Annotated in this window: 45 protein-coding genes (1 of these 45 running past the window's edge); 37 read left to right on the top strand and 8 right to left on the bottom strand. The window is 61.0% G+C overall.

What is annotated here, in order from left to right; all coding sequences use genetic code 11:
* The 23 genes from HJW02_RS09045 to menD all read left to right on the top strand — a co-directional run.
* Positions 1-614, top strand: the 3' portion of a protein-coding gene (locus tag HJW02_RS09045) for a glycosyltransferase (RefSeq protein WP_102722463.1). Its footprint begins 559 nt before the window's first position; only the last 614 of its 1,173 coding nucleotides appear in the window; the start codon falls outside the window, past its left edge; its stop codon occupies positions 612-614.
* Positions 611-1,594 carry a hypothetical protein gene (locus tag HJW02_RS09040; protein WP_102722464.1) on the top strand — a complete coding sequence of 328 codons (984 nt, stop codon included), beginning with the start codon at positions 611-613 and terminating at the stop codon, positions 1,592-1,594. The genes HJW02_RS09045 and HJW02_RS09040 overlap by 4 nt, the downstream gene beginning before the upstream one ends.
* Before the next feature lie 16 nt (positions 1,595-1,610).
* A complete protein-coding gene (locus HJW02_RS09035; protein ID WP_102722465.1) occupies positions 1,611-2,822 on the top strand; it encodes an O-antigen ligase family protein in 1,212 nt (403 codons plus the stop codon).
* A 4-nt stretch (positions 2,823-2,826) separates the two neighbouring features.
* Positions 2,827-3,960: a glycosyltransferase family 4 protein gene (locus HJW02_RS09030; protein ID WP_102722466.1), complete on the top strand. Its 1,134-nt coding sequence runs from the start codon at positions 2,827-2,829 to the stop codon at positions 3,958-3,960.
* Positions 3,957-5,093, top strand: coding sequence for a glycosyltransferase (locus tag HJW02_RS09025; protein WP_102722467.1), 1,137 nt, complete (start codon positions 3,957-3,959; stop codon positions 5,091-5,093). Before HJW02_RS09030 ends, HJW02_RS09025 begins: the two co-directional genes overlap by 4 nt.
* Positions 5,090-6,271, top strand: a complete 1,182-nt coding sequence (locus HJW02_RS09020; protein WP_156340782.1) for a glycosyltransferase — start codon at positions 5,090-5,092, stop codon at positions 6,269-6,271. The genes HJW02_RS09025 and HJW02_RS09020 overlap by 4 nt, the downstream gene beginning before the upstream one ends.
* Before the next feature lie 22 nt (positions 6,272-6,293).
* Positions 6,294-7,874 carry a hypothetical protein gene (locus HJW02_RS09015; RefSeq protein ID WP_102722469.1) on the top strand — a complete coding sequence of 527 codons (1,581 nt, stop codon included), beginning with the start codon at positions 6,294-6,296 and terminating at the stop codon, positions 7,872-7,874.
* Between the two features lie 34 nt (positions 7,875-7,908).
* Positions 7,909-8,448, top strand: a complete 540-nt coding sequence (locus HJW02_RS09010) for a transferase hexapeptide repeat containing protein (protein ID WP_022397317.1) — start codon at positions 7,909-7,911, stop codon at positions 8,446-8,448.
* A 3-nt stretch (positions 8,449-8,451) separates the two neighbouring features.
* Positions 8,452-9,300 carry a glycosyltransferase family 2 protein gene (locus tag HJW02_RS09005; RefSeq protein ID WP_102722470.1) on the top strand — a complete coding sequence of 283 codons (849 nt, stop codon included), beginning with the start codon at positions 8,452-8,454 and terminating at the stop codon, positions 9,298-9,300.
* 23 nt (positions 9,301-9,323) lie between these two features.
* Positions 9,324-10,328 carry a glycosyltransferase gene (locus HJW02_RS09000; RefSeq protein ID WP_102722471.1) on the top strand — a complete coding sequence of 335 codons (1,005 nt, stop codon included), beginning with the start codon at positions 9,324-9,326 and terminating at the stop codon, positions 10,326-10,328.
* A gap of 49 nt (positions 10,329-10,377) precedes the next feature.
* Complete coding sequence (locus tag HJW02_RS08995) at positions 10,378-11,415, top strand: acyltransferase (protein ID WP_102722472.1); 1,038 nt, start codon at positions 10,378-10,380, stop codon at positions 11,413-11,415.
* A complete protein-coding gene (locus HJW02_RS08990) occupies positions 11,412-12,434 on the top strand; it encodes a glycosyltransferase (RefSeq protein ID WP_102722473.1) in 1,023 nt (340 codons plus the stop codon). The genes HJW02_RS08995 and HJW02_RS08990 overlap by 4 nt, the downstream gene beginning before the upstream one ends.
* A 7-nt stretch (positions 12,435-12,441) precedes the next feature.
* Complete coding sequence (locus HJW02_RS08985; protein WP_022397322.1) at positions 12,442-13,977, top strand: oligosaccharide flippase family protein; 1,536 nt, start codon at positions 12,442-12,444, stop codon at positions 13,975-13,977.
* Positions 13,964-16,273, top strand: a complete 2,310-nt coding sequence (locus HJW02_RS08980) for a polysaccharide pyruvyl transferase family protein (RefSeq protein ID WP_102722474.1) — start codon at positions 13,964-13,966, stop codon at positions 16,271-16,273. Before HJW02_RS08985 ends, HJW02_RS08980 begins: the two co-directional genes overlap by 14 nt.
* A gap of 68 nt (positions 16,274-16,341) precedes the next feature.
* Entirely contained in the window at positions 16,342-17,367 is a 1,026-nt protein-coding gene (locus HJW02_RS08975; protein WP_180971827.1) for an acyltransferase family protein, read from the top strand.
* 605 nt (positions 17,368-17,972) lie between these two features.
* Entirely contained in the window at positions 17,973-18,338 is a 366-nt protein-coding gene (locus HJW02_RS08970) for a hypothetical protein (RefSeq protein ID WP_102722475.1), read from the top strand.
* A gap of 79 nt (positions 18,339-18,417) precedes the next feature.
* Positions 18,418-19,524: an acyltransferase gene (locus HJW02_RS08965; RefSeq protein WP_102722476.1), complete on the top strand. Its 1,107-nt coding sequence runs from the start codon at positions 18,418-18,420 to the stop codon at positions 19,522-19,524.
* A gap of 89 nt (positions 19,525-19,613) precedes the next feature.
* Entirely contained in the window at positions 19,614-20,534 is a 921-nt protein-coding gene (locus tag HJW02_RS08960; RefSeq protein ID WP_022397327.1) for a hypothetical protein, read from the top strand.
* A gap of 74 nt (positions 20,535-20,608) precedes the next feature.
* On the top strand, positions 20,609-21,757 hold the full coding sequence (locus HJW02_RS08955; protein WP_102722496.1) for an aminoglycoside phosphotransferase family protein: 1,149 nt from the start codon (positions 20,609-20,611) through the stop codon (positions 21,755-21,757).
* 71 nt (positions 21,758-21,828) lie between these two features.
* Entirely contained in the window at positions 21,829-22,248 is a 420-nt protein-coding gene (fucU, locus tag HJW02_RS08950; protein WP_022397329.1) for an L-fucose mutarotase, read from the top strand.
* Positions 22,249-22,275: 27 nt separating this feature from the next.
* Entirely contained in the window at positions 22,276-23,457 is a 1,182-nt protein-coding gene (locus HJW02_RS08945; protein WP_102722497.1) for a MalY/PatB family protein, read from the top strand.
* Between the two features lie 351 nt (positions 23,458-23,808).
* The gene (locus HJW02_RS08940; protein ID WP_279538378.1) at positions 23,809-25,536 is read left to right on the top strand and encodes a class I tRNA ligase family protein; all 1,728 of its coding nucleotides are present in this window, start codon (positions 23,809-23,811) and stop codon (positions 25,534-25,536) included.
* A 5-nt stretch (positions 25,537-25,541) separates the two neighbouring features.
* Positions 25,542-27,137, top strand: coding sequence for a 2-succinyl-5-enolpyruvyl-6-hydroxy-3-cyclohexene-1-carboxylic-acid synthase (gene menD / locus HJW02_RS08935; RefSeq protein ID WP_180971828.1), 1,596 nt, complete (start codon positions 25,542-25,544; stop codon positions 27,135-27,137).
* Positions 27,138-27,449: 312 nt separating this feature from the next.
* Here menD and HJW02_RS08930 read toward each other — a convergent pair whose 3' ends face one another.
* Positions 27,450-28,760, bottom strand: a complete 1,311-nt coding sequence (locus HJW02_RS08930) for a malic enzyme-like NAD(P)-binding protein (protein WP_102722480.1) — start codon at positions 28,758-28,760, stop codon at positions 27,450-27,452.
* A 175-nt stretch (positions 28,761-28,935) separates the two neighbouring features.
* On the opposite strand from HJW02_RS08930, the gene HJW02_RS08925 reads away from it, so the two are divergent.
* Both HJW02_RS08925 and HJW02_RS08920 read left to right on the top strand, forming a co-directional pair.
* Positions 28,936-33,318, top strand: a complete 4,383-nt coding sequence (locus HJW02_RS08925; RefSeq protein WP_102722481.1) for a DUF6288 domain-containing protein — start codon at positions 28,936-28,938, stop codon at positions 33,316-33,318.
* A 197-nt stretch (positions 33,319-33,515) separates the two neighbouring features.
* A complete protein-coding gene (locus HJW02_RS08920) occupies positions 33,516-34,481 on the top strand; it encodes a family 16 glycosylhydrolase (protein ID WP_102722482.1) in 966 nt (321 codons plus the stop codon).
* An 89-nt stretch (positions 34,482-34,570) separates the two neighbouring features.
* Here the strand turns inward: HJW02_RS08920 and nagZ are convergent, their stop codons facing one another.
* Both nagZ and pyrE read right to left on the bottom strand, forming a co-directional pair.
* Positions 34,571-35,635: a beta-N-acetylhexosaminidase gene (nagZ, locus tag HJW02_RS08915; protein ID WP_102722483.1), complete on the bottom strand. Its 1,065-nt coding sequence runs from the start codon at positions 35,633-35,635 to the stop codon at positions 34,571-34,573.
* A 13-nt stretch (positions 35,636-35,648) separates the two neighbouring features.
* The gene (pyrE, locus tag HJW02_RS08910) at positions 35,649-36,218 is read right to left on the bottom strand and encodes an orotate phosphoribosyltransferase (protein WP_022397339.1); all 570 of its coding nucleotides are present in this window, start codon (positions 36,216-36,218) and stop codon (positions 35,649-35,651) included.
* 132 nt (positions 36,219-36,350) lie between these two features.
* Here pyrE and HJW02_RS08905 point away from each other — a divergent pair, with 132 nt between their 5' ends.
* From HJW02_RS08905 to HJW02_RS08890, 4 genes are all read left to right on the top strand, one after another.
* On the top strand, positions 36,351-36,998 hold the full coding sequence (locus HJW02_RS08905) for a L,D-transpeptidase (RefSeq protein WP_102722484.1): 648 nt from the start codon (positions 36,351-36,353) through the stop codon (positions 36,996-36,998).
* A 191-nt stretch (positions 36,999-37,189) separates the two neighbouring features.
* Complete coding sequence (locus HJW02_RS08900) at positions 37,190-40,117, top strand: hypothetical protein (RefSeq protein ID WP_102722485.1); 2,928 nt, start codon at positions 37,190-37,192, stop codon at positions 40,115-40,117.
* 15 nt (positions 40,118-40,132) lie between these two features.
* Positions 40,133-41,242: a radical SAM family heme chaperone HemW gene (hemW, locus tag HJW02_RS08895; protein ID WP_022397342.1), complete on the top strand. Its 1,110-nt coding sequence runs from the start codon at positions 40,133-40,135 to the stop codon at positions 41,240-41,242.
* 219 nt (positions 41,243-41,461) lie between these two features.
* A complete protein-coding gene (locus HJW02_RS08890) occupies positions 41,462-41,800 on the top strand; it encodes an RNA-binding protein (protein ID WP_102722486.1) in 339 nt (112 codons plus the stop codon).
* Between the two features lie 243 nt (positions 41,801-42,043).
* On the opposite strand, the gene HJW02_RS08885 is transcribed toward HJW02_RS08890, so the two are convergent.
* Together HJW02_RS08885 and serS are read right to left on the bottom strand one after the other, a co-directional pair.
* Positions 42,044-42,823, bottom strand: a complete 780-nt coding sequence (locus HJW02_RS08885; RefSeq protein WP_022397344.1) for a hypothetical protein — start codon at positions 42,821-42,823, stop codon at positions 42,044-42,046.
* A 36-nt stretch (positions 42,824-42,859) separates the two neighbouring features.
* On the bottom strand, positions 42,860-44,140 hold the full coding sequence (gene serS / locus HJW02_RS08880) for a serine--tRNA ligase (protein ID WP_102722487.1): 1,281 nt from the start codon (positions 44,138-44,140) through the stop codon (positions 42,860-42,862).
* A 365-nt stretch (positions 44,141-44,505) separates the two neighbouring features.
* On the opposite strand from serS, the gene HJW02_RS08875 reads away from it, so the two are divergent.
* The gene (locus HJW02_RS08875; protein WP_102722488.1) at positions 44,506-45,612 is read left to right on the top strand and encodes a zinc-binding dehydrogenase; all 1,107 of its coding nucleotides are present in this window, start codon (positions 44,506-44,508) and stop codon (positions 45,610-45,612) included.
* A gap of 63 nt (positions 45,613-45,675) precedes the next feature.
* Here the strand turns inward: HJW02_RS08875 and HJW02_RS08870 are convergent, their stop codons facing one another.
* Both HJW02_RS08870 and HJW02_RS08865 read right to left on the bottom strand, forming a co-directional pair.
* Entirely contained in the window at positions 45,676-46,194 is a 519-nt protein-coding gene (locus HJW02_RS08870) for a hypothetical protein (protein ID WP_102749256.1), read from the bottom strand.
* A gap of 38 nt (positions 46,195-46,232) precedes the next feature.
* A complete protein-coding gene (locus HJW02_RS08865; protein ID WP_102722490.1) occupies positions 46,233-47,090 on the bottom strand; it encodes a carbon-nitrogen hydrolase in 858 nt (285 codons plus the stop codon).
* 103 nt (positions 47,091-47,193) lie between these two features.
* On the opposite strand from HJW02_RS08865, the gene HJW02_RS08860 reads away from it, so the two are divergent.
* The 3 genes from HJW02_RS08860 (at position 47,194) to pth (ending at position 49,830) form a co-directional block, all read left to right on the top strand.
* Positions 47,194-48,198: an AAA family ATPase gene (locus tag HJW02_RS08860; protein WP_022397351.1), complete on the top strand. Its 1,005-nt coding sequence runs from the start codon at positions 47,194-47,196 to the stop codon at positions 48,196-48,198.
* A gap of 38 nt (positions 48,199-48,236) precedes the next feature.
* A complete protein-coding gene (locus HJW02_RS08855) occupies positions 48,237-49,139 on the top strand; it encodes a DUF58 domain-containing protein (RefSeq protein WP_102722491.1) in 903 nt (300 codons plus the stop codon).
* 115 nt (positions 49,140-49,254) lie between these two features.
* Positions 49,255-49,830 carry an aminoacyl-tRNA hydrolase gene (gene pth / locus HJW02_RS08850; RefSeq protein ID WP_102722498.1) on the top strand — a complete coding sequence of 192 codons (576 nt, stop codon included), beginning with the start codon at positions 49,255-49,257 and terminating at the stop codon, positions 49,828-49,830.
* On the opposite strand, the gene HJW02_RS08845 is transcribed toward pth, so the two are convergent.
* Complete coding sequence (locus HJW02_RS08845; RefSeq protein ID WP_180971829.1) at positions 49,827-50,084, bottom strand: hypothetical protein; 258 nt, start codon at positions 50,082-50,084, stop codon at positions 49,827-49,829. The genes pth and HJW02_RS08845 overlap by 4 nt on opposite strands.
* Here HJW02_RS08845 and HJW02_RS08840 point away from each other — a divergent pair.
* From HJW02_RS08840 to HJW02_RS08825, 4 genes are all read left to right on the top strand, one after another.
* Positions 50,083-52,608, top strand: a complete 2,526-nt coding sequence (locus HJW02_RS08840) for a transglycosylase domain-containing protein (protein ID WP_180971830.1) — start codon at positions 50,083-50,085, stop codon at positions 52,606-52,608. The two genes, HJW02_RS08845 and HJW02_RS08840, sit on opposite strands and share 2 nt — an antisense overlap.
* 14 nt (positions 52,609-52,622) lie before the next feature.
* The gene (locus HJW02_RS08835; RefSeq protein ID WP_102722493.1) at positions 52,623-54,200 is read left to right on the top strand and encodes a hypothetical protein; all 1,578 of its coding nucleotides are present in this window, start codon (positions 52,623-52,625) and stop codon (positions 54,198-54,200) included.
* Positions 54,201-54,226: 26 nt separating this feature from the next.
* Positions 54,227-55,615, top strand: coding sequence for a hypothetical protein (locus HJW02_RS08830; RefSeq protein WP_022397357.1), 1,389 nt, complete (start codon positions 54,227-54,229; stop codon positions 55,613-55,615).
* 618 nt (positions 55,616-56,233) lie between these two features.
* On the top strand, positions 56,234-57,505 hold the full coding sequence (locus HJW02_RS08825; protein ID WP_102722494.1) for an adenylosuccinate synthase: 1,272 nt from the start codon (positions 56,234-56,236) through the stop codon (positions 57,503-57,505).
* The last annotated feature ends 166 nt before the right edge of the window (positions 57,506-57,671 follow it).

Below are 57,671 nucleotides of genomic sequence, written 5' to 3'. Positions count from 1 at the left end.
GGAACTTTGAAACGCGCCAGCACCTGGCAACGCGGCGCATCTACAACCCGGCCAGCTTCACGGCGGAACGGCATTCCGCGCTGACGTCAAAAACGTTCGTCTTCGCGGGCTCCCTGTCCTCCCACAAGGGGGCGGACCTGGCCCTGGAGGCATTCGGGGAATTCAGCAGGAATAACGGGGAATGGAACCTGCACGTGTACGGAGACGGCCCCCTGCGCCCGTGGATGGAGGAATTCATCCGGGAACACGGCCTGCAATCCCGCGTTCGCCTGCACGGCAGCCACACAGCCATGGAGCGGGAATACCCCAAACACGCCATTCTGCTCTTCCCCTCCCGGTGCGAGGGCTTCGGCCTCGTGCAGATTGAGGCCATGAGCTGCGGCCTCCCCGTCATCGCCGCAGACATCCCCATCTGCCGGGAACTCATACGGGACAGCGGAGCGGGGCGCCTGTTCCCCGCCGGGGACAGCCGCGCCCTGTGCGGCGCCATGCACGCCATGGCCGGGGAGGATTTGGCCCCGTACGCGCGGAAGGCGCGCGCGCAGGAACAATTTTTCACGCTGGAACGGATTATCCGCGAATGGAACGGCATGCTCAAGGAGGTGAACCCATGAAAAAGCTTCTTCTGCTGGAACCTGTCCGCAAAAAGGGGAACCACCAGTTCTTCATGGACTGGTTTGCCCGGGCGTGGCAGGCCTGCGGGGGCGGCATCAAGCGCAGGCGCCCCCTTCCCTGGCCCGCGCTGCTGGCCGTGGCCCGGCTGAAGCTGTCCGCCAACCTGCTCCCGCTTTCCTCCCGCCGGAACGCCCTGCTGGTCCCCGGCGCGGGCTATCCGGACTCCTTCGCATGGCCGCATGCCTACACGCATGAAATCATCCCCATGCTGTGGGACGTCTGGCCGCGGTACTGGCCGCGCCTCATCTCCTCCCTGAAGCGCCACCACGTCCGCACCTTCCTGTGCACCTCCTCCCAGGTCTGCGAACACGTCCGGAAGGAACTGCCCCGTATCCGGACCGTCCACGTTCCGGAAGGCATTGACCCGGCGGGCTACCTGCCCGGAAAGGACCTCCGGGAAAGGCCCGCCGATATTCTGGAGCTCGGCAGGCAGATGCCCTTCTTCCACCGCGCCGCCGTCCGGGCCTGCCGGGAACATCCCGAATGGGTCCATCTGTTCCCCGCCGCGGAGGGTCCCCTCCTGTTCCCGGACTTCCGCTCCCTCTGCGAGGGGCTGGCCTCCGCAAAAATCACCGTCTCCTACCCCCGCTGCGATACGCACCCGGCCATGGCCGGAGAGGTGGAAACCCTGACCCAGCGCTACTGGGAATGCATGCTGTCCCGCACGCTCCCGGCAGGCAGGGCCCCGCAGGAACTGGTCAACCTGCTGGGGTACAATCCCGTCGTTGAAATAAGCGAACGGAACGCCCATGAACAAATCACGAACCTTTTAACGAACATTTCCTCCTATCAGGACCTGGTGGATAAAAACTACCGGGCGGCCTGCGAGCACGCTCCCTGGGAAGCGCGGATAGCCTCCCTGCTCCCGCAGCTGGAACGCCTGGGCTACCGGATAGGAACGCCTTCCCCGTCCGCATGAATTTCCCCTGAACAGCATGGCATCCCTTCTGCAATACATCAAGAAACACGGAACCTGGTCATTCCTGGTAATGGCGGCGATTGCCTCCACCATGACGGGCGCCATTTCCTTTCTTGCCCCCCTGTATCCGGTGATGCTGGCGGTGGCCGCTGCGGTGTGCGTGACGAAAATGAAGAAGACCAGCATGCCCCTGGTCATCATGGCGGCGGCATGCGTCCTCAGCCTGGCGTTCAACCATCCGCCCGCCATTTTCAAGCCCTGGTACCGCCTGGCCTATTTCCTTCTCCTCCTGCTGGCGCTTACCCCGCTGACTTCCTCCCGCCTGTTGAACGCGTTCCGCCTGAACCTGTTCCTCTGGCTCATGCGCTTCTGCGTCTTCATCGGGGCCGGCTCCTTCATCGGCTACTTCCTGGGCATCAACTACATGCGCTACAATACCAGTGAGATGATCAATGTGGGGGGCCTCTTCGGGGGGCTGGTCTGGCAATCCATCACGCTGGGCCTGCTCGCCGGGCTGGGGCTGGTTTATCTGACCGTCCTCCATCTGGAAAACCGGGATTCCGGCAGGAAGGAGACCAAGCTCCGCCTGGGCCTGATGGTCGCGTGCCTGGGCTCCATCCTGCTTTCCGCCTCCCGCTCCGCCCTGGTAGCCACCCTGATGGGGGTGGGGTACGTCTTCTTCATGTACTTCAGGCATGCCCCCAAAAAGCTTTTCCGGGCGCTGCTCGCCCTGTTCTTCCTGGGCATTCTGCTGGTGCCCTTTGTCCAGCACTTCGGCGCCAACACGCTTGCCAAGCAGCAGGCCAACCTGAGCATGGGGAGCGCCATGTCCTCCCGCACCCAGTTGTGGGAAGACCGCGCGACGGAGTTCCTTTCCTCCCCCCTGTACGGCGTGGGGTTCGCCTCCCAGAAAATCATTTCATTCAAGCAATCCCTGGTGACCGGCATCATTGAACCGGGCACGTCCTACGGGGCCGTGTTCGCCATGACAGGCCTGCTGGGGGGAATTCCCTTCCTCTTCATCCTGTTCGGCAACCTGCTCAAACGCCCGTTCCGCGCGCCGGGCTCTCCGCCCGTTTCCCCGGCGCAGGCGGCCCTGGCCCTCTTCGCCGTCCACATGATTGCGGAAGGGTACGTCTTTGCAGCCGGTTCCGGACTTTCCGCCGTCTTCTGGGCCGTCATCGGGGGGGCCCATGCGTACCGCAACCTGCCCAATGGAGGAAAATAACACCATGCAATTCGTCTTCTGGCAAAACATGATCAGCATCCACCAGTCAGCCCTCATCAAGGCGCTGGCCCGGGAGCACGGCGTCCTGCTGGCGGTCCAGACGGACTTTGAAGGGGAGAGGGAATCCAGCGGCTGGACGGTGCCGGACATGGGGAACGCCCGCATCCTCATCTCCCCGGACGCCCGGACGGTGGAGGAAACCCTGCGCGCCCATCCCGCGGCCGTCCACGTCTTTTCCGGCATCAGCACCTACCCGATGGTTTACGCGGCGTTCAAGCAGGCCGTCCGCCGCGGCCTGAAAACCATGGTGTACGCGGAACCCTACCGCCGCCAGGGCTGGCGCGGCTTGCTCAGGAGCGTCAAGTACCGCTTTCTCCGCCTGCGGTACGGGAAAAAAATCGCGGCCCTGCTGGCGACGGGGCGGCTGGGTGTGGAATGCTACCGCCGCGCCGGATTCCCGGCGGACTCCGTCTTTGAATGGGGCTATTTCACGGAATCAGCCGCATCCGCGGCTGGCGCGGAAACTCCCGCCATGGCTCCCCCCGCTCCCGGGGAAAAGCCCGATCTCCTGTTCGTGGGCCAGCTCATCCCCCGGAAGAACCTCCTGCCCTTCCTCCGCGCGGCCCGGCAATGCCGCGGCGCCTTCCGCCGCTGCCTCGTGGCGGGGGACGGCCCGCTGCGGGAACAGGCCGCCCTGGAAACGGAGGACTGCGGACAGATTTCCCTGCTCGGCACGCTGGGGAATGAAGAAACGCGCCGCCTGATGCGGCAGTGCGACCTGCTCGTCCTCCCCAGCCTGTTTGACGGGTGGGGCGCCGTGGTGAATGAGGCGCTCCAGTCCGGCATGAGGGTGCTGTGCTCCACGGCGTGCGGAGCCGCCAGCCTGCTTGACGGCCGCCAGCGCGGCGGCTCCTTTGACCCGGACCGTCCGGAAAGCCTGCGCCGCGCCCTGCGGGAATGGCTGGACAAGGGCCGCCTCTCCCCCGCGGAACGGAAGGCCATCGCCGCGTGGGCGGAACAAACCATCAGCGGAGCCGCGGCGGCCCGCTATCTGGTCCATATTGTTCATTATACGGAAGGCCGGGAAGAAAACCGCCCCGCAGCTCCCTGGGCTCCCCTCAAGGAAACGGCATCATGAAGATCCTGCACACCATCGCCTCCATGGCCTCCCAGTCCGGGGGAACCACGGCCTGCACCCGCGAACTGGTGCAGGCCCTGAACGACCTCGGCTGCGCTACGGACATCCTCACCGTGGAAGACAGGGCCGGGAGTCCCGCGGAAGAGGAAAGCTCCTTCATCCGCGCCGTCCCCAACGACCTCTGCACCCCTCTGGGCATTTCCATGAATCTGCGCCGCCGGCTCGGAGCCTGGCGGGACTACGACCTTTACCACACCAACGGCCTGTGGCTGGACGTCAACCACGCCACCTGCGCGCAAGCCCGGAAAACGCGCAAGCCCTGCGTGGCCTCCCCCCACGGCATGCTTTACCCGCAGGCGCTGGCCATCAAGCCGTGGAGGAAAAAGCTCATGCTGGCGCTGGGCCACCGCCGGGACCTGGCGCAGGCGGACTGCCTTCACGCCACCTGCCGGGAGGAAGCGCGGCACCTGCGCGAACTGGGCTTTGCCAACCCCGTGGCGGTCATCCCCAATCCGGTGGCCGTGCCTTCATGGATTGGCCAGATCCGGCGGAGCGCGGGAGAGCGTTTCCGCGCCGGGTTCCTGGGCCGTTTCCACCCCATTAAAAATCTGGAAAGCCTCATCCGGGCCTGGGGCAGCCTCAACCTCCGGGACGCGGAGCTCCTTCTCATCGGGGACGGCCCGGAGGACTACGCAGCGCAGTTGAAACGGCTGGCGGCGGAAGTGGGCGGCCCCGGCATCCGCTTTACGGGCTTCGCCGCGGGGAGGGAGAAATACGAACTGCTCGCCTCGCTCAACGTCCTCTGCGCTCCCAGCCATCAGGAAAACTTCGGCATGAGCATTGCGGAAGGTCTGCTGGCGGGAACGCCCGTCATCGCCAGTAAAGGAACGCCGTGGGAGGAGCTGGATACCCGCCGATGCGGCTGGTGGCGCGACAACAGCCCCGCCGCCCTGGCTGCCGCGCTGGAAGAAGCCTTCAACCTCACGCCGGAGGAAAGCCGCGCCATGGGGGACCGCGGGCGCAGCCTCATCATGGAAACCTACGCCTCGCCCCAGGTGGCCGCCAGCATGAAACGCCTGTACCGTTACCTGCTGGGGCAGGAACCCAAACCGGAATTCGTCGACCTTTCATGAACCTCCTCTTTCTGCTTGGGAAATTCCCCTCCATAGGCGGCGTGGAAACCGTCACCGCCATTCTGGCGAACGAATTCTCCGCACGGGGCCATGAGGTGCATGTGGTCTCCTTTGAACAAGTGACGGAGACGCCCTCCCCCGCGCTGGACAGCCGCGTCACCCTGCACCGGCTGGGCTATCCTGTCTCCAGCCAGGCCAATCTCGCCGCCCTCCGGGACCTCCTCTCCTCCCGCCGCATTGACATCGTCATCAACCAGTGGTGCCTGCCCTTCCACGTCACCCGGCTGTGCCGGAAGGCCATGCGGGGCCTCTCCTGCCGCCTGCTGGCCGTGCACCACAACGCCCCGGACTGCAACGCGCGGCTGGAAGGCCTCAGAATGCGCATGGCCCGGGCGGGGAATCCGGTAAACAGGGCCTTCCTGCGCCTCCTGCTGAAAGGCTGCGCCATGGCTACCGGGGCCAGCCTGCGCTACGTTTATGCCCATAGCGACCGTTACATCCTCCTTTCCGACAGCTTCCACCGGGCCTTCCGGAACATCACCGGACTGAAGAATACCGGGAAACTCCTGACGATTCCCAACCCCGTCACCGTGGAAAACCGGGAATTCCGCTATGATCCGGCCTTCAAGAAGAAGGAGCTTCTTTTTGTGGGGCGGCTGGAACCCAACCAGAAGAGAGTCTCCCGCGTGCTGGAAACGTGGGCCCTGCTGGAACCCCGCTTCCCGGACTGGACCCTCCGCCTGGTGGGGGACGGCCCGGAAAAGGAAGCCCTTCAGGCATTCTGCGCGGAGCGCCGCCTGGAACGCGTCTCCTTTGAGGGCTTCCGGAACCCGGCCCCGTATTACGAACAGGCCTCCCTGCTCCTTCTGGCCTCGGAATACGAGGGACTGCCGCTCGCCGTGGTGGAGGGCATGTCCTTCGGCGCCGTGCCTCTTCTCTACGGGAGCTTCTCTTCCGCGTATGACCTGGTGGACCACGGGCAGAACGGCTACATCCTGCCGGCGTCCGGCGGGTTCCAGGCGCGGCAGATGGCTGACATGGCCGCCGAGCTGATGCAGTCCCCCGCCGCCCTGCACGCCATGGCGCGGGCAGCCGCCGCCAAAAGCCGGGAATTCACGCGGGAACACGTCGTCCGCCAGTGGGAGGAAGTCTTCCGCAATAATACGCCCACCCCCTAGCAGAACTTCATTCAGCCACCTCATGGAACAGACACGGAAAAACACGGACACAGCGTTCACCATCAGCGGCAGGCTCCTGGCTTCCTGCGCCGTGGCCTATATGGCTCTGCCCACCATCCTCTTCCTGCTGGGCTGGGTCAGGCCCCTGTTCTCCGTTCCGGCGGCCATGGCCGTGGCGGCGGCTTCCGTCCTGCTGTGCGTGAAGCTCCCGGTCCCCACGCTTCACTTCACCAGGCGGCAGCTGGCCGTTTACCTCTGCGCCCTTCTTCTTTCCCTCCTGTGGCTGCTGGCGGGAGGAATAACGGGGGTGGCCCTCCAGCACGCGGACTTCGTGGTCCGCAACCCCATTTACGAAACACTCATCCGGTGCGACTGGCCGCTGGCGGAAGCGGACGGCAGGCACTTCATCTACTACCTCGCCTTCTGGCTGCCTCCGGCCCTGATATGCAAATGCTTCTCCTGGTCGGACGTCTTCATCGCCAACTATGTCCTGACCGCCTGGATTGAACTGGGCCTGGCGCTGGCGCTCACGGTCCTCTGGGGCAAATTCCGCATGGCCACCCTGCTCTTCCTGGTCCTGCTCATCTTCCAGGGCCCGCTGGACGGCGTGGTCAGATGGAGCGTTCATTTATTCAACCCGCAGGGGCAGACGGCCCATGAACTCTACCTGACGGTGCTGGCCTTCTTCGGCGGCGTGGCCCCCACCATGCAGCTCCATTACACCTTCCACCACACCACGCTGCTGTGGCTGTTCCTCGCCATGGCGGTTGCCTGGGACATACCGCCACGGCACCAGCTCTTCCTGGCCTCCCTGTGCCTGCTGGCCTCCCCCATCGGTTCGCTGGGCCTGCTGGTCTTCATTGCCGTCCGCGCGCTGGTCCGCCGCATTCCCGCCAGGCAGTACTTCTCCTCCTGGACGGTGCTGGCGGGCGGCGCGCTCGTCCTGCTGGCCGGAATCTACTTCACGAGCAGCAACGGGAACAACCGCATCCGCCTGACCTGGGAGGACTCCCCCTTTGACCTGCTCCGGCACGGCGGCTGGAAATTCTGGGGCGCGCTGGCCGGGTCCTGGCTGCTGACGGTTGGAGCTCCGGCGGTCCTCCTGTTCCGCCGGTTTAAAAAAGACGACCTCTTCTGGACCGCGCTGGCCGTTCTGACCCTCACCTACTTCATTTACATAGGTTCCGTGGGCGGCTACAATGAGTTCTGCTACAAGGCCTCAAGCGTCAGCTTCTTCTGCCTGGCCCTCCTTTTCACCCGCATCTTTGCGGAGCCGGTGGGCACCCGCCCGTGGCGCGCATGGTGCGTCTGCTATCTGGCGCTGGCGGCCCTGCCCAGCCTCTCCGTCTTCGCCAAGGCCGCGCCCACGCTCGCCTTCACGGAATCCGCGCGGCTTGCCAACATGCAGCGTCTGTGGGAGGGCCACCTCCACCACCCGGAGCATCCCTGGAACGCCCCGCTATGGGGCAGCGGAGAGGGAGCCGCCTTCCGGGCCGCCTATTTCCAGAAAGCAGGGGAATCCGCGGACGGCCCCCTGCGCCCCTTCTCCACCGGAATGAGAACAGACGCGGAACCTTCCGCCGCCCCGGCCTCCCGGCCCTGAACGCCTTTCACCATTCAAACGACATCCTCCCGCCATGAACCTGTCCCGTTACCAGGAACACTACTCCCTCAGCCACCGCCTCAAACGGTACGGCTGGTACGTCATCAACCGGACCCTCTTCCGGATGATGGCCACCAACGCCATGAAGGTGCCCCGGAATCTGCTGCTGCGCCTGTTCGGGGCAAAAATACCGCTCGTCTCCCTCGTGTACCCCAGCAGCAGGATATGGGCGCCGTGGAACCTCTCCATGGGGGAATATGCCTGCATCGGCCCGGATACGGAAATCTACAACAAGGCCCCCATCTCCATCGGTAGCCACGCCGTCATCTCCCAGGGAACCTTCCTCTGCACGGCCTCCCATGACATTTCAGACCCCGGCCACGCCCTCGTCACCGCCCCCATCACCGTGGAAGACCGGGCCTGGGTGGCGGCGCAGGCCTTCGTGGGCATGGGGGTGACAATAGGCACGGGAGCCGTGGTGGGAGCCCGCAGCGCCGTCTTCAGGGACGTGGCCCCCTGGACGGTAGTGGGAGGGAACCCGGCCAAGTTCATCAAACAACGCACGCTCCGCTGAACCATGCTCGACCTCTCCGTCATCATCCTTGCCAAGAATGAGGAACTTCACATCCGCCGCTGCCTGGAGAACATCCTCCCGGCGGCCAAAGAAGTTTTCGTCATTGACTGCTTTTCCACGGACAACACCGCCGCCATCTGCCGGGAATACCCCCGGGTGCAGGTCATCCAGCACGAATGGCCCGGCCTCTACGCCCCGCAGTTCAACTGGGCGCTGGACCACTGCCCCATCACCACCGCCTGGGTTCTGCGCCTGGACGCGGACGAGTGGTTCATGCCGGAAGCCCTGGAAGAACTGAAGGAAAAATTGCCCGCCCTTCCCCCGGACGTCACCGGAGTCATCCACAAGCGCAGGCACATCTTCCTGGGCCGGTGGATGAAGCACGGCGTTTACCCGGTCAAGCTGCTGCGCCTGTTCCGTTACGGAGCGGCCAGATGCGAACAGCGCCATATGGACGAGCACATGGAGCTCAGCCGCGGGCGCGCCGTGGAATTCGAGCACGACTTCGTGGACGAGAACCTGAACGGACTGGGCTGGTGGGCGCACAAGCACGTGGACTACTCCGCCCGGGAGCTGGCTGACCTGGAAGACATTCTTTCCTCCGCTGCGGCGAACTCCGGCATCAACGGGCAGGCGGAAAGGAAGCGCGCCATGAAGGAACGCTACGCCCGGCAGCCTCTCTTCTGGCGCTCCTTCGCCTACTTCTGCTACCGCTACTTCCTCAAGCTGGGTTTTCTGGACGGACGGGAAGGATTTTTGTGGCATTTCATGCAGGGTTGGTGGTACAGGACCCTCGTGGACGCCCGGCAATTTGAGAAACAGAAAAAAGGCTCCGGCAAGACGGCGCGCTGACCCCCATTTCTTCCCGCTTTTCCATGAATCCCTTCTTTTCCATCATCATTCCCGTTTACCGTTCCGGCCCCTTTCTCCGGGATTGCCTGGATTCCGTCAGGAACCAGGCCATGACGGACTGGGAATGCATCTGCATCAATGACGGCTCTCCGGACGGGAGCGGCGCCATTCTGGACGAATACGCCCGGAAGGACGCGCGCTTCACTGCCATCCACCAGGAAAACCGCGGCGTGAGCGCCGCCCGCAACGCGGGCCTTTCCCGGGCGCGGGGAACCTGGACCGCCTTCGTGGACGGGGACGACTCCGTGGAGCCGGACATGCTGGCCTGCCTTCATGACGCCGCCCTCCGCACGCCGGAAGCCGCGCTCCACTGCTACGGAATCAGCAAGGACTTCCACACGGGCTGCCGCCTTACCCGCACGGAAACCGCGCTGCCCAGCCGGGACCAGTACATTCCCGCGGAAGAAACGGGCGCCTTCCTGCGCTACCTGCTGACCAGCCTGGACATGGAATCCTCCTGCAACAAACTGTTCCGCACGGAGCTTCTGGAAAAAAACGGCATCCGCTTCAACGCCTCCGCGGTGGTGTTTGAGGACTTCCAGTTCGTCCTGGACTACCTCTCCGCCTGCGCTCCGGGCATCAGCCTGGTGAAAAGGGCCTTCTACCACTACCGGGCGCGGGAGGAGGAAAACGGCGCGGCCAAGCGCAGCCGCTTCAACCTCGTGCAGGACATAGACATGCTGGCAGCCAAATTCCTGGCGTGGACGGACACGCTGGCCCTCCCGCAGGAAGACGTTCTCGTGGTCAAAGGCTACATCCTGCAAAAAATCAACGTGATCTTCCACGCCCTCCAGCAGCAGTCCTACGCCGCCCGCAAGGCGGTGTTCCGGGACTTCCTCTCCAGCGGACTGGCCGCGCGCGGGGCTGACCTGCGCCTGTGCGGCCCCTACTTCCACCTGGTCTGCCGCCTGCTGGCCGCACGCAGGTACCGCATGGCCCATCTCCTGCTGAAAACAAGGCATCTTTAACGCCTCATGCGCCACTCAACCGTTTTTTTCCGCCGCCCATTTTCCAGCCATGCAAGCAGCCATTGACAGCGCCATTCCCCCGCCCGCAGCCGCGCCCGGCAGGGGCCGGATTCCGCAAGTGGACTACCTCAAGGGAATTCTCATCACCCTAATGGTCCTTTTCCACCTGTCCTGGTTCTCCACGCACTACCTGGACGTCACGCGGTACGTGTACGTCTTCCACATGTCCGGCTTCATCATCCTTTCCGGCTTCTTCGCCAATACCGGCAAGACTCCGGGCCAGTTCCTGAAAACGTGGCTGGGCATTCTGGCGCCGTACCTGGTCTTTGAATCGCTGTACTACCTGGCCCTGTCCCATCTGCCCGCCTCCGTTCCCGCCAGCAACCGGCTGGACCCGGCGTTCCCCGCCTTCTGGAAGGCGCTGCTGCTGGCCCCCGCCGGAACGTACTGGTACCTCTACCTGCTGGCCGTGTGCCTGCCCGTTTACTACGCCGTCTCCCGCATTCCCCGCCTGTCCCCTCCGGCCCGGCTGGTCGTATGCGCCGCCCTCCTGGCCGCCGTCTCCTGGTTCAATCCGGCGTTCCAAATAATTCACGCCGCTTACTTTCTCCTGGGGGCTTTCTTCCGGATGACCGGGCTCCCCATCCTGAAATGCTTCTTCCCCACCCTGTGGGCGGCTGTCCCCGCCGCCGCGCTCTGCCTCCTTTTCCCCCTCCCCGCCCGGGACAGCATGCTGGGGCTCTGCCTCTGCATGCTCACGCTCAGCTTTCTGGTAAAAACCTGCGATTCCGCAGGCAGGGCCATCCGGGAACTGTTCGCCTACCTGGGCAGGAATTCCCTGTCCATCGTCATCTTTTCCCCCGCCTTCACGCTCCTGTGCAAGCCGCTGGTCCCGGTGCTGGCCTTTGATTCCAGCAGAATCTGCTTTGCCGCCCTGTCCGTGGCGCTGGTGCTGGCGGCCTGCCTGGGAGTCACCAGATTATGCGATGCCCTGGGCTGGAGCAGGTTCCTGTTCCTCAAAAAGAAGATGTACTCCCCCCTCGCCCTTTCCGTTGAACCCGCCGCCCCCCTGACTTTCCCTTCATGACCCCGGACGCGCACACCCCCCTGTTCAGCATCATCATCCCGGTGTACCGGAATGAAAAGCAGCTTGCGGCCTGCCTGGACTCCGTCAGGAACCAGACCCTGGCGGGCTGGGAATGCCTCTGCATTGACGACGGCTCTACGGACGGCAGCGGCGCGATTCTGGATGAATACGCCCGGAAGGACGCGCGCTTCCGCGTCATCCACAAGCGGAATGAAGGGGTGTCCGCGGCGCGCAACCTGGGGATAAGCCTGGCGCATGCCCCGCATCTGGCGTTTGTGGACGCGGACGACCGGCTCCTCCCGGAAACGCTCCAGGCCTGCCATGAAACGATGCGGGAGACCGCAGCGGACATGGTCGTCTTCGGCGCAAGCCTCGTTTCCTGCGCGGCGGAATGGACGGGCTTCATGTCCCCCTCCATCCGTCCCCTGCCTCCGGATTCCACGGCTGTTTTCCACGCGGGAACACCGTTTGTGGAAAACAACAACATTCCGGCCTGCTGGGCCAAGATATATAAAAAGGAAATTCTGATTAAAAATAAAATTAAATTCCCGGAAAACGTCAAATTTGCGGAAGATCTTTATTTCACGGCGCAATGTTTCTGCCATTGCAGCTCCGTAACCGTCATCAACAAGCCTTTTTATCAATATTCCGCCGACGGAGAAACAGGGGTTACCAGCAATTTCTTCAACCGGAAAAGGCCTCTGGAGGATTACATGAACGCCCTTCGCGCCATCCTGGACCTGAGCAACTGCATTGACGGGCGTTCCCCGTACAGCAGCAACTATTTCCAGCGGAGCCGGAGCCTCCTGGTCCTGTTCAGGCTTTGCTATGCCAACTATAAACTTCTTGCGGATAGAATAAAAAGCCTTTACCCCGACCGGGAAAAGGCCATACGGAAAGAAGCTTTTTCCGCCTTAAAAAAATATGTGACGCTTGTCAACCTGCCGCGGATACTTTACTTTTCCCTCAAATCAAATTACGGGCACCTGCTCGGGAACCTGCTGGCCAACAAGAAATAAATTCCACATGAATGAAATCAAGACGGGGGCCTGCATTAATTACATATCCATCATCGTCAGGCTGGCGACGCAGTTCTTTCTGACCCCGTTTACCCTGTCCAGTCTGGGAGAGAATGAATACGGCATTTTCATGCTCAGCAATTCCGTGATTGCGTGGCTGTCCCTGACGGACTTCGGCCTGGGGGTGACCGTCAACAAATACATCGCCACCTATCACGCGAAAAAGGAGAACGACCGGGAGGCCCATTTCCTGGGACAGGCCATGATGCTCTTCTCCTTCCTGGGGCTGCTCACCTTCGCGGCGGGCATGATCTGCTACGTGAACCTGGGCGCCCTGTTCCCCAATCTGTCCGGGCCGGAGCTTGACACCCTGAAAATCCTGTACCTGCTGACGCTGGGCAACATCATCCTGGCCTTCCCCCTGCGGCCGCTGTCCTGCGTGCCTGGGTCCTACATGAAATTCATCGTTCCCGGACTGGTCAGCCTGGGCCTCTCCCTCTTCAATACGCTTCTTACGGTCCTGCTCCTGGTGTGGGGGTACAAGGCGATCGCCCTCACCGTCCTGGGCGTGGGCATCGGCGTAGCCAGCCTGGCGTGGGGAACGTATTACACCATCCGCTGCCTGGGCGTGCGCATCATTTTCCGCAAGCCTGACTGGAAGCTGTACCGGGAGATGTTCACCTTTTCCTTCTGGATTCTGCTGAACCAGCTCATGGACCTGTTCTACTGGCGGGCGGGCACTCCCATCCTGGCAAGGACGGCGGGCGCCCAGGCGGTCACCCTGTTCACGCTGGGAATCTCGTTCTCCCAGTACTTCATGACGGCTTCCACCGCCATTTCCGGAGTCATTGCCCCCAAAATCATGCAGATGGTGGCCCTGGATTCCACCAAGGAGCAGCTCACCCGCATGATGATACGGGTGGGGCGCCTTCAACTGGCCCTGCTGAGCGTCATCCTGGTTTCCTTCATCAGCTGCGGCCACGACTTCCTGCACCTGTGGGTGGGGAAAACCATCGGGGACCAGACAGGCACGGTCTGGGTGGGGGCCGTCATTGTGCTGCTCCCCCTGCTGGTTCCGCTGACTCAAAACACGGGACTCGCCATCCTCCAGGCCCTCAACATCCACAAGGGGAGGGCCATCATCCTCTTTTACTCCTCCCTGCTCTGCGTCATCCTGGGCTACTTCATCTCCCTGTACTACGGCACCATCGGAATGTTCATCGGCACCGCCATTTCCCTGTTCATCGGCCAGGTGCTGATGATCAACCGCTACTACGCCCGCACCGCCGGTCTGGACATGAGGCTCTTCTTCCGCCGCACCTACGGGCCCCTGCTGCTGCCCTCCGCCGTCATGATCCTGGCGGGGCTGGGAGCGGTTGCCCTGCTAACGCTGGACAACTGGTTCTCCTTCCTGGCCTTCGCCTTCTGCTACGGCCTCCTGGCCGTGGGAACCATCTGGTTCTTCTACCTCAACCGGGATGAACGGGACATGTTTCTCGGCCCCCTGCAAAAACTGATTCCTTCCCGCCATGATAAAAACTGATGCCCCGCCTGAGCTCTCCACCCTGTGCACGGGCTGCTCCGCCTGCGCCAACATCTGCCCCAGGGACGCTATTTCCATGAACTGGAGCCCCTCCGGCTTCTTAACGCCCGCGGTTAATCTGGAAGCGTGCGTCCACTGCGGCCTCTGCACCAAAACCTGCCCGGACCTGAATCCGCCCGCACGGCCCCCCCAGGCGTTTGACGAGCCCAGGGCATACGCGGCCTGGGCGCTGGACGAGGCCGTGCGCCTGAACTCCTCCAGCGGAGGCGTATTCACCATCCTGGCCCGGCATATTCTTGCACAGGGAGGCGTGGTCTACGGCGTGGCGTGGAACACGGACGGGGAACTTTCCGTCCGCCATGTGCGCCTGGACTCCCTGCCGGAGCTCAAGCTCCTGAACGGCAGCAAATACCTTCAGGCGGACCCCGGCCACGCCTACCGGGACATCAAGAAGGACCTGAAAGAGGGGAAAACGGTCCTGTTTTCCGGGACGCCCTGCCAGGCGGCGGCCCTGAGAGCCTATCTGAAAAAGCCCTGGGACAGCCTCTTCATCATTGACATCGCCTGCCACGGCGTACCCTCCAAAAACCTTTTTGACGCGTACCGGCAGGATTATGAACGGAGCACGGGCCGGCAGATAAGCTGCATCAACTTCCGGGACAAAACCCACGGCTGGAATCACTACTCCGTGATGAAATTCCACCGGGACGGCTCCGGTTCCGGCGCGCGCATTTATACGGAAGACCTTTTCATGCAGGCGTACCTGTCAGACATCTGCCTGGGGGAAGCATGCTACAACTGCCCGCATGCTTCCGGCCCCCGCACCAGTGACCTGACCCTGGCCGACTTCTGGGGCGCGGGATACTTCCATCCCAAGTGGGATGACTCCAGGGGAATCTCCCTGGTTCTGGCAAACACCTCCCGCGGGGAAGAACTTTTAAACCAATGCGGGAAGGAGCTCTTTCTGCACCGGGAGAACTGGCAGGCCGTCAAACACACCAACAGGGGCATCCGGCGGCAGCCTGCCTTCCCCTCCCGGCTGGCGCGCCGGAACTTCCTCCGGGACCTCCGGCAGAAACCCTTCACGGAAGCGGTGGCGCAGCACACGGCCCGCTTCAAACCCCGGGCGGAGGTGGGCCTGCTGGGCGTCTGGATGACGTGCAACTATGGAGCCGTGCTCACCTCCTTCGCCCTTTACCGGCTGCTGGAGCAAATGGGAAAAAGCGTTTCCCTGATTGATTTTTCCTTTACGGAGCGCCAGAAAGACCCTGCGACGGTATTCAGGAAATTCCTGGTCCGGGAGCGCATTTCCACAACGCCGCTGCACTCCCTGGACTACGCCTACCACTTAAACGACCAGTTTGACACGTTCATGGTAGGCTCCGACCAGGTGTGGAACCAGGGTTTCATGGGGCACTTCTTCTTCCTGGACTTCGCCAGGGGGGAGAAACGGAAAATCGCCTACGGGCCGTCCATGGGGCAGTTGACGGAACCTTCCGGGAAATATCTTAAAAAAACGGCCATGCTACTCAAACGGTTCGATGCCGTTTCCGTCCGGGAAAAACCGATGGTGGAGCACCTCAAGCGGCACTATGGGCGTGAAAGCGCCTGGGTGATGGACCCCGTCTTCCTGCTGGGCAGGGAACGCTGGGAGGAGCTGGCACGGCAGGCGCCTCCGGCGGCCAAAGGCCGCATCGTCTCCTACATCCTGGACCCGGCGGCGGAAAAAAGGAAGCTCCTGCTGGACGCCTCCTCCAAACTCGGGCTCCCCCTGCTGAACATGGTGGACATCCAGAAAAAGGAGGTGGACAACCTCGGCAGGCTGAACCTGCCCAATACCATGAAGGAAGCCACGTTATATGAATGGCTCGGCAACATCCTCCACTGCGAGTTTTTCATTACGGACTCCTTCCACGGCGTCTGCTTCGCCCTGATCTTCAACAAGCCGTTCTTGTGCATCAACAATCCCATGCGCGGCTCCGGGCGCTTCCACTCCCTGCTGAACCTTCTCCGGCTTCAGGACCGCATGCTGCCCGAAGACGCGGAAGCCCTGCCGGAGAACGTCCCGCTCACGATGGACTACGCTCCCGTCAATGAACTGCTGGAACAGAAAATCTCGCAATCCCGGGAATGGCTTCAGCAGGCGTTCTCCGGGGAAAGGGATGCCACCCTGGCAGAATACAGCCGCCTGACGGAGAAAAAACTGACCAGGAGACCGCCGTCCCGGTGGGGGCGGCTCAGGAAAAAAGGAAGAAAACTCCTGGCACGGGCGTACCACCGCATCCGCAGATCATGACGCCCGGACGGTTCCCTACCTTCCGCCCTTCATTAACTTCAACCCTCTGCCAACTCAATATCCGGCTCATGCCGCAGAAAAACTCCCTTCCCATGGAAATCCCTAAAAAACGTGTCGCATGGATTGACGTGTCGCGGGTGCTTGCAGCGCTCCTGATCATGTACGTGCACCTGTCCTCCCCCTTGCTCAAGACAACGGGCATCCACCTCTTCTACAACGGCAGGGTTCCCTTCTTCCTGGTGCTGGCCGGCTACTTTCTGGCAAGAAACATCACCTGGAACAAGGCCCTTGACCGGGCTTTATGGCTGTTCATCCCGTACATGATCTGGAACGTGCTGTACTTGTTCCTTCTCTCCCTCCCTGCCGGCAGCTCCTTCCAGCTTGCGGACCTGGCCGGCATCCGGGACGTCTTCCTGCCGGGCATGGACCTCTTCTCCTTTGGGAGCGAGTCCCCCGACGTTCCCCCCATCGGCCCCTCCTGGTTTCTGCGGGACATCATCATTCTTACCCTGCTGACGCCGCTGCTGGCCCGCATTAAAATACTGCTGCTGCCCGCGCTGCTCCTCTTTTTCTCCTTCTGCAACATGGCTCCCGATCCCCTGGTGACGCTCTCCGTGGGGTCCTGCGCCTTCTACCTGCTGGGCGTCGTGCTCAGTTCCCGCCGGATTGACGACATCCATCTGGTGCTGAACAAAAAATTCGGCGTCGTCTTCTGCGTGAGCATTCTCGTTTCCTCCGCGATGGTTCTGCTGCACTCCGCCGGAATCCTTTCCCTGTGGACGGAAACGGTCGCGGGCATGCTGCTGGGAGTCATGCTGATTATGTACGCAGGCATCTGGATGGAAAAGCGTCTGCCCGGCGTTGCCGCCAGAATAGCCCTGCTGGCTCCCGCCTGTTTTCTGACGTTCATGCTGCACCTGCCCATTTACGAATGCCTTCCTTCATCCATGAAATTTGGTGCCTTCTCCCTGTTCACCCCGCTGCTGGCATTCACGGCTATTGTGCTGTTCTATTTTGCCTTGAAACGTTTCACCCCTTTCCTGCTGCCGTATCTGGCCCATGTTAAACGGCCGTCAGGAAAGCCGTCGGCTTAAAGGGCAAAGACCCATTAAAGACATCCGCCCCGTCCACCGGGAAAGGATACCCGGTCACAGCCGGAGAAATGCCGCCCAAGCCACATGGGGGAAGCTTCCGCCAGTTTCTGCCTGGGATAAAACACATTCCTTACGCAGAAAAAGAATGTGCCCTCATCCGTTCGGCTGCATGCATCTCCATGAATTGATGCGCTGTCCGTCCATGTCCCTCCGGGACCGCCTTGTTATCTTCCATGGCCGCCTGTCCCGGATGCATTCGCCAAGTTCCGGCCCCTGCAAATGCGGCAGGGCAGAATTTAAGAAAGGGCAAGGAAACTTTAATTCAAACAATAAGATTCCGGAGAATGGAGAATGTCCCTAACGGAATCAACAAGGATTACAGGCCGCGGCAAGAACGCCGCCGATGATTTTTTATTCATTTCTGACCAATGGATGAAGTATCCAGAAAAGAAAGGAAGGCGTATGCCTCCCTCCAAAAATTACCCGGCTCCCTGTGAAATCCACAACACTCATTGATGGCACCCACCCTTTATTGTGTTCAACAAGGACATTCATTGAGCGATTATCAATCATACTCCGCTCAAAATCTTTGATTCATCATTACAATGAGCAAAGTACCCCACATGGAAGAACCTCTTGTGGATATTCTGGAGCTGGGGCGTTGGATGGCTGAAAATCATATCAGCCGCTCCACGCTGGCTTCAGCCATTGGCATGAACAGAAGCGCCATTGACAACTACTTTGTCAGAAAAAAGCTCTCCCGGCATGCCCAAATCCTCATCAAGCGGTTCATGGACGGCCAGGAAGCCCTGGCCGCCTCCAATGAGGTATCTTCCCTCATCACGGTTCCCCTGAAAAATCGGATCATCAATCTTGCCATGAAAGCCGCCGTCCGGAAAAACCTCACGCTGGAGGAATTCATGGCATGGGCCGTGGAAGGAGCCGCGAAGAACGTTGAGGAAGAAAAATAAAATCATGAAGCGTTTGCAGGCAATGGCGGCAGTCCCGGCGTAAGATCCCAGCAGCATCACCTTTTCCTTGGCATTTCTCATGGCATCCCCGGCCCATTCCAGAAATCACGGCATTGACCTTCTCCGGTGCCTGTCCATGTTCTTCGTCGTCCTTCTTCATGTGCTCAAATGGGGGGAGGGCGGCAACCTGGACAACAGCTTCCTCGGAACGCCCAATTACGCCGTCTCCTGGTATCTTGAACTCAGCGCCTACTGCGCCGTCAACTGCTTTGCCCTTATCACAGGCTACGTGGGCGTCAATGTGCCGTACCGGATTTCCCGTTTTATCAACTTATGGTTTCAGGTCTTCTTTTACACCGCTGGAATAACCTTTTTATTTAAATGGCTCGTGCCGGGCAGTGTAAGCTTTAAGGGAATGATCCAGGCATTCTTTCCCGTGCTGCGCCTGGCCTACTGGTACTTTACGGCTTATGCCGTCCTGTTCTGCTTTATTCCCTTCCTTAATCCGGCCATCCGTTCCCTCAGCAGGGAATCCGCCAGGTGGCTCTGCCTGCTGGTCCTGATTGTCTTCTCCCTCTTTTCCACCATATCCGGCTACGGGAACTGGCTCAGCCAGGGCGGCTACAGCGCCATCTGGCTGGTCTGCCTGTACGTCGTCGGCGGCTGCCTGGGGCACTTCCAGCTCTGGAGCACGTTAAAGCGGCCCGCGCTTTACTACGTCCTGTGCTGCATCCTCCCCACCGCCGGAGTAATCGCGTTGGGGTATCTTCCCCTCAATCCGGGCATTGCGGAAAAACTCTTTGTCTCTTATACGGCGCCGTTCTGCTGCCTGTCCTCCTTCTTCCTGCTCATGGCCTGCGCGCGCATGCGCATCAGCAGCGGAACCGCCATCCGCCTCATTTCCTTCTTCGCCCCGCTTTCCTTTGCCGTTTACCTCATCCATAACAATCCCCTCATCTGGCAAAACATCATCAAGGCGCGGTTTGCGGAATTGCAGGCCTGCCCCTGGTACTTCACGGCCGCCGGGGCGCTGGGAGCCAGCCTGGGCATCTACCTCGCCTGCTCCCTGATCGACTACGTGCGGAGCGGCCTGTTCCGGCTGCTGCACATCCGCGAACTGTCCCTTAAATTGGAAGGAACCCTGTTAAAATTGAAGGAATGGATTCTCCGGCTCATTCCATTATAACTTCCCGCTGTAATTTAACTGAAAATTCTTTCGAATTTATAAAGATTGTCTTGCGGAATTGAACAGCGCCATTACTATGTCGGCAAACCATGCAATATACAACTATTACCGCTGCGGCATGCACGGCGGCCTTCGCTCTCTCAGGAATGGCTTCCGCCGATATTCAAGTTCCCCTCCGGGTGCTGAATTCCACTTATGACGCGTCCCGTCCGTTTTCCGCCCTGCTGGGAACGGGCTACGCTACCAAGTACGTCAGCCGCGGACTGGCTTTTCAGCAGTCCGGCAGCGACCATGTGGTTCCCGTGGAAGCCATAGGCGCTTACGACCTCAACAAAAAATACTCCATCCTGGCCGGCGTGAAATACCAGTGGCTGACCCAGAATGACCTGACGCACAACAGCACGGGCATTTCCGACGAGGCAACGGCCCTGCTGGGCGTCAGCCGCAAATTCAGCGACTATACGATGGCCTCCCTGGGCTACCAGTTCGTCAACGGCGGCCTGCCGGGCCTGATGAACGTCCATCTGGGCCAGACCTCCAGCGACTTCCCGGCGTTTGAACACAGCCGTTCCGAAGAACACAGCTTTGTACTGGACATCCACCACGACTTCGGGAAAGGACTGGAAAACTTCTTCTGGGACTGCCGCGTGCAATACACCTTCCGCTGGATGTCCGGCTGGTGGTTCACCAACACGCTGGGCTACAAATATGACTTCAACCCGTCTTCCTCCCTGATTGTAGCGGGAACCTGGAACGCCTCCGCCGGCTACTTTGACAGGGACTCCCTCAACGCCAACGGAACCCAGGGCATTTCCGTGACCGTGGCCGTGCCCTTCAAGGCGGTGGACCGCCTGGTCCTCACCCCCTTCGTCAGTACCGTCTGGCTGGGCAACGGAGGCATGGCGGGCAACTACCGCGGTCCTTCCGACCGCTTCCCCTCCAGAATCCCCGCCAGAATTTACCGCAACTTCACGTTTGTGGCGGGGCTGGGGCTCACCTACTCCTTCTAAGCCTCCTTCAATCCCTACTCCCGCGGCTCCCGGCACTTCCCCGCATGCGCCGGGAGCCTTTCCCTTCCCCGCTCATGCCACTGTCCGCCGTTTTCCATACTGATTCCCTCCAGGAACAGGTTGCCGCCCTGGGCGACGCCTTCGCCATCGCCGGAGAATTCCTCCATTGCGACACCATCAACAGCGGCCATATCAACATGACCTTCCGGGCCACCTACCGGAAAATGGACGGCACCACGGACCGCTACATCTTCCAGCGCGTGAATGACGCCGTTTTCCCGTGCCCCAGGGACGTCATGCACAACGTGGAAAAGGTAACCAACCACATCCGGTGGAAGATGCTCCGGGTGCTGAAAACGCCCTTCCGCCAGACGCTGAACCTGTACTCCGCCCGTGGAGGCCGCAAGTACCTGGAAATCCCCGGTTCCGGCTTCTGGCGCTGCTACAACTGCATTGAAAGCACCCACACGTTTGACGTGGCGGAACATCCGCGCCAGGCGTATGAGGCCGCCCGCGCCTTCGGCGCCTTCCAGCAGCTCCTGTGCGACATGAACCCGGAGGACATCCATGAAACCATCCCGTTCTTCCACCACACCCGCAAGCGCTTTGACCGGTTGCAGAAAGCGGCCGCCAGGGACTCCCGCGGGCGTTTGGACTCCTGCCGGAAGGAGCTGGACTTCATCCGCCGCCGCGAACGGTACGTGGACGTGCTGCTGGACCTTCAGGAACGGGGGGAACTCCCCGTCAGAATCGTCCACAACGACACCAAGATCAACAACGTGATGCTGGACAGGGAAACGGACAAGGCCGTCTGCGTCATTGACCTGGACACCGTCATGCCCGGCAGCATCCTGTACGACTTCGGGGACATGGTGCGCACCATGACCTCTCCTGCGGCGGAAGATGAGGAAGACCTGGACAAAACCTACCTGCGCATGCCCATGTTTGAAGCCGTCGTCAAGGGCTACCTGGACGCCGTCAAAGACTTCATCACACCGCAGGAAATCTCCAAACTCGCCTTTTCCGGGCTGCTCATCACGCTGGAAACCGGCATCCGCTTCCTGACGGACTACCTGGAAGGGGACGTCTACTTTAAAACGGAAAGGGAGCGCCACAACCTGCACCGGGCGCGCACCCAGCTCAAGCTGGTGGAAAGCATGGAACAGCAGATGCCTGAAATGGAAGAATGCATCCGTAAATGCTTTCATGCCATTAACGGCTGAGGGAGAATCATCCGCGCTCCTTCAACTTTTATGGTAGTACCGGAACGCGGGAAGGTGCTATACTGCGGACCATGTTAAAAAACATCTCTCCCCTCATCAGCCCTTCCCTGCTGAAAATTCTTGCGGAAATGGGGCATGGCGATGAAATCGTCTTTTCCGACGCCCACTTTCCCGGCCACACCTTCAACCCCACGGTGCTGAGGGCGGACGGACTGGGGGCGGACGCCCTGCTGGGCGCCGTCATCCCCCTCTTTGAACTGGACGCCTACGCCACGCCCGTCATCATGATGGCCCCGGTGCCGGGAGACTCCCTGGACCCGGCGGTGGAGGCCAAATACCGCAAGGCGCTGAACTATGACGGGGACATTGAACAAATGGAGCGCTACGCCTTCTATGAACGCGCCAAAAAGGCCTATGCCGTCGTCATTACCGGTGAAACCGCCAAATACGGCAACATCATCCTGAAAAAGGGCGTTACCCCGCTTTCCTGACCTTTGCCCGCGCAGACAGACCATTCCATGCAGTACGACTTTGACGAAATAATCGACCGCCGCGGCACCGGCGCCCTGAAATATGAAGCCCTGCTGCCCCGCTGGGGCCGGGATGACCTGATCCCCCTGTGGGTGGCGGACATGGACTTCAAAACGCCCCCCTTCATCATGGAGGCCATCCGCCGCCGCTGCGAACATGAAATACTGGGCTATACCGTCAAGCCCCGCGCCTTCTTTGACGCCATCCGGAACTGGGTGGGCCGCCGCCACGGCTGGGAGGTGCGCGCCTCGGAAATCGGCTTTGCCCCGGGCATTGTTCCCGGCATTTCCAGCGCCATCCAGTGCTTCACGGAACCGGGGGATAAAATCATGATCCAGCCTCCGGTGTACCATCCCTTTGCCATGATTATCCGGGAAAACGGACGGGAAATCGTGAACAACCCCCTCCTCCTGGAAAATGGGCGCTACCGCATGGACGTTGACCACATGCGGGAGGCCGTGCGCGGCTGCCGCATGTTCATCCTGTGCAACCCCCACAACCCCGGCGGCCGCGTGTGGAGCCCGGAGGAACTGCGCCGCGTGGCGGAAATCTGCGCGGAAAGCGGCACGCTGGTCGTCTCTGACGAAATCCATGCGGACCTGGCCCTTCCCGGCCACAGGCACACCGTATTCGCCACCGTCTCCGAACAGGCGCGCATGAACTCCGTCACATACATGGCGCCCAGCAAGGCCTTCAACGTGCCCGGACTGGGAAGCTCCTACCTGATCTGCCAGAATCCGGCCCTCTTCGGGAAATACCAGAGCTTCGTCAGCGGCAGGGAACTGGCGGAAGGCCATGTCTTTGCCTACGAAGGGCTCATCAGCGCCTACTCCGGCCCGGAAGGGGAGGAATGGCTCAAGCAGGCACTGGACTACATCCAGGAAAACATCCGCTACATTGACCGGGAACTGCGCCGCCGCATGCCTAAAATCAAGGCTATGCTGCCGGACGCCTCCTACCTGGTTTTCCTGGACTGCCGGGAACTGAACCTGCCTCAGAAGGAACTGGCGGAATTCTTTGTGGACGGAGCGCGCCTGGCCCTGAATGACGGATCCATCTTCGGCAAGGAAGGGGAAGGCTTCATGCGCCTGAACGCGGGCTGCCCGCGCTCCATCCTGGAACGGGCGCTCAACCAGCTGGAAGCGGCCTACCGGGAGCGCGGTTTCTGACAAAAATGCTTCAAGGCCGTAAGGTCCGGTCCATTTCAGCAAAGGGAAGCGTTCACGCTTCCCTTTGCTGTATCATGATGGGACGTTCGACAGGCAAACAAACCGGGGATAAAGCGATCACATGAACTTTACGCACTTGCGATTCACCAGATTCCCAGCCGGTCACCGCCGGCGTCTGGGAGAAACACCGCTGAAAGAACAGGACGGCTAAACACCCCTTTCCGGGGTTGTCCGGGAAAAACCTCCGGGGAGCACCGCCGGCCTCTGTGGCATTAAAAATGCATGGCCAAAGGCCGCTATTCAAGGAATCTCTCTTAATATTCGTTCTCCTGCGTTCATTTTCTTTTTCAGCTGCCGCATCGGCATGCGCGCTCCCGGCAGTGTGAGGGCAAACGCCGGTCTTCACTCCCCGAACACTGGCAGGGAGTGACTTTGCTTGCAAAACGGAAGGAAAGGAGTATCGTTCCCCGCATGTACTATATCACCACGGCCATTGACTACACCAACGGACCGCCCCACATCGGGCACGCCTATGAAAAAGTCCTTGCGGACGTTCTCGCGCGCTGGCACCGGATGAAGGGGGAGGAAGTCTATTTCCTGACCGGGGTGGACCAGCATGGGCAAAAAGTACAGCAGACGGCGGAAAAACTGGGCATTACGCCGCAGGAGCATGTGGACAACATCACAGCCAAATTCCTGGCCCTGTGGGAACGCCTGGGCATCAGCAATGACGGGTGGGCCTCCACCACGGATCCGCGCCACAAGGCCTGCGTGCAGAAAATCCTGACGAACCTGAAGGACAGGGGGCAGCTTTACAAAAAATCCTACAAGGGATTCTACTCCGTGCGCCAGGAACAATTCCTGACGGACAAGGAGAGGGACGCGGAAGGCAACTTCGGCCCGGAATGGGGGGAAGTGGTGGAACTGGAGGAAGAAAACTGGTACTTCCGCCTGACCGACCATGTGGAGTGGATGAAGAAGTTCGTGGAAAAGAGCAGCGGCTTCGTTCTTCCGGCCTTCCGCAAGGCGGAGGTGCTCAATGCCATTGACTTTGACTCGGACCTCTGCATTTCCCGCCCCAAGAGCCGCCTTTCCTGGGGAATAGAACTTCCGTTTGACCCGGAATTCGTGACTTACGTCTGGTTTGACGCTCTCATCAATTACGTCTCCTTCGCCGGTTACCTGGCGGAACCGGACAGCGGGCTGCCGGAATTCTCCAAGCTCTGGCCCGCGGACTGCGAAGTGATCGGCAAGGACATCCTGGTGCCCGCCCACGGCGTGTACTGGCCCGCCATGCTGCATGCCATGGGCTTCTCCGACGAGGAAATGCCCACCCTGCTCGTCCACGGCTGGTGGAACATCAACGGGGAAAAAATGTCCAAGTCCATCGGCAACGTGGTGGACCCCAACCTGCTGGCGGAACAATTCGGCCCGGAACCCGTGCGCTATTACCTGGTGCGAGACATCACCACCGGAAAGGACGCCAACTTTGACGCGGACCGCCTGGTCATGCTGTACAACACGGAGCTGGCCAATGACCTCGGCAACCTGTGCAACCGTTCCATCAACATGACGCGCCGCTACTGCGACTCCGCCATCTCCGGTGCGGAGGAATACGATGACGAAGCCTCCAAGGCCCTGCGCGTCACCATGGACCAGGCCGTCACCCTGTTCTCCAAATACATGGACGACAACATGGTCTCCGATGCCCTGGCGGCCCTGAATGCCCAGGTTTCCGCCTGCAACGCGTATATTGAACAGCAGCAGCCCTGGCAGCTTGCCAAGGATGAGGCCGCCGCGCCGCGACTCCGCTGCGTGCTGCGCCACCTGCTGGAATGCTGCGCCCAGACGGGCTACCTCATCGGCTGCGTCCTGCCGGACGCTTCCGCCCGCATCCTGGACCAGCTCAACGCCGCGGACCTGTTCCAGGGCCGCACGCCGGATACGCTGGCCTGGGGAATCCTCCCCGCAGGGCACCGCATCAATGACCCGGCCCCCGTCTTCCCGCGCATTCTCTCGGAAGAGGAAAAGGCCAAGCTGGCTGAAAAAGCGGCCAAGGCGGCCAAAAAACAAGGCTGATTCCCGTGAGTGCCTCCGCATCCTTCGTCAAATCCCTGCTGGCCCAGTGCTGCCTGGGCGGCATCTGTGAATGGGTGGTCTGCCCCGGCGCGCGCAACATGGCGCTGCTCCAGGTGCTGGCCGCCGCGGAGGACCTGGTGAAATGGACCCACTTTGACGAACGCTCCGCCGCGTTCTTTGCCCTGGGACGCATTCAGGACATGGGGCTTCCCGTAGCCGTGGTCACCACGTCCGGCACGGCGGCGGCGGAACTGCTCCCCGCCGTAGTGGAGGCTTACTACCAGCGCCGTCCCCTGCTCCTGCTCACGGCGGACCGCCCGGCGGACTACCGCGGCTCCGCCGCTCCGCAGGCCATCGAACAGGCGGACCTGTTCGGCATTTACGCGCCCACAATTGACCTGGAAACACCGGACAGCCTGCCGGAAGACATTCTGGAAGACTGGGATTACGCCTCTCCCCTGCACATCAACGTCTGCCTGCCGGACCCGGACCCCGCCTGGAATCCCGGGAACTGTGACCTTTACCCGGCGGAACCTCCGGAGGAAAACGACTTCCGGGGCTCCCTGGCGGAGCTGGCCCGGGCCCTGCGCTTCAAATCGCGCGACGGGCTGGTGGTCATGCTGGGCGGCCTGGACCCGACGGAACAGGCTCCGGCCCGGTGGCTGGCCAATGAACTGAAAGCCCCCGTGGTGGCGGACGCCACCTCCGGCCTCCGGGAGGAACTGGCCCATCTGGCCCTGACGGATGCGGACGCCCTGCTGAGGGAAAACCCGCCCGCCATCCTGCTCAGAATAGGGGACGTGCCCGTGGCCCGCTTCTGGCGCGACCTGGAGGACATCCCTTCCACGGAAGTCTTCTCCGTCACCCGCACCGGATTCTCCGGGCTGGCCCGCCCCTCCGCCGTCGTCACCGGAGACCTGGAAGCCATTCTGCACGCTCTGGGCGACGTGGACCCCGTGGGGGACGTCAACGGCCTGCGCGCCATGAACAAGCGCAGGAAGGCCCTGATGGAGGAACTGCTCATCACCTGCCCGGACAGCGAGCAGGCCATGGTGCGCGCCTTCTCCTGCTTTGCCGCGGACGGCGACTGCATTTACCTGGGCAACTCCATGCCCGTGCGGTACTGGAACAGCTTCGCCCAGATGGCCGTCCCCACGGAAAACGTCCGCGCCAACCGCGGGGCCAACGGCATTGACGGGCAAATCTCCGGCTTTCTGGGGGTCTCCGCCCGGTGTTCCCGTTCCTGGGCCCTCGTGGGGGACCTGACCGCCATGTACGATTCCAACGCCCTGGCCCTCCTCCCCCAGCTGGACAAGGGAACCCGCGTGCTCGGCGTCATCAACAACGGCGGGGGCGGCATTTTCCGCGCCCTGCCCGGAGCGGCCAGCCATTCGGAAGCCATGCGTAACCTGCTTGTGCAGCCCCACGCCTACTCCTTCAAGGCCATTGCGGAACAATGGGGCATGCGCTACCTGGCCATCCGCACGGCGGAAGACTTCGACCAGCTTGACGCCCTGGAGGAAAACAGCCAGGTTCTCGCGGAACTCATCCCGGACCGGGAACAGACGGAACAGGTCAGAAACGCGCTGGCTAAGCACTGAACCGTTCCGCCCAACGCCCCCCTCCCTCCCCTCAGCCGGATGGAGAGCCGCAACCCCTTGCGGCAACTGAAAAAACGGAGCGCGGACGAACGAACATTGAAAAAGCCAGTGCGCCCTTCAACCGCCTATTCATCCGGAAGCGGCAGAGGCCGGAGGCGTCCCCCCTGAAGGCCTCTTTCCAAATGAAGGGCTCAACACCGCCTCACCGCTACCCGGCATAAAAAACCGGGGGAACGGACCTCCCCCGGCCAAATGCAGCCGCCGGGCGCGTACCACGGCGGCATGGATTTTCCGGCTTTACGCCGGAGCCGTTTACAAATAACTGCGCACTACGCCGGAAACGCGCTCCCGGGCGGCGGCAATGCGCTTGCGCAGTTCAAGCGTGTAAGCCTCCATGTCCCGGATGGGGGACTGGGCCACGCCGGAAATCATGGCCGCCTGGGCCACTGCCGGGCATTCCCATTCAATGATGCGGGGATCGATGGGCTTGGGAATCACGTAATCGATGCCGAAGCTGAGGGGAGCGCCTCCGTACAGGTCAACCACCTCCTGCGGAACGGGTTCCTTCGCCAGATCCGCCAACGCCCGGGCGGCGGCAATCTTCATCTGTTCATTGATGACGGAAGCGTGCACGTCCAGGGCGGCGCGGAAAATGAAGGGGAAGCAGGAGACGTTGTTCACCTGGTTGGGCCAGTCGGAACGGCCGGAACCCATGATGCAGTCCGGGCGCGCCTTCTTGGCGTCCTGGTACGTAATTTCCGGATCCGGATTAGCGCAGGCGAAGATGATGGGGGAAGGAGCCATGAGCTTCACCATGTCCTGCGTGAGCAGCCCCTTGGTGGAAAGCCCCAGGAACACGTCCGCCCCGGTGAGGGCTTCATCCAGTGAGCAGTCCTCCGACTGGGAGAACTGGGCCTTCGTGGCGTGCAGGTCGATGCGCCCGGTATGAATCAGCCCCTTGGAGTCAAACATGTAGATATGTTCGCGGCGGACGCCCAGCGTCATGTAAAACTTGGCGCAGGAAATGCCCGCGGCCCCGGCCCCTACGACGACCACCTTCATGTCTTCCAGCTTGCGGCCCGTCAGTTCTGCGGCGTTCAGCAGGGCGGCGCCGGAGATGACGGCCGTTCCGTGCTGGTCGTCATGGAACACGGGGATGTTCATTTCCTCGCGGAGGCGTTCCTCCACCATGAAGCATTCCGGGGCCTTGATGTCTTCCAGGTTGATGGCGCCGAAGGTGGGCTCCATGGTCTTGATAACCTCGATCAGTTTTTCCGGCTCCTTGACGTTCAATTCAATGTCAAAAACGTCAATGTCCGCGAACACCTTGAACAGAACGCCCTTGCCTTCCATCACCGGCTTGGCCGCATCCGGACCGATGTTGCCCAGGCCCAGAACGGCGGTGCCGTTGGTCACCACGCCCACCAGGTTGGAGCGTCCTGTGTACAGGGCGCTCTGGGAAGGATCCTCCTTGATGCGGAGGCAGGGTTCGGCTACGCCCGGAGAATAGGCAAGCGTCAAATCCCGTTGCGAAAAGCAGGGCTTGCAGGGCAGCGTTTCCACCTTGCCGGGGCGGGGCTGGGAATGGTACTGCAAGGCATCTAATCTAATGTCGGAACTCATGATCGTAATGAAAAAAACAAAAAATCGAGCCTTGCTTGCACCACATAATAGCCATGTATTCAAGTAAATAATCAATTAATCGCGTCACACGCCGCAGCCGGAAAGCGCCCTTTTACATTGAAAGAGCTCTCCGGATGTGGTAATAAGTAGCTGGATTATCAATTGCCTCCTGACCATGGAAACCACTCCCCCACTGCCTTCCGGATTTAATATCAACGGCTACCTTATCCAGTCACTGAAGCAGACGGATGCCCTCTGCCATGTCTATTACGCGTCGGACGCCAACCACGTGCAATACCTGGTCCGTGAATTCTGTCCGCAGGGCCTTGCCGTGCGCGATCCGGAAAGCGGAAAACTGCGTTATCCGGAAACTACGGACATCGAACAGGAAGTCCTTCCGCTGAAAAACGATTTTGAAGCCCAGTTCCGCACCGGCTCCCTGGGGGAAATTCCCGCCCTGGGCACCATGTACCTGGTTTATGCCCTGCCCGGCGTTCATCCCGCCGCGGAGCAGTCCCCGCTTCCGGCTACTCCCGTGGAGCCCCTCCAGCGCGACCAGAGAACCCTGGCCACTCCCGCAGCAGGAGCGCCCCCCGTCCATGCGGTACCCCTTTCCCAGCCCCGGAAAAAGAAAAGCTCCGCCGGCATCTGGATCCTTATCCTGATTCTGCTGGGAGGCGCCTGCGCCGCTTATTACTACACGCAGAAGCCTGCGGAGGACTCCGCCGCCCCGCAGGAACCGTCCAGTACGCAGCCCAAAAAAGAGAAGAAGGAAGCACCCAAACCGGAAAAGAAAGCCGCCCTGCCTGCTGCGGAAGTGGAAGACCCCTTTGAACAGGAAAGCGCCGCCGCGGAGGCCCCCCCGGGTGGAGCAGCGGAACAGCCGGAAGAAACGCCGTCCGCCAGTGCCCCTGAGGAACAGGACGAAGACGGCTCCGCCACTCCCGCGGAAGAACCTGCTCCCGAACCTGAACAGCCTGCCGGAGAGGCGGACGCTCCGGCAGACGACGCCACGGCTGCGGAACAGCCGGAACCGGAAACTCCCACCAAACAGAAGGATGCTCCGGCCCTGGCGGCACAAGCTGCCGTCAAACCCGCCTCCCCCGGCCGTCCGCGCGGAAAAGCCGCCAGGCAGACCACCAACATGGGAGACGTCAACGCCTACGTGAAAAAATTCGCCAAGGCCATGACGCTGAACCAGTGGAGGAAGCAGTACGCCAACCTGTACACGAGCTGGTTCGGCAACTCCGAGGAAGTGGCCAAGGGCTGGATCACCACCTTCGGCCCTCTGGGCTTCCGCGCCCGCGGCCTGGACGCCTCCTGGCCGGACACGAACTTCCGCGGCTTTTTCCCAAAAACCCTGCTGGACCCCAACGGGGAACCCGTGGCGAACCTCTACATGGTCACCCAGGTGATTGAAGGCTCCCCTGCTGAAAAATACGTGAAGGAGGGCGACCTGATCCTGGGCATTGACGGCCAGCCCTTCAAGACGGCCCAAAGCCTGGATGTGCTTTACGGTCCCTACCAGCACCAGGACAGGCGCGGCCTGGACATGCACGCGGGCCTGCTGGTGGACAAGGCGGAAGGCGCCGGAAAAATCACCCTGAACCTCATTCCTGCGGAAAACGTAGAGAAAATCCAGGGCATCCAGCCGCTCTGGAAGGAAGTCTTCCGGGAGGAACGGGCCAAAAAGCCCGTCTCCCTCTCCATTCCGGTGAAGGGAGGCCAGCAGGTGCGCCTTCATGTGGATGACGGCGGCAACGGCATCGGCAGCGACGGCTTCGAATGGTCGGACCTGAGGCTGGAAGGCCCCGGCGGCCCTGTTCCGCTGACCAAGCTCAAGCCCCTGCAATACAGCGTGGGCTACGGCGCGGCCAAATACGACCCCGAGCGCAAGGTGTGGCTGGCTCACGCCGTCTCCTCCCTGGTCTTTGACATTCCCAAGGGAGACTGGAAGCTGAAAGGCACCGGAACGCCCGGAGGGGCGGCCTCCGTAGGTGTGGCTGTCCATGTGGGCGGTTCCGCCACCCTGCCGGACTCCGTGAAAAAATACGTGAAAAACGTCACGTTCAAGATTCCCCAGCTGGGAAGCTACGCTCTCGGCTTCCCGAAAAACTGCGCCAAGAGCAAGGCCGTGGTCCACATGATGAGCGAATGGCTGGCGGCCCAGCAGCGCGAGGACGGCTCCTGGGAACGCCCGGGCGGCTACTGCGGCAACCACTACGACACGGGCTGGGCCGGGCTGGCCCTGATGGCCACGGGCAACCCGAAATATGATCCCGTCATTAAAAAGGCGGCTCAGTACATCGCCTTCTCCGGCTCCCAGTGCTGGTGGGCCGTCCCCCAGGCCTCCGCGGGCATCTTCCTGTGCGAATACTGGCTGCGCTACCGGGACAACTCCGTTCTGCCGGCCATCCGCAACGGCGTGCAGCGCATGAAAAACGAGGTTCTTTACGGGGACTTCGTCACCGGCCACGGCATCCACCCCGGCTATGCGGGCACGGGCGTCAGCATCGGCGGCTCCCACATGTGCCTGTTCCTGGCGCTGGCCAGCAAAACCCCGGCGCGCACGGAAGACGACGTGCTGGACAAGATGATGGACCACGCCCAGTCCATCTGCCCCACCGGCATGGGCCCGTACGGCCGCATGACGGAGGCCTTCACCTTTGAACCCAACCGCGAATGCGGGGGCACCTACTCCGGCCGCCACGGCCCGTACTACATCGCCTCCCTCATCTGCGGGGGACCGGAACTCTACACTAAAAACAGCCGCATCATGTACGGGGAAGGCCCCATCGGCGGCTGCGACCAGGGCCACTCCTCCGAGACGCTCTCCATCATGTGGGCCCTTCCCGCCTACTGGCGCACGAACCCGGAAGTCTACTACAAGAACATGGAGGCGTTCCGCTGGAAGCTGACGCTCCTGCGCCCGTTTGACGGCGGCATGATGCAAAACCCCAACCGCCTGGAACTGATGACGGCAGACCCGGTCATCGGCACCTACATCCGCACCAGCGTCTGGATCACGGCGCTGTGCGCGGAACGCCAGAACCTGGCGATCACGGGCAAGCCGGAATTCCAGGCCAAATCCTTCCGGAAGGTTCCCCCCATCATTGACACGGAATCCCGCTTCCTGAACACCTATGTGCGCAACTGGTCCATGGTCAGCGCCGCGCTGGGCGCCAAGGCTCCCGGCTCCCTGAAATCCGCCATCCGGGAACTGAAAAACATCCCCGTGGAACAGGGCTGCCGCTTCAAGCTCATGAGCGTCGTCAACGCCCGGGCCCTTCCCGTCGCCAAAGCCATCATGGCCATTCCCGGCCTGGACCAGCTCACCAAGGCCACCTGTGCGGAAATGATCCTGGGCATGGACGTGCGCATCTTCTTTGAACCCAAGCGGAAGGACGACAAGCCCCAGCCCGGGGAATACTCCCTGAACGTGGACGTCCAGCAGCCGCTGGGGGGCCGCGCCCTCGGGCTCCAGCGTGACAAGGAACTGGAAGGAAAGGCCAATTCCGCCTACAAGTACGACTTTGCCGGCACCGTCCAATTCAGTGACGCCACCACCTTCTCCCCCATGGAAACCATTTCCTGGACCCCCGACTCCAAATTCGGCGGCCAGTGGAACGTGTACTCCTACAAGAAGGAGCTCAGCGGCCCCACCCAGCCGGGCGTGCAAAAAATGAGCGCCAAAATCAAATGGCGCGTGAACGACCTGGACGTGGAATATGACCGCCCCATCGCCGTAGGCGGCTTTGAAGTGGGCTGCGGGGAAAAAGCCCACCCGGTCACTAACTGCAACCACCTGTGGGTGCCGGGCATCCTGATCCGCGACCACGGCAACTGGGGTTGCTCCTTCCACCTGCCGGACGGCACCTACATCTCCGCCGCCTCCCAGGGCAACCAGATAGAGGTGTATGATGAAACCGACAAGAAGAAGGAGAAAACCTGGGTCTCCCCGAACGACTCCTGCCTGACGCAAGGCTCCCGCTGCCTGTTCCGCGTTTCCACGGACTGGCACGGCCTGGAATGCCGCGTGCGAGAACTGAAGCTGCTGGGCAGCGCCACGGAGGAAGTCACGGACTACAAGCTGAAAGCCTCCACCGGAGGCCATGTGGACACCGCCAAGCTGCTGGACCGGGACGCCACCACCATCGAGGAACTGGACGCCTCCCCCACGGAAGACGATCCCCTGGTGCTGGAACTCTCCCTGAAAAACGCCGCCTCCCTGCGCGCCGTGGACATCAAGATTGAAAAGGGGTACAACCGCCTCGTCATTGAAGCCAACAAGGGCGGCAAGTGGATTCCCATCCACTGGGGTTCCCTGGGAGCCGCTACCGCCGGCGTCAGCGATGCGCAGAAAGCCATGTACGCCAATGAGCCAGAGGTGCTGCGCATGCTCCAGCTCCCCGGCAACGGCTTTATCAAGTGCATGAGGACGTTTGAGCCTATCACCACCAACAGGCTGCGCGTCAAGCTCTTCCAGAAGGGGGGCAAGGTCCGCCTGGCGGAACTGCACGTGTACAAGGCGGATTCCGCCAGAAACGTTGCGCGTTAACATTGGGCAGCCTTCCACAACCAACTTGCAATGACAAACCAATCCTTGCCATAAAGAAATCTTCACAGGGGCATGCCCCTGTGAAGAAAAGGGGCTCTACCTCTCCAGCGAGGAAAAGCCCCCTTACACGATATTCGGGCTGAAGGCCCGGTTCTTGGCCATTGACGCCTCTTCCTCCTGTCCCACCCCTCCCTGTTATGTCCATCAGAACAACGCTCCTTCTTCTTTTCCCCATCGTTTCCCTTGCCGGGCCGCCTGCCCTGGCGGCAACCCCGTGGGTCTCCGGCAAAGACTGGGAACTTGTTTTTGAAGACGACTTTGACGGCCCCTCCCTGAATGCCCGCAACTGGAGCCGTATCGATTACGTAAACCATAACGCCCCGGATTGGCGCAAATACCAATCCCAGGACGAAAGCCTTGTGGAATTCCGGGAACAGGACGGCAATTCCGCCATGACCCTGTGGGGAAAATACGGAGACTACACCACCCAGACCAATCAGACCGCCCCAGCCCAGACCTATGCCTGCGGAGGAGTGTACTCTCTGAAAACCTTCCAATTCCAATACGGCTACGTAGAAGTTCGCGCCAGATTCGATTGCGTGCAGGGCGTCTGGCCTGCTATCTGGATGATGCCCAAATCCGACAGCATCGGATGGCCGGCAGGAGGGGAAATTGACATCATGGAACATTTGAATTACGAAGGACGTGTCTACCAGACGATCCACTGGTCTGAAAACGGCGTTCCAAACCAAGACAAATCCCAGGGGGTCACCCCCGGCTGGAGCGACGGCGCTGAAAAAACAAACTGGCACACCTACGGAATGGAATGGACGGAAGAAGGCATCACCTTTTATGTGGACGGAAAGGAAACCGGCTCCTTTAAAAAGCCCAATAATGCAAACTGGCCTTTTGACAAAGACGGAAACGAATTTTACCTGATCATCGACCAGCAGATCGGAGGCAACTGGGTAGAAAATGCAGGGGTTAATAAAGGAATTGACCAGAATACGCTGGCCAACTCCGGAGCCGCGTTCGACATCGACTACGTCAAAGTCTATTCATCAAGCAAATACAACCACCTCGTGCCGGAACCGGCTACAGCCGCGCTGAGCCTGGTTGGAACGGCCATCCTGTTGACTCGCCGCAAAAGGAGCAGACTTTAAACACTCCCTTCCTCCCCCTGTCACGGGGATAAAGCTCCCGGCTTCATTCCCGGCGCACTTTCGGCATAAGGCCGTCATCGGCATTCGCGTCAATACTTCTGAACCGGAGAGGAAGGCGACTCTTCATCCGCCTCCCCTTCCGCCAGGCGGCACAAGGCCTCCGCGCGGCGCAGGCAGGAATCCCACAGTCCTGCCTTTTCCGGGAACGGGAAGCACAGGGAATCGCTCAGCTTCTCCACCCGCTTGAAGGAATCATCCCGGTCATAGGCGTCCAGGCCTTCCAGGCGGGAAGCCACGCCGTCCAGCCAGGAGAGGGGGTCATGGCAAATCAGGGGAAGATCGCACCCGGCCTTCAGGGAAAGCAGGGCGGCTTCATCCGGAGCATGCCGCGCCGCAATCGCCCCCATGCACAAATCATCCGTAAACACCACTCCCCGGAAGCCGAGCCTGTCCCGCAGAAGCCCCCTGATCACCCGTTCGGACAGGGTGGCGGGATAATCGGGATCAATCTGCGGCAGCATGATATGGGCGGACATGATGGAGGAAAGCTCCGGACACAGGGCCAGAAAGGGCAGCAGGTCCGTCTTGAACAACTCACGTTCATCCAGGTCAACCACGGGAAGACTGAAATGGGGGTCCGCCTGGGCGCGCCCCATGCCGGGAAAATGCTTGCCGCAGCTTTGCACGCCGCCCCGGCGCAGGTTGGAGGAATAAACGCCTCCGCGCGAAATCACGTCCTGGGGATTGTCTCCCCAGCAGCGGCCGGGCAGCGCATTGGCCGCGGACGGGTCATGGCAAATATCCAGTACCGGGGCAAAATTCAGGTTCACCCCCAGGTACCGGAGCGCCATCGCCGTCACCGCGCCCAGTTCCACAATGCCGTTAAAACCGCCGCTCCGCGCCAGAGAAGCGGGAGAAGGCAAATTCAGGCCCAGGGAAGCGGTGCGCACAACCCTGCCCCCCTCCTGGTCCACGGCAATGACGGGATGGTGGCGGCAGAGCTTCCGCAACGTTTCCGTCAGGCTGCGCACCTGCTCCACGGAATCCACATTCCGGGAAAACAGGATGAAGCCGGCCGGCTGCAAACGCAGGATGGCCGCCTCCTCTTCCGCGCCCACTTCATGGCCGCTTATGCCGATCAGGGCGGGGAGCATGAACGGAAAAAAATTATTTGCCCAGCAGGGACGTCCTGGTGTACAGGGGATAAACGGGAATGCCGCGTTCCTCAATCGCCTGGCGGCCGCCTTCCTCGCGGTCCAGCAGCACCAGGGCGGCGGCTACCTTGCCCCCTTCCGCCTCAATGGCGTCAATCGCCTTCAGGGTGGAGCCGCCCGTCGTAATGACGTCATCCACCACCACCACGGTATCCCCGGCCTGGAAATTGCCCTCAATGCGGCGTCCCCGGCCATGGTCCTTCGGCTCCTTGCGCACGGTAAACACCTGGAGCTTCTTTTCAGCCCCTTCCAGAGCGCTGGTCATGCCGACGGCCAGGGAAATGGGGTCTGCGCCCATGGTCATTCCGCCAATGGCCGCCACCTCCGGGAAACGGGGCAGAATCTCCTCCTGCACCAGCTTCCAGCCCAGCGCGCCAACCAGCGTGGCCCCCACGGGGTCCAGGGCGGTCATGCGGCAGTCCACATACAGGTCTGACACCTTGCCGGAAGCCAGCGTAAAGGTTCCCGTGCGCACGGATTTTTCCAGAAGAATGCTTTTCAGAAGGTCGTATTGTTCACTCATGGAGATATGGATGGATGAGGTGGTTGCGCCGTGTATAACAGATACCCCCGGAATAAGCAACGGATAACAGCATGCAAATCTTGACAAAAGGGCGGACAGGCTCCATAACCTGCCTGTCATTCTCCCGTTCCCATGAAACCCGGCATACTGGCATTAGCTTCTATCAGTTCCATTCTCGTTTCCTGCAATCCATATGGAAGGCCCCCCCTGTTTGATAAAATCGCCGGGAAAATCCAGGGCGCGTCCGGCCAGGACAGCTACCTGTCCGGCGTGGGCGCCACCTCCGGCGTGAACACGGACCTGCCGCCGGAAGCCCGCCTGGGCCAGGGATACTGGGACCTGCCTTCGGGCATCCAGGGAGAAAAGCACATCATCATTGACCTCAAGCAGCAGAAAGTCTTCTACTATGTAGGGGCCACGCTGGTGGGCGTCTCTCCCATGTCCTCCGGCAAGGAAGGCTTCGGCACGCCCAAGGGAACCTACAAGATTATCCAGAAGGACGCCAACTACAAATCCGGCACGTACGGCGTTCTGCGCAGCAAATCCACCGGTGCCGTCGTCAACGGGGACTATAACGCCAGGGCCGGCGGCGCGCCCGCAGGAACCTACTTCGACCCCGCCCCCATGCCCTACTGGATGCGGATTACGGGCGGCTACGGCATGCACGTGGGCTTTGTCACCGGATACCCGGTCAGCCACGGTTGCGTGCGTCTCCCGGCAGACATGGCCAAGACGTTCTTTGAACACACACCTCTCGGAACCAAGGTCACCATCCGCTAGCCCTTCCCGGCGGCTCCCTGCTCGCAGGGAGAAAAAAGGCCTTCTTCCGGTTTCCTTGAAACGAGGTTTTCCCCTCCTTCCAGACGGGTGCCCGCGCTATGCGGACGCCATGGCACAGCTTCCGCACTCCGGAATTGACAAAAGGCTACGGACCTCCTTAAATAAATGAGTCTTTGATCTTTTGATTCGTCATGACAGTTCCTCAAACCCCTGCCCTTCCGTCCCATTTCAACATAGGCGGCTATAGAATCACGGCGCTTGTAGAAAGCGGTCCGGATTATAACCTGTACCAGGCCATCTCCCCGGAAGGCCAGGCCGTCCTGATACGTGAATTCTGCCCCCAGGGCCTCGTCACCCGTGACCTGGCTACCGGGGAATTGTCCGCGGCCCCGGAAAACCGGGCTCAATTCTCCCAGGCGCAGGAAGCCTTTGAAACCCAGTACTCCGCCAATGCGGAAGGCAAGCTGAGGGGCTTCGGCACCGTGCTCTTCCTTTACCCGCTGGCACAGCCGCAGGCTCAAGCTCCGGCACAGCCCCAGCCGGCCGTTGCCCACGCCCAGGCCCTGCGCCCGGCCAAAAAGCCGCAGCAGCCCCAGCTCCGGAAGCCGGTAATCGGCGCCGTCACGCCCGGCGCGCCGCTGCCCAAGGTAAAGCGTTCCGGCGGTTTCCCCGTCATCACGGTCATCATCACCGGGATGCTCGTCCTCTTCGGCTTCCTGGGATACCAGATCCTCAAGGACAAAAAGGAACCCGTCGCCAAAACCGTGGCGCCTCCGGTGGTGGTTCCCCCCAAGCCCAAACCCAAGCCCGCTCCGCCCAAGCCGGAACCCGTGGTAGTTGCCCCGGAACCGGAACCCATCGTGGTAGCTCCGGAACCGGAGCCCGAGCCTGAACCGGAACCGGTCGCGCCCGATCTTTCCCCCTCCCCGCAAGTCATCGCCATGGAAAAGGCGCTGCGGGAGGAAGCCATAGCCTCCAAGGGCAAATTTTCTGAAAAGCTTCTGGCTAAATACCCCCTTTACGCGGAAGCCTACGTGCGCGACTACGTGAAAAAGCGCGGCGGCACCTTCTCCCCGGACTTTGAAAAATGGCTGAAAAACACGAAGAACAACCGTGAAGTCTTCGCCATGTTCTTCCCGCCGGACCCCAGCGTCGCCACCAATGTGGCCTTCATGATTGATGAACTGGGCCTGGAAACAACGGAAAAATACAACCAGCTCGTCCTGGCCTTTGCGGTGGGACGCCGCGAATTCGGCATGGGCGCCTTCGACCTCACCCAGCAGGGCCGCTACATTGACGCCCTGGGCAAACTGAACGGCTTGAGGTCCTCCGGCGTCATGCCTCCGCCCGCGGACCTGTACTGCGCCGGCAAGCCCCCCGTGAACTGGTACGGAAACGCTCCGCGCACGGTGGATGAAGAATGCTACAAGAAGGTGGAAGCCTACCTGGACCGCAAAAAAATCACGCCCAAGCAGGCATGGGTCAACAAATACCCCACGGTCTCGGAAATAGGGGACACCGCCATTACGGAAGGCAACCTGGCCGGCTTCCTGCACGAATACCTGTACCGCCACGGCCAGCTGAGGCGCAAGAGGGACCCGTTCCCCACCCCGGTGGAATTCTTCACCTACCTGGTGGACAAATATGAAAACTGCAGCAAGCTGCGGGACGTGGACCACAAGCGCGTGGAATGGACCGGCGTGTCACTGGAAGGAACGCCCTGGCCGGCCATGATGGCCCTCTCGGAAACGCGCCCCCTGCGGGAATGCGACAGCGTGTGGGAACGCTACATGGGCCAGCGCGGCCCGACGCGCCTGTGGCTGTACGGCCCCTACCGCATGGATGACGACAAGGAGCCGCCCATCCTGTTCAGCTTTGACCCTGATCCGGAATGGTCCCGGGAATCCAATGAACGCAAGCTTCATGAAGGCGGCGTTTGCGGCACCATGTCCCTCATCTCCCGCAACTCCCAGATTGCCCGCGGCATCCCCGCCGCCCCTGCCGGACAGCCCGGCCACGGCAACCTGATGACCACCAACTTCAACGGCAACGGCTGCTGGCTGAGCGTGGGCCAGAGCGTAGACACCCTGAAAGCCACCACGGGATTCTGGTACTTCCGGGACTCCAAGGCGCCGCGCACCGGGAATGCGGAATACCAGTCCGGACTGGCCCTGTCCATGAACATCGACTACGAGAAATTCATCGACAGCCGCTTCGCCATGAATATCTACAAGCTCGCGGGCGCGAACTCTTCCACGGAAGAGGCTCAAGACCCCTCCGGCACGCTGCCCAGGGAATTCACGCAGACCGCCATGAGAACCGTTCTCAAGGCCAACCCGTTCTACACGGAAGCCTGGTACACGCTCTTCAAGCAGGCTCCCCAGGACCTCATGGGGGCCACCAAGATGGTGGATGAAGTGCGGGAAGCCCTTCCGGACGGCATGGGCATCAGAAAACTCTGGAAGACGCGCAAATACGTCTCCTCCGTAGGCCGCGGGGACAAAAACGGCAAGGAAATGCTGGCCAACCACGCCAAGGAATACGTCAACGTGCTCTGTTCCGTGATTCTGGAAAACGCCCTGAAACAGGAACATGACTACAAAACCTTCCAGTGGGCGGACCTCATGTCCTGGCTCAAATCCGAGACCAAGCGCAACTCCTACCCGGAACCGCAGGCCGCCTACCAGATAGCGTACGCCAAGGCCCAGGGCACGGACAGGCTCAAGAGGACCGTGGACAGGGGCTTCAAGAAAGCCCTCAACTTCTACCGGGATGAAAACAACACCCTGAACGCGCCCAAGGACGTGGACCAGCAGGAAATGTCCTTCTCCCTGGACGCCCTGTGCCTGGCCCTTCCCAAGGAAGAGCTGCTACCCTGGATGAAAAACATGGTGGACACCTGCCCGGACGGCTTCAAATACAAGCCCAAGAACAAGAAGGAAACGAAAATCCACCCCTTCTACAGCACCCTGACGAAGAACTACATGTCCCTGGCGGACGGCACGGAAAAATCCCGCGTCAAATCGGAAATGAAAGAGGCTTCCAACAGGATTCTGGAGCTCTCCCAGAACAAGAAGGGCGACGGGGAAGGAACCTCCGGACGCCGCCGGAGACGCTGATTCCCGCCGCACCCCGTGCATCTTTACGTCCACATCCCCTTCTGCCACCGCATCTGCCCGTACTGCGCCTTCTTCAAGCACACGCCGGCCTCCACGGACATGAAGCTCTTCATCCGTGCGCTGGGGCGGGAGGCGGAATCCCGCGCCGCCGCCCTGTCCACGGACCGCGGGGGGGAAACGGCCACGCTCTACTTTGGGGGGGGAACGCCTTCCATGCTCTCGGACACGCACCTGGGACGCCTCATGGAAACCCTGGACCGGCTCGTGCCCGTAGACAGGCTGGACGAATTCTCCTTTGAGGCCAACCCCGCCACCTTTACGGAAAAAAAAGTGCGCTTCTGGCGCAGCCTGGGCATGAACCGCGTCTCCCTGGGCGTGCAATCCCTGGACCCCGGCATTCTGCATCTGCTGGGACGCGAACACACCCCGGAACAGGCCCTGCACTCCGTGGAAATGCTGAAAAACGCGGGAATGCCCCATATCAACATGGACCTCATGTTCGCCATTCCGGGGCAAACCCTCTCCACCTGGGAAGCCACCCTCAGGGAAGCCGTCCGTGCCGGAACGGACCATGTCTCCGCCTACAACCTCACCTATGAGGAAGACACGGAATTCTTCCGGAGCCTGCTGCGGGAGGAAAAAAGGCAGGATCCGGACGAAGACGCAGCCTACTTTGAATTGGCGGAACACATGCTGGAAGCGGCAGGCATGCAACACTATGAAACCTCCAACTACGCCCGGGAGGGCTGCCGCTCCCCCCACAACATGGCGTACTGGAAGGGTGAGGACTACGTGGGCATAGGCCCCGGCGCAGTCAGCACCATCAACGGCATACGGTACTCCAACACGCGGGACACGGACGCCTACATACGCAGCACGCTGGAAAACGGCCTCCCCCTCTCCGAACAGGAACCCGTCACCGCGGAAGACTACCGCCTGGAACGCATTGCCCTGATGCTCCGGACGGATGAAGGGCTGCCATTGAAATATATCCTTCCGGAATCCCGCCCCCTGCTGGAACAATACCGGGAACTGGGCCTGGCGGACATTTCCCCGGAACAAAGGCTCATCCTGAAAGGCCGCGGCCGACTGCTCGTGGACGCCATTGCGGCGGAACTGTGCTGACGGGGGGGATTTTTCTTCTCAAAAGGCTGCGGTTCCCGGCATCCATGGAAGCCGGATGTTGAAATAATCAGGCATGAGCCATATTATTCTTGGCATTTCAATATCCAGAGGATATTCTGCCCTATAGACAATGGTGTCTGCGTATTCGGATTTTAACTTCTAATCCCGGCTCTTCGGGAATGCATTTAAGAATAATCAGATCACTTGTCTTTTGATCATATGAACACAAAAATGTACGTAGGGAATTTGTCCTTCAATTCCACCGAACAGGACCTGAGGGATTTGTTTGGTTCCCATGGCGAAGTGACTGAAGTATTCATTCCAACCGACCGTGAATCCGGAAGGCCCAGAGGTTTCGCATTCGTCACCATGGATTCCACCGATTCCATGAACGATGCCATTTCCGCCCTGAACGGAAATGAGTTTCAGGGTCGCCCCCTGGTTGTCAATGAAGCCAAACCGCAGGCCAACACAGGCGGCGGCGGTGGAGGCGGTTACCGTGGCAATGGCGGCGGCGGCAGACGCGACAACAACGGCTATGGCCGCAACCGCCGCTAACAGCGGTAAAATTGCGGGAAGAACATTCGCTTCTTCCTGATCACCACACTTCCAGTAAGGCCCGGCGCTTTCATGCTCCTGGCCTTATTATTTATACAAGGCTTCCCGGGAAAGGCCATTCTCCGGGAAGCCTCTTTTTATGGCTGCATGGAATCCCGGAGCGCTGCCTGCCCCGTGCGGCCTTTCATCAAGCCAGCCGCTTCACCGGACTATTCCTCACAACGGGAATGTCCTCCCCCCCGTTCAATCTATCTGGAACTGGCGCGCCATTTTTTTCAGCCACCAGTCCCGGTGCCGCATTTCATCCCTGCTGCGTTCCAGTTCCCGGAGCTCGCTGCCGCGCAGCCCTCCCTTCATGTACCGTTCATCCAGCTTGCGCGCCTCCACCCGCGTATCCTTCCGCAGGGCCTTGTAAAACTGGGCTCCCGTTACCAGCCCGCTGGCGGCTCCCCCCTGGCCCACCAGGTTCATGTAAAGCTTCCTCAGCCTGTTGTAATCCTCCACCACCCGGTTGTATTTCAAAGCGGCGTACTGGTAGCGTTCCTTCCAGTCCTCCGGACCGGGATTGACCAGGCGGTCCTCCACGGAGCCGGGTTCCGGCGCGGGAGCCGGGGGAGCCTGTCCGCGGGAAGGCAGCGGCGTAAGCGGCGGAGGCTGGGGAACGGGGCGACGGCTCGTCCCGGGAATGCCATTGCCCGTCATGGAAAGGGGGGAACGTTCCGTCAGCAGGCTGTCCATGCGCATCTGCTCCAGCGTTTCCAGCAAATGGGCACGCTCCTTTTGCAGGGAAGCATTCGCATCGCGTTCTTCTGAAAGCGACTCTTTCAGCGTCCGCATGCCGCCGGACATTTCCGAATAAATCAGCGCATACGCCCCGATGCACCCCAGCAGAAAGCCCAGGCCCAGCATGATTCCCCTCTCCCGCCACGGTCCGGGACTGCGTTCCGGAGCCGGTTCCGGAACGTCCGGCTCCGGCTCATGGGAAACAGTCAGGTAGTGTTCCAGCGGGCCCTCGTCAGGCATGGGCTTGATTCAGGGTTGGGACGTGAAAATGCCGGTTCAGCCCTGTTCCGGGCGGATGCTGTCCGCGCCGAAGTACGGCACGAGCGCTTCCGGAATGCGGATGGAGCCGTCCGGCTGCTGGCAGGTTTCCAGCAGGGCTACGTACAGGCGCGGCAGAGCCGTGCCGGAACCGTTCAGGGTGTGGCAGAACTGGTTCTTGCCGTCCGCGTCCTTGTAGCGCAGGCGCATGCGGCGCGCCTGGTAGTCCGTAAAGCAGGAGCAGGAGGAAACCTCCAGATACTGCCCCTGGCCCGGAGCCCATACTTCAATGTCATACGTCTTGGCGGAGGAAAAGCCGAGGTCGCCCGTGCAAAGTTCAATCACGCGGTAGTGAAGCCCCAGTTTCTGAAGAATGGATTCCGCATGGCTGCGGAGCACTTCAAGCTCCCGGAAGGAGTCTTCCGGCTTCAGAATCTGGACCAGCTCCACCTTGTCAAACTGGTGGATGCGGATCATGCCGCGGTTGATGCGTCCGGCGCTCCCGGCTTCCCGGCGGAAGCAGGGCGTGTACGCGGCCATCTTGATGGGCAGCTCGCTTTCCTGTAAAATGGTGTCCCGGTACAGGTTGGTCACGGGCACTTCCGCCGTGGGAATCAGGAACATCTGCTGGTCTTCCGTGCCGTACATGTCTTCCTCAAATTTGGGGAGCTGTCCGGTGCCTTCCATGCACTCCCGCTTGACCACAAAGGGAACGCCCACTTCCTGATAGCCGTTCTCCCCGGTCTGCGTGTCCAGCAGGAAGTTGATCAGGGCGCGTTCCAGGCGCGCGCCCGCCCCGCGGTATACCACAAAGCCGGAGCCCGTGATCCGCGCGCCGTCTTCAAAGGAAATCATGCCCAGGTTCGCGGCCAGCTCCACATGGTCCTTCGGGTTCTCAATGGCGGGTTTCTCTCCCCACAGCTTGACCTCCGGGTTGGCCGTTTCATCCGCGCCCACGGGGCATTCCGGATGCGGCAGGTTGGGAATGTTCATCAGCAGGGAGGTGAGCTGGGCGGAATTCTCTTCCGCCAGGCGGTCCAGCTCCCGGATGCGGTCCCCGATTTCGCGCACGCGCGCTTCAATGGAGGAGGTGTCCTCCCCCTTCTTCTTGAGCATGCCGATCTGCTTGGAGGTGGCATTGCGCTCGGACTGCAAGGCCTGCTTTTCCGTTTCGGCATTGCGGCGCGCTTCATCGCACGCCAGAACGTCATCAACAAGCTTCCACGCGTCGCCGCTACGGGGCTTCAAACGCGCTTTCACTTCTTCCGGATTTTCTCGTATTACACGGATGTCGAGCATAACGCGCACAGCTTGCACTCCATCCCTCCGCCACGCAAGCCAAATGAACGGACCTTCATGGAAAAACTGCACCTGCAATAACGTGCCTTTTGTGCCGGCGCGGCGCAGTTATTGCAGAAAAACATGCCGGGAGCGCCGCATGCCATGAAGCGCTCCCGGAGGCTTTTTGATGATAGCTGGAGAGACAGCGGAAGATTTGCTGAACAGTTTCCGGAAACCACTGTTTTTATGCGTTTTCCCTGGATGCGGGAGTATTGCAAGAAGGGGCAAAAGGGGAATTTTTCTCCGTTTTCAGCAAGTTAATTCCCTTTCATTTTTATTTGTTCTTGAAGAGTTCAAACGGCAAAGGGTAGTGTAGGAGCACTATGCAACAAACCGCACGCGCCGCTGTCCTGACAGCTCCCAAGACATTTGAAATCCGTGAATACCCCATTCCCGCCATCGGGGATGATGAAATGCTGATCAAGGTGGAAGCCTGCGGCGTTTGCGGCACGGACGGCCACGAGTACAACCGGGACCCCTTCGGCCTCTGCCCCGTGGTGCTGGGCCATGAAGGCACCGGGGAAATCGTCGCCATGGGCAGGAATATCACGAAGGACACGGCGGGCAATCCCCTGGCCCTGGGGGACAAGATCGTCACCTGCATCATCCCCTGCGGCACCTGTGACGCCTGCCTGAATACCCCGGCCCGCACCAACCTGTGCGAGAACGTGGGCGTGTACGGCCTGATGCCTGACGACGACGTGCATTTGAACGGCTACTTCGGGGAGTACCTGGTCATCCGCAAGGGTTCCACGTTTTTCAACGTTTCCGGCATGACGCTGGACCAGCGCATTCTGGTGGAGCCCGCCGCCGTGGTGGTCCATTCCCTGGAACGCGCCAAGTCCACCGGACTGCTCAAGTTCAATTCCGTGGTGCTCGTGCAGGGCTGCGGCCCTATCGGCCTGCTCCAGATCGCCGCGCTGCGCACGCTGGGCATTGAAACCATCATCGCCGTGGACGGCAATGATTCCCGCCTGGAACTGGCTAAGGAAATGGGCGCCGCGCGCACGTATAATTTCACGCATTACGCGGACCTGGACGGCCTCCTTGACGCGGTGAAGAAAGATAACGGCGGCCGCCTGGCGGATTTCGTCTTCCAGTGCACGGGCGTAGGCAAGGCCGGGGCAAACGCCTGGAAGTTCGTGAAGCGCGGCGGCGGCCTGTGTGAAGTGGGCTTTTTCATGGACGGCGGGGAAAGCGTCATCAACCACCATTACGACCTCTGCAACAAGGAAGTGACCGCCGTGGGCTCCTGGGTGTATTCCCCGCAGGATTACCCGACCACGTTCGACTTCCTGAAGCGCGCCTACGGCATCGGACTGCCGCTGACCAAGCTGATTTCCCACCGCTTCAAGCTGGATGAAATCACGGAAGCCCTGGAAACGAACGTCCAGATGAAGGGCATCAAGATTGCCGTCATCTGCGACTAAGCGGAAACTCTTTTTCTTACCTCAACGCCGTTCCTCCGGGAGCGGCGTTTCCAGAGGGGAACGTCACTCATCCAATCCAGGGTAGATATCCTTCCAGTCCAAAAAACGCTCCGTATTGGGAGGAACAGTCATGATAGCCGCGACTTTTCTTTTCAATTGCACCAATGCGTCAGGGTCAAGAACCATGGGTTCGCTCACTTTAAGGTACGCCCCTTCCCGATGCACCTGTCTCTCCAGCGTCAAATATTTCTTGATGACGCCGTCGGAATCCAGGGCGGCATCAATGACGAAATGCAGCAGGAAGCCGGACTCCTGAAGGAAAAAATCAAATTCATAAATCCAGGAAAAACAGCAATTCTCGTCGTCTTCCTCCTTATCATCATTCAGCTCCCTTCTGGGGATTCCGGAATCATACAGACGGTTCAGTTCCTGCAAGAGGGACAGGATGTGTTCACGTCTCAACACGGTTACCTGGCACCCCTGCTTTCCCAGCATTCCCTGCCGACAATCGATGACTAATTCACGGCACTGTCCTTCCATGGCAAGAAGCACTTCCACGGCCTGCTCCCGTTGCCGGTCCATGGGTTCCCGCGAATACATGAGCCGGGTCTTCTACAGATTCACTTTCCCCACCGTTCCGTGATGCCGCCGTAGGAGTCTATGCGGCGGTCGCGGAAGAAGGGCCAGATGCGGCGGTGGTCTTCCAGCGCGTCCAGGTCCAGCTCCGCGTACAGGATGGCTTCATCGCTGACGGGGGCCTTGGCGACGATTTGGCCGTAGTAGTCCGCCACGAAGGACTGCCCCCAGAATTCGCTTTCCCCTTCCGTCCCCACGCGGTTGACGGCGCAGACGTAGCACCCGTTCGCCACGGCGTGGCCGCGCTGCACGGTTTCCCACGCGCAGTGCTGCTGTTCCCCCAGCAGGGGTTTTTCCTCCGGCAGCCAGCCGATGGCCGTGGGGTAAAAGATGATTTCCGCCCCCTGCATGGCCGTCAGGCGCGCGGCTTCCGGGTACCACTGGTCCCAGCAGATGAGCACGCCGATGCGCCCGAATTTGGTCTCAAACGCCTTGTAGCCCAGGTCGCCGGGGGTGAAGTAGAATTTTTCCTCAAAGCCGGGGTCCTGCGGAATGTGCATCTTGCGGTACATGCCCAGGAACGTTCCGTCCGCGTCCACCACCCAGGCGGTGTTGTGGTACAGCCCGGTGGCGCGCTTTTCAAAGCCGGAGGCCACGATCACCACGCCCAGTTCAGCGGCCAGCTTGCAGTGGGCTTCCGTCAGTTCTCCGGGAATGGGTTCCGCCAAGTTGAAAAGGTCGCATTCCTCTGTCCTGCAAAAGTATTCCGTGGTGAAGAGTTCCTGCGTGCAGATGATCTGCGCCCCATGGGCGGCGGCCTCCCGGATGGCGGCTTCCGTCTTTTCCTTGTTCACGGAGGGCCGGGCGTCTGCGGACAGTTGAATGAGTGCGATTTTCGGCATGCCCCTTCCTTACCCCGTTTCCCCTCCCATTCCAAGCAGGGAAAATGAATGCGGCGCGATTATTTGATGGAAAAGGGCATGAAAAGTGTTATGTACATGCAATATGGAACCCACCACCCCATCTCTGCCTGACGACGACGTAGCCGCCATTGACCGGCTCGGCGCCATTTACAAGGAGCTTTCCGCGGAATTGAGCAAGATCATCATCGGCCAGCAGCGCGTCGTGGAGCTGCTGAGCATCGCCCTGTTCTCCCGCGGGCACGCGCTCCTGATGGGTGTTCCCGGCCTGGCGAAGACGCTGCTGATCAGCTCCGTGGCAAAGACGCTGGACCTCAGTTTCAACCGCATCCAGTTCACGCCGGACCTGATGCCCGCGGACATCACCGGCACGGATATCATCCAGGATGATTCCGCCGGCGGCAAGCGGCAGTTTGAGTTCATCAAGGGCCCGGTCTTCGCCAACATCGTGCTGGCGGACGAAATCAACCGCGCCCCCGCCAAGACCCAGTCCGCCCTGCTGGAAGCCATGCAGGAGCGCCGCGTCACCGTCATGGGCCGCACCTTCACCCTTCTGCCTCCCTTCTTCGTGCTCGCCACCCAGAACCCCATTGAGCAGGAAGGCACCTATCCCCTGCCGGAAGCCCAGCTTGACCGCTTCATGTTCCTGATTGAAGTGGATTACCCCACGGAGGAGGAGGAAATGCGCATCGCCCGTGAGACCACCGGAAACCGCAGCGAGGAGCTCAAGCACGTCCTCTCCGGGGAGGAAATCATTTTTTACCAGGACCTGGTGCGCCGCGTGCCCGTCCCGGAACATATTTACGAGTACGCCGTGAAGCTGGTGCGCGCCACCCGCCCCTCCCTGGAGACTTCTCCGGAATGGGTGAAGCAGTACGTGGCCTGGGGCGCGGGCCCCCGCGCCGTCCAGTTCCTCATTCTGGGGGCCAAGACCCGCGCCGCCCTCCAGGGCAGCTACATCGTCCGCAAGGAGGACATAGACGCCATTGTGGAGCCCGTGCTGATGCACCGCGTGGTCACGAACTTCGCCGCGGAGTCCCAGGGCATCACGCCCCGCAAGGCCGTGGCGCGCCTGGCGGCGGAAGTCTAACCGTCCCCGCGTTATCCACTCCCTTGCCCTGCCCACCCATGAAGTACCTGAACCACGACCTGCTCAGCCGCCTGGGGAATCTTCCCCTGGAAGCGCGCCACAGCATGACGGGGAACGTATCCGGCCGCCACAGAAGCGCCAACCGCGGCTCCTCCGTGGAGTTCGCGGAGTACCGCAAGTACGTTTCCGGGGATGATACGCGCCGACTGGACTGGAAGGCGTATGCCCGGTCTGACAGGTATTACATCAAGGAGTTTGAGGCGGATACCAACCTGCGCGCCTACATCGTCCTAGACCTTTCCGGCTCCATGAATTACCACCCGGAGCAGGTGGAGTCCAAGTACCTGCGCGCGTGCAGGCTGGCGGCCAACCTGGCTTACATCGCCATCCGGCAGGGGGACGCCGTGGGGCTGAGCTTTTCCCGGCAGACGAAGGACGGCGCCACGCTGCACATTCCGGCCTCCCGCCGCCCAGCCCACCTGAACGTTCTCATCAGCCAGATGGATACGCAGTACCCCAAGGGGGAAACCGTGCTGGCGGAGACTCTGCATGAACTGGCGGAACGCGTCAGCCGCCGTGCCCTGGTGCTGATTTTTTCCGACCTGTTCACGGATACGGAGGAACTTAAAAACGCCCTCCGGCACCTCCACTTCCGCAAGCATGACGTGGCCGTGTTCCACCTGGTGGACCAGCTGGAAATTGATTTTGACTTTGACCGCCCCATCCGCTTTGTGGACATGGAGGGCGGCGGCTCCCTGATTACGGAACCGGACCTCATCGCGGACGAGTACCGCGCCATCGTGGCCGGCTACCTGGAGGAAACGCGCCGCATCTGCACGGACATTAACGCGGATTACCGCCTGGTCAGGACCGGGGACGCCCTGGAGGACGTGCTGACCGGGTTCCTGATGGGGCGGCAGAAGAAGAAAGCGGGCAGATAAGCGCCCGGCTGTCTCACGGAACGGTTGATTGCGCCGCGGAACGGGTGCAGGATTTCCCGCGTGCCTTCCGTGCCGCCGTAAGCGGCAGTTTTCATTTTTTTTCTTCTCTTCCATCGTGGACGCACCCGTTAAAATGATCGTGGGCCTGGGCAATCCGGGCAGGACTTATGAAGATACCCGCCACAACGCGGGTTTCATGGTGGTGGACCGCCTGGCTGCCGGGTGGGGCGCCGTGTTCAAGACGGACAGGCAGCGCAAGTGCGAGCTGGCGGCCGGCCCCGGCGTGCTGCTGGTGAAGCCCGCCACCTTCATGAATGAATCCGGCCTGTGCGTGGGGCCCATGATGCGCTTCTTCAAGCTGGACCCGCGCAGCGTGTTCGTCATTCATGACGAGGTGGATTTTCCGCTGGGCGTGATGAAGCTGCGGGAAAAAGGCTCCGCAGGCGGCCACAACGGCATCAAGTCGCTCATCGCCCACATGGGCACGCAGGAGTTCCCGCGCCTCCGCTTCGGCATCGGCCTGCCACGCGGCAAGGGGGAGATGATCGGCCACGTGCTGGGCAAATTCCGCCCGGAGGAACGCGAGCTTCTGGACGTGATGCTGGGAAAGGCGGCGGACGCCGTGCTGTACACCATGGAACACGGCATCACGAAGGCAGGCAACATTTTCAACGCCGTGCAGGACCATTAGCCGCCCGGACCGCCGCAAGCCCTTGCGGCATTAAAATATAAACGCGCGGGGAACGGACGCGCTTTTTCCTTAAAGCCGGCGCGTCCTGCGGACGCAGGATGATTCAGTAGCCTGCGGGGTTCCGGGAGATTCCCAGGACGCATGCCTTCTTTTTTCGCTCGCCAACAGTGTACGGTATTGCTAAACAAACGGGAATCCGCTAGGATTTTTGCACGTTTTTTCTCCTCCCAGGACAAATCCTGCTTCATCTTCATGGCTGAATTAAGTTCACAAGCTCCGCGCAGGCACATGCAGGCCAACAAAAGGCGCCAACCCAAGGCCAAGCCCAGGAAGCGATTCTGGAGCTTCATCCGGAAGCTGGTGCTGTGGTGCCTGGTTCTGGCCGCCATCGGGGGGGCCGTGGGCTACTTTGGCTTCATGATGGCCTGGAAACGCTATGACAACTGGGCGGCGGAGTTTGACCTGGAACGCATCAACGACCTGGAAAAGCCCAGCATCATTTACGACCGGAACGGGGAGGAAATAGGCCGCATTTATGTGGAAAACCGCAGCTACGTCACGCTGGACAAGATTTCGCCCGCCATGGTCAACGCGCTGATCGCCCAGGAGGATTCCCGCTTCCGGGAGCATCCGGGCTATGACTTCCTGGGGATTTTGCGGGCAGGCAGGGAATACATCCACAACAGCGGGGACGCCAACCAGGGAGCCTCTTCCATCACCCAGCAGCTTGCCAGAAACGCGTACGACCTGAAGAACCGGGCCAAGGCCAGGAATGAAGGCAGCTTTGGCCGCAAATTCGTGGAAATAGCGCTGGCGCGCCGCATTACGGAACGGTACAGCAAGGACCAGGTGCTGGAGTTTTACCTGAACCGCGTTTACTTCGGCAGCGGGTTCTACGGCATCCGCGCCGCCTCTCTGGGCTACTTCGGCAAGGAACCTGCGGACCTCACTACGCGGGAGGCCGCCTCCATCGCCGCCCTGATTAAAAACCCGAACGGCCTTTCCCCTCTCAATAATCCGGAAAGCAACCTGAAATGGCGCAACCATGTGCTCAACCGCATGGCACGGGAAAAGTACATTACGCCGGATGAAGCGGAACGCCTCTCCGCCATGGACCTGGGACTCAACCCCAGGCCGCTGAAACGCGGCGTCTCCCACATTTACGACCGCATTTCCGCAGAGATTACCGCCTATCTGGGGGAGGACCGCGTGAATGCCGCCGGCCTCAAGATTTACACCACCCTTGACAGGAAGCTTCAGGAGGCCACCGGGAAATCCCTGGAACAGGCCCTGGAAAACATTGAAAAACGCCCCGGCTACCGCCACCAGAAGGCCGCGGACTACCACGGAGCCTCCGGGGACAAGCCGCGCTACCTGGAAGGAGCCCTGCTGGTGGTGGACAACCAGTCCGGCGCCGTTCTGGCCTACCACGGAGGCAGGGACTACACCAAGCGCCAGTATGACGCCATCAAGGACGGCGCCCGCCCCACCGGCACCGCCATCCTGCCCTTCCTGTACGCTACGGCCTTTGACACGGGCAAAAGCCCCGTCACCCGCATTCTGGACGACGCCATTGACAACCGCCTGACGGGCATCGGCGGCTCGGAAGGCATCCTGGGGGAATGGGGCGCGGAAAGCTCCAAAAACCGCTATGAAGGCATGATTACCGCCCACCGCGGCCTGTCCGCCTCCAAGATTGCCGCCTCCCTGCGCATGGGGATGGACATGGGCACATCCCCCTTCGTGAAAAAGCTCACGGACTTCGGCATCCGCAAGCCCGTGCGTGAAGCGGGCAGCACGGAGGTGAACCCCGTTTACCGCCCCAAGATTTTCGTGGGCACGGAACCCGCCTCCCTGAAGGAAATGACGCTGGCCTACACCGCCATCCCGAACGGCGGCTCCCGCCCGCAGGACATTTATTACCTGGACAGGATAGAGGATGAGGACGGCCAGTTGATCTGGGAATCCAACCAGGCCATTGAAACCCGGAACAACGCCCAGGTGCGGAAGGGGGCCACCTCCACCGCCACGGCCTTCCAGCTCCACAACATCCTGAATTCCTCCCTGAAAAACGGCTCCGCCCAGCGCGTGGCCCCGCATCTGCCGAAAGACTTCAAGGGGGGCGTGAAAACGGGGACTACGTATGACTTTGCGGATAACTGGCTGTTCGGCTATGACAGCCGCATCACCTGCGGCATCTGGGTAGGCTTCCTGGAAGGGAAAAAACCCATTTACAACGGGGCCTTCTCGTCGGACACCTGCGCCTCCGTCCTGGGCGCCGCCGTCACGGAGGCGGAACGCCTCTTCCCCGCCGGGGAACTGGCCCCGCCCCCCAGCGTGGAACGGGTGGAAATCTGCCTGACCACCGGGAAGAGAGCCACGCACAGTTGCTATGACATTGACCCGGTGGACAAGAAATACCGCCGCCACACCATGTTTGAATACCTCCGCAAGGGGGATTCCAGCCTTCCCTTCTGCGACCTCCACGGGGAGGACATCTCCGCCCCCGTCTCACCCTTCACGGCGCAGAACCGCATCCTGCCCCTGCCGCCCATCCTGCCCACCAAGGCCATCCTCCAGGGGGACGACCCCTACCACACGGAGCTGAACCAGGGTCCCGCCAACCGCAACTATGAACTGCTGGGCGCGGGTGAAAACGTGCCGGAAGCCCAGGCCCTTTCCGCAGACCCCGTTTCTCCGGACCATACGGACACGAGCATCACGCTGCCCGCTCCCAAGCCCATCACCATCCCCGTTCCGGAATTCATCCACCTGTAACTCCCTTTTCTTCCATGCCCTCCCCCTCCCAGGATACGGTAGCCTGCACATGCCCGTCATGCGGAAACCCCTTTGCCGTGAAAACGTCTTTTCTGGGAAGCCAGGTGCAATGCCCCATCTGCGCCGCTCCGGTCACCGCCCGGCAGGAAGAGAAAGTCAAGGATGAAACGGAAGAACAGGCCGCCGTCCCCTGCCGCTGCAACGTATGCAACAATTCCTTTGCCGTCAATCCCTCCTGCATAGGGAACAAGGTGAAATGCCCCGTCTGCCATTCCACCGTCACGGCCACCCGGCAGGAGGAAGAGCCAGCAACGGCCCCGGAACGGATGCCTGAAGCTCCGGAAAAAGCGCCTGAAATCCCGGAAGGGACGCCTGAACCAGCAGCCTCCGTCCGGCACGGCGGCGCGCAGGAGGAAAGCCCCTCCGCTTCCCCGTCCGCATCTTCCCACAAATCTCTTACGCCTCAGAAAAAGACGGATAAACGGAGCATTGCCGTTACCAAGCCTTCCATCCCCATCCCTGCGGAACCCACCACCAAAATCCGCAAGCGGAAGGAAAAGGGGGACGCCGCCCCTGCCATCACAGCCGCCCGCAGCGCCTCCCTGGCGCATGAAGAGCCGGAATACCAGCCCACCGCCCGGGAAGCCGCCCGCAGCGAGCGCCGCCCCACCTGGCACATCTGGCTCTTTGTCTCCGGCCTGGTGCTGGCCTCGCTGGGCGTGTTCATGTTCCTGCGCGGAAAGGACATGGAAGCGGAAGGCTCCAAGATTCTGAACATTTCAGACCGGTTTGTGGACCATGAAGCGGTCTTCTCCCTGGACGTGAACAAGGACCTGCTGGCGGAACTGGAGCAGAGGGAGCAGCAATACCGGCTCATGACCCATCCCCGCAGGGAGGAAGACCGGGAAGTGGAATCCGTCTCCGCCCACATCACGGCAGCCATGAATGAACTGGCCCTCTACTGCATGGCGGAATCAGACGAAGAAAGGCTCAACTACGTGATGGAGCCCGAGGCCGTGCGCCCCAAAATGGCTCACTGGGCCTCCTACGGGCGGTACAAGGACTACCTGCCGCAGGAAGCGGGGAAAAGCTCCAAGAACGGGGACCTGCTCCAGATATCCGTGCTGATGGATGACAACACCGTCCGCCCGGCCATCTTCCTGTATGACCGGAACTCCGGCAAATGGAAGCTGGACTGGGAAGCCTGGGAAGGTTACTCCCCCATGCTCCCGGCGGAGCTGGAAACCAAAAAGCCCTCCAAACCCGTCCCCGTCAGAATAGCCCTCAGCATGCCCGGCATCTACCAGCCGCCCTTCCTGGAGGAATCCTCCGCGGAAAGCTACCGCAATACCGCCTACATCAACTTCTCCCTGGAATTCCCCAACGGGGAGCGCCTGAACGCGTACGTGGACAGGTATTCCCCGCTGGCGCTGGAACTGACCAAGCTCCTTTACAACGGCCCCGTGCGCGCCTGCGTGCTCATTCACTACCCGGCGGACCTGCCCGGCAACCAGTCCGTCATTATTGACAAGCTGCTGTATTCCGGATGGATGAGCGACGCCACCCGCAACCTCCTTCCCACCACCAACTGACAATCCAGAACCGGTTCCCGTTTTCCATGAGTTCCAAAGCATTAGCGCAAACACAGGACAAAGCCCTCCAACTCAATCTGGCCACCACCATTTACGGCACCTTTGCGGAAATAGGCGCCGGCCAGGAAACGGCCAACTGGTTCTTCCGTGCCTCCGGGGCCGCCGGCACGGTGGCCAAGACCATCTCCGCCTATGACATGACCGTCAGCGACACGCTGTACGGCCCCGTCAAGCGCTACGTCTCGGAAGAACGCCTGAAAGGCATGCTGGATTACGAATTCACCCAGCTCGTCAACCGCCTGGGGCCCAAGCGCGGCAAGGACACCCGCTTCTTCGCCTTCTGCAATACGGTGAAGGTGAAAGGCTACCGGGACAACGGCCCGTGGAACGGCTGGATAGGCGTGCGCTTCCAATTGAAGCCGGAGGCGGAACCGTCCGACCTGATCATCCACGTGCGCCTGAACGACCCGGACCACGACAGCCAGATGAAGGACCTGGGCATCCTGGGCGTCAACATCCTGCACGCCGTCTTTTTCAAAAGGGACCGGCTGGAGGAATTCATTGAATCCCTGGTGGACAATCTGGATCCCCGCCTGGTGGAGATAGACGTCGTCCGCTTTGAGGGCCACGGCTTCTCCATGGTGGACAACCGCCTTTTTGCGCTCCAGCTCGTCAAATCCGGTCTGACGCCGGCCACCCTGTTCCTGGCAAACGGCCAGGTGGCCCAGGCGGCGGACGTGCTGTACAAACGCCCCATCGTGCTGATGAGGGGCAGCTTCAATCCCGTCTGCAACCTGCATCTGGAAGTCATGGCGCAGGTGAAAAAATGCTTCCTCTCGCACATCAATGAAACGCAGGCGGACCGCTGCCTGGAAATCTGTGAAATATCCATGAACAACCTGCTCCGCGGCGGGGACGTGGACCATCTGGAATTCCTGGACCGCGCGGACAGCCTGAAAGCCCTGGGCAAGAACGTGCTGATTACCAAGATGGCCCGTTTTGACAACCTGTCCGAGCTGCTGGCGCGCTACACGAACGAGCCCATCGCCATCGCCCTCTCCATCGGCCTGTTGAACGAACTGTTCAAGGAAAAATGGACGGAGGACATCCCCGGCGGCATCCTGGAATCCTTCGGCCGCACCTTCCAGAACAAGACGCGCCTGTACGTCTCTCCCTGGCTCAACCGCAAATCCGGGGAATTCGTCACGGCGCGCACCTTCCGCGCCCCGGAACAATACGTGCACCTGTACCAGCACTTCCTGGCGAACGGCCTGGTGGTTGACGTCCCCTTCTTCAATGAATTCCTGCTGCGCCACACGCCGCGGGACATCCAGCGCATGATCGCCGCGGATGAAGACATCTGGAAAACGCTGGTCCCCGCGGAGGCTCACCGCTCCGCCCTGCATTTCCGCTGACCTCCTCTTTAAAAAGTCTGTGCGGCCACTCTCCAGTGCTTTTCCAACGGCGGCTTACCTGCTACCTGCCGGGGAGGTTTTACAGGAAGGAAAAGTTTCCCCTTACGGATGCCCTGGGTATTGGGCGGAAACCGCAAATATGCGGTTAGCAAATACTTCCATCGTTCTTTTCACGTCCGGCCGCCCCTGGAAATGAGGGCCTCCGTCCCTCATCGCAGCCTCCGCCGGAGCGGAGCGACGGGTATTTGAAAGAAAAGCCGCCTCTGCGCTCCGGAAAAGCTTTTACCTGCGAGAGGCGGGAATCTTCCGGCTCCCAGGACGCCGGAGGCGCAAAACCACCGTGAATCAGCATTTCCACCGTTTCCTTTTACGATTGCATGTTCTTTCGGTTTCCTCCTCCGGCATTGCCTTCCCTGCCTCATTCCCTGCCTCATTCCCTGCCTCATTCCTTGTCCTGAACCCGGAGAATCCGGCACAGCCACGCTCATCCTCCCCGCTCCGCTCCCCGGAACGTTTCCCTTCTTCAAACTCATCTTATCAGGAAAACTTAACAACTTTGTAAGATTGTCTTGCCATAAGGAGGGAATCTCATTAAGGTCTCCGAGTTCCATTTTTATCATGAATACCATTATTATCGGCTCCCAATGGGGCGACGAAGGCAAGGGCAAAATGATCGATTTCCTGACGGAATCCGCCGACGTGGTGGCACGCGGCCAGGGCGGCAACAACGCGGGCCATACCGTAATCGCCAACGGGAAGAAGTACATCCTTCACCTTGTCCCCTCCGGCATCCTGTGGCCGGGCAAGCTTTGCGTCATCGGTAATGGTGTGGTGCTGGACCCCATCGGCCTGGTGGAGGAAATCAATGAACTCCGCGGCCAGGGCGTCTCCATCACGAAGGACAACCTTCTCATCTCCGACCGCGCCCACGTGGTCCTCCCCTTCCACAAGGAAATGGACGCCGCCCAGGAATCCGCCCTCGGCAAAAAAGCCATCGGCACCACCAAGCGCGGCATTGGCCCCACGTACGCGGACAAGGCCCGCCGCATAGGCGTGCGCATGGCGGACATGAGGGATCCCAGGATTTTTGACGAAGTGCTGCGCCGCCGCATCAAGATGGCGAACGCGGAAATGGAACGCATGGGCCTTCCCGCCATGGATGAAGAAAAAATGGTGGCGGAAGTGACTGCCGCCGCGGACGTGCTGCGCCCCCACATCACCAATACCATCCCGGTCATGCATGAAGCCGTGGCCTCCGGAAAGAGCATCCTCTTTGAAGGAGCCCAGGGCGCTTACCTGGACGTGGACTTCGGCACCTACCCGTTCGTTACCTCCTCCAACACCTCTTCCGCCGGCGCCTGCACCGGCACGGGCGTTCCGCCGCACAAGATTGACCGCATCATCGGCGTGTGCAAGGCCTATACCACCCGCGTGGGTTCCGGCCCCTTCGTCACGGAAGATGAAGAAATCTCCAACCACCTGCACAGCATGGGCCGCGAATTCGGCGCCACTACGGGCCGTCCCCGCCGCTGCGGCTGGGCGGACGGCGTGCTGCTCCGCTTCTCCGCCATGTTCAACGGCTTTGACGAAATGGCCATGACCAACCTGGACGGCTATGACAAGTGCCCGGAAATCAAAATCTGCACAGGCTATGACCTGGACGGTGAAATCCTGGCCTATCCGCCCGCCACGGTGGACGAATGGGAACGCTGCAAGCCCGTGTATGAAACGGTGCCCGGCTGGATGCAGGACATCTCCGCCTGCCGTTCCTGGGAAGAGATTCCGGAAAACGCCAGGAAATTCGTCAAGCGCATGAGCGAGCTCATCGGCTGCCCCGTCACGACCGTGGGCGTGGGCCCCGACCGCGAACAGACGATCGCCGTGAAATAACCCCCTATTCCAGCTTTCCCAAGCCTCCCTTTACCTTCAAGGGCCGTTCCGCTTCCCCAGCGCGGAACGGCCCTCTTTTTTTCTGCCTTCTCCGCCTTTTTCTTTGCGCCCCCACTCTCCACTCTCCACTCTCCACTCTCCACTCTCCACTCTCCACTCTCCACTC

Origin of the sequence: Akkermansia sp. GGCC_0220, from assembly GCF_017566105.1 — a bacterium.
GTDB classification, from domain to species: Bacteria; Verrucomicrobiota; Verrucomicrobiia; order Verrucomicrobiales; family Akkermansiaceae; genus Akkermansia; species Akkermansia massiliensis.
This window is presented reverse-complemented; position numbering and strand designations above follow the sequence as displayed.

Excerpts from the sequence above, each read along its gene's own strand:
- HJW02_RS09040 (WP_102722464.1), top strand. The coding sequence starts at position 611 with ATGAAAAAGCTTCTTCTGCTGGAACCTGTCCGCAAAAAGGGGAACCAC.
- HJW02_RS09035 (WP_102722465.1), top strand. The coding sequence starts at position 1,611 with ATGGCATCCCTTCTGCAATACATCAAGAAACACGGAACCTGGTCATTC.
- HJW02_RS09030 (WP_102722466.1), top strand. The coding sequence starts at position 2,827 with ATGCAATTCGTCTTCTGGCAAAACATGATCAGCATCCACCAGTCAGCC.
- HJW02_RS09025 (WP_102722467.1), top strand. The coding sequence starts at position 3,957 with ATGAAGATCCTGCACACCATCGCCTCCATGGCCTCCCAGTCCGGGGGA.
- HJW02_RS09020 (WP_156340782.1), top strand. The coding sequence starts at position 5,090 with ATGAACCTCCTCTTTCTGCTTGGGAAATTCCCCTCCATAGGCGGCGTG.
- HJW02_RS09015 (WP_102722469.1), top strand. The coding sequence starts at position 6,294 with ATGGAACAGACACGGAAAAACACGGACACAGCGTTCACCATCAGCGGC.
- HJW02_RS09010 (WP_022397317.1), top strand. The coding sequence starts at position 7,909 with ATGAACCTGTCCCGTTACCAGGAACACTACTCCCTCAGCCACCGCCTC.
- HJW02_RS09005 (WP_102722470.1), top strand. The coding sequence starts at position 8,452 with ATGCTCGACCTCTCCGTCATCATCCTTGCCAAGAATGAGGAACTTCAC.
- HJW02_RS09000 (WP_102722471.1), top strand. The coding sequence starts at position 9,324 with ATGAATCCCTTCTTTTCCATCATCATTCCCGTTTACCGTTCCGGCCCC.
- HJW02_RS08995 (WP_102722472.1), top strand. The coding sequence starts at position 10,378 with ATGCAAGCAGCCATTGACAGCGCCATTCCCCCGCCCGCAGCCGCGCCC.
- HJW02_RS08990 (WP_102722473.1), top strand. The coding sequence starts at position 11,412 with ATGACCCCGGACGCGCACACCCCCCTGTTCAGCATCATCATCCCGGTG.
- HJW02_RS08985 (WP_022397322.1), top strand. The coding sequence starts at position 12,442 with ATGAATGAAATCAAGACGGGGGCCTGCATTAATTACATATCCATCATC.
- HJW02_RS08980 (WP_102722474.1), top strand. The coding sequence starts at position 13,964 with ATGATAAAAACTGATGCCCCGCCTGAGCTCTCCACCCTGTGCACGGGC.
- HJW02_RS08975 (WP_180971827.1), top strand. The coding sequence starts at position 16,342 with ATGCCGCAGAAAAACTCCCTTCCCATGGAAATCCCTAAAAAACGTGTC.
- HJW02_RS08970 (WP_102722475.1), top strand. The coding sequence starts at position 17,973 with ATGAGCAAAGTACCCCACATGGAAGAACCTCTTGTGGATATTCTGGAG.
- HJW02_RS08965 (WP_102722476.1), top strand. The coding sequence starts at position 18,418 with ATGGCATCCCCGGCCCATTCCAGAAATCACGGCATTGACCTTCTCCGG.
- HJW02_RS08960 (WP_022397327.1), top strand. The coding sequence starts at position 19,614 with ATGCAATATACAACTATTACCGCTGCGGCATGCACGGCGGCCTTCGCT.
- HJW02_RS08955 (WP_102722496.1), top strand. The coding sequence starts at position 20,609 with ATGCCACTGTCCGCCGTTTTCCATACTGATTCCCTCCAGGAACAGGTT.
- fucU (WP_022397329.1), top strand. The coding sequence starts at position 21,829 with ATGTTAAAAAACATCTCTCCCCTCATCAGCCCTTCCCTGCTGAAAATT.
- HJW02_RS08945 (WP_102722497.1), top strand. The coding sequence starts at position 22,276 with ATGCAGTACGACTTTGACGAAATAATCGACCGCCGCGGCACCGGCGCC.
- HJW02_RS08930 (WP_102722480.1), bottom strand. The coding sequence starts at position 28,760 with ATGAGTTCCGACATTAGATTAGATGCCTTGCAGTACCATTCCCAGCCC.
- HJW02_RS08925 (WP_102722481.1), top strand. The coding sequence starts at position 28,936 with ATGGAAACCACTCCCCCACTGCCTTCCGGATTTAATATCAACGGCTAC.
- HJW02_RS08920 (WP_102722482.1), top strand. The coding sequence starts at position 33,516 with ATGTCCATCAGAACAACGCTCCTTCTTCTTTTCCCCATCGTTTCCCTT.
- nagZ (WP_102722483.1), bottom strand. The coding sequence starts at position 35,635 with ATGCTCCCCGCCCTGATCGGCATAAGCGGCCATGAAGTGGGCGCGGAA.
- pyrE (WP_022397339.1), bottom strand. The coding sequence starts at position 36,218 with ATGAGTGAACAATACGACCTTCTGAAAAGCATTCTTCTGGAAAAATCC.
- HJW02_RS08905 (WP_102722484.1), top strand. The coding sequence starts at position 36,351 with ATGAAACCCGGCATACTGGCATTAGCTTCTATCAGTTCCATTCTCGTT.
- HJW02_RS08900 (WP_102722485.1), top strand. The coding sequence starts at position 37,190 with ATGACAGTTCCTCAAACCCCTGCCCTTCCGTCCCATTTCAACATAGGC.
- HJW02_RS08890 (WP_102722486.1), top strand. The coding sequence starts at position 41,462 with ATGAACACAAAAATGTACGTAGGGAATTTGTCCTTCAATTCCACCGAA.
- HJW02_RS08885 (WP_022397344.1), bottom strand. The coding sequence starts at position 42,823 with ATGCCTGACGAGGGCCCGCTGGAACACTACCTGACTGTTTCCCATGAG.
- serS (WP_102722487.1), bottom strand. The coding sequence starts at position 44,140 with ATGCTCGACATCCGTGTAATACGAGAAAATCCGGAAGAAGTGAAAGCG.
- HJW02_RS08875 (WP_102722488.1), top strand. The coding sequence starts at position 44,506 with ATGCAACAAACCGCACGCGCCGCTGTCCTGACAGCTCCCAAGACATTT.
- HJW02_RS08870 (WP_102749256.1), bottom strand. The coding sequence starts at position 46,194 with ATGGACCGGCAACGGGAGCAGGCCGTGGAAGTGCTTCTTGCCATGGAA.
- HJW02_RS08865 (WP_102722490.1), bottom strand. The coding sequence starts at position 47,090 with ATGCCGAAAATCGCACTCATTCAACTGTCCGCAGACGCCCGGCCCTCC.
- HJW02_RS08860 (WP_022397351.1), top strand. The coding sequence starts at position 47,194 with ATGGAACCCACCACCCCATCTCTGCCTGACGACGACGTAGCCGCCATT.
- HJW02_RS08855 (WP_102722491.1), top strand. The coding sequence starts at position 48,237 with ATGAAGTACCTGAACCACGACCTGCTCAGCCGCCTGGGGAATCTTCCC.
- HJW02_RS08840 (WP_180971830.1), top strand. The coding sequence starts at position 50,083 with ATGGCTGAATTAAGTTCACAAGCTCCGCGCAGGCACATGCAGGCCAAC.
- HJW02_RS08845 (WP_180971829.1), bottom strand. The coding sequence starts at position 50,084 with ATGAAGATGAAGCAGGATTTGTCCTGGGAGGAGAAAAAACGTGCAAAA.
- HJW02_RS08835 (WP_102722493.1), top strand. The coding sequence starts at position 52,623 with ATGCCCTCCCCCTCCCAGGATACGGTAGCCTGCACATGCCCGTCATGC.
- HJW02_RS08830 (WP_022397357.1), top strand. The coding sequence starts at position 54,227 with ATGAGTTCCAAAGCATTAGCGCAAACACAGGACAAAGCCCTCCAACTC.
- HJW02_RS08825 (WP_102722494.1), top strand. The coding sequence starts at position 56,234 with ATGAATACCATTATTATCGGCTCCCAATGGGGCGACGAAGGCAAGGGC.